The organism is Pseudomonas sp. R28(2017), assembly GCF_002112505.1.
Classification (GTDB): Bacteria; Pseudomonadota; Gammaproteobacteria; order Pseudomonadales; family Pseudomonadaceae; genus Aquipseudomonas.
Genome location: NZ_NEHW01000019.1, coordinates 1 through 57,671, shown reverse-complemented (window position 1 = coordinate 57,671; position 57,671 = coordinate 1). Strand labels below are relative to the sequence as shown.

The 57,671-nt window shown below is 64.5% G+C and carries 47 protein-coding genes and 1 pseudogene (1 of these 48 running past the window's edge); 33 read left to right on the top strand and 15 right to left on the bottom strand.

The features are described from left to right. Positions 1 to 15 carry the start of a LysR family transcriptional regulator gene (locus CAF78_RS25175; protein WP_085679394.1) on the bottom strand. It extends 873 nt beyond the left edge of the window, so 15 of the gene's 888 nt are visible here — the first part of the coding sequence; the start codon lies at positions 13 to 15; its stop codon lies off the left edge, out of view. A gap of 126 nt (positions 16 to 141) precedes the next feature. Here CAF78_RS25175 and CAF78_RS25170 point away from each other — a divergent pair, with 126 nt between their 5' ends. The 8 genes from CAF78_RS25170 (at position 142) to dctM (ending at position 8,770) form a co-directional block, all read left to right on the top strand. Further along, on the top strand, positions 142 to 981 hold the full coding sequence (locus tag CAF78_RS25170) for a MaoC family dehydratase N-terminal domain-containing protein (protein WP_085679391.1): 840 nt from the start codon (positions 142 to 144) through the stop codon (positions 979 to 981). A 22-nt stretch (positions 982 to 1,003) separates the two neighbouring features. Next, positions 1,004 to 2,167 carry an acyl-CoA dehydrogenase family protein gene (locus CAF78_RS25165; RefSeq protein ID WP_085679387.1) on the top strand — a complete coding sequence of 388 codons (1,164 nt, stop codon included), beginning with the start codon at positions 1,004 to 1,006 and terminating at the stop codon, positions 2,165 to 2,167. A gap of 10 nt (positions 2,168 to 2,177) precedes the next feature. Continuing rightward, the gene (locus CAF78_RS25160) at positions 2,178 to 3,527 is read left to right on the top strand and encodes an MmgE/PrpD family protein (RefSeq protein ID WP_085679384.1); all 1,350 of its coding nucleotides are present in this window, start codon (positions 2,178 to 2,180) and stop codon (positions 3,525 to 3,527) included. Between the two features lie 18 nt (positions 3,528 to 3,545). After that, the gene (locus tag CAF78_RS25155) at positions 3,546 to 4,745 is read left to right on the top strand and encodes a CaiB/BaiF CoA-transferase family protein (protein ID WP_085679381.1); all 1,200 of its coding nucleotides are present in this window, start codon (positions 3,546 to 3,548) and stop codon (positions 4,743 to 4,745) included. Next, a complete protein-coding gene (locus CAF78_RS25150) occupies positions 4,742 to 5,560 on the top strand; it encodes a CoA ester lyase (RefSeq protein ID WP_085679378.1) in 819 nt (272 codons plus the stop codon). Before CAF78_RS25155 ends, CAF78_RS25150 begins: the two co-directional genes overlap by 4 nt. Before the next feature lie 225 nt (positions 5,561 to 5,785). Next, positions 5,786 to 6,784: a TRAP transporter substrate-binding protein gene (locus CAF78_RS25145; protein ID WP_085679375.1), complete on the top strand. Its 999-nt coding sequence runs from the start codon at positions 5,786 to 5,788 to the stop codon at positions 6,782 to 6,784. A gap of 70 nt (positions 6,785 to 6,854) precedes the next feature. Beyond that, positions 6,855 to 7,487, top strand: coding sequence for a TRAP transporter small permease (locus tag CAF78_RS25140; RefSeq protein WP_085679372.1), 633 nt, complete (start codon positions 6,855 to 6,857; stop codon positions 7,485 to 7,487). After that, positions 7,487 to 8,770 carry a C4-dicarboxylate TRAP transporter large permease protein DctM gene (gene dctM, locus CAF78_RS25135; protein WP_085679369.1) on the top strand — a complete coding sequence of 428 codons (1,284 nt, stop codon included), beginning with the start codon at positions 7,487 to 7,489 and terminating at the stop codon, positions 8,768 to 8,770. Before CAF78_RS25140 ends, dctM begins: the two co-directional genes overlap by 1 nt. Before the next feature lie 150 nt (positions 8,771 to 8,920). Here dctM and CAF78_RS25130 read toward each other — a convergent pair whose 3' ends face one another. From CAF78_RS25130 to pobA, 3 genes are all read right to left on the bottom strand, one after another. Next, the gene (locus CAF78_RS25130) at positions 8,921 to 9,802 is read right to left on the bottom strand and encodes a LysR substrate-binding domain-containing protein (RefSeq protein WP_085679366.1); all 882 of its coding nucleotides are present in this window, start codon (positions 9,800 to 9,802) and stop codon (positions 8,921 to 8,923) included. Between the two features lie 70 nt (positions 9,803 to 9,872). Further along, positions 9,873 to 11,675 (bottom strand): gamma-glutamyltransferase, encoded by a 1,803-nt coding sequence (ggt, locus tag CAF78_RS25125; protein ID WP_085679363.1) that lies wholly within the window; start codon positions 11,673 to 11,675, stop codon positions 9,873 to 9,875. Positions 11,676 to 11,985: 310 nt separating this feature from the next. Further along, on the bottom strand, positions 11,986 to 13,173 hold the full coding sequence (pobA, locus tag CAF78_RS25120; RefSeq protein WP_085679360.1) for a 4-hydroxybenzoate 3-monooxygenase: 1,188 nt from the start codon (positions 13,171 to 13,173) through the stop codon (positions 11,986 to 11,988). Positions 13,174 to 13,302: 129 nt separating this feature from the next. On the opposite strand from pobA, the gene CAF78_RS25115 reads away from it, so the two are divergent. The 3 genes from CAF78_RS25115 (at position 13,303) to CAF78_RS25105 (ending at position 15,556) form a co-directional block, all read left to right on the top strand. Further along, positions 13,303 to 14,181 carry a helix-turn-helix domain-containing protein gene (locus CAF78_RS25115; protein ID WP_085679357.1) on the top strand — a complete coding sequence of 293 codons (879 nt, stop codon included), beginning with the start codon at positions 13,303 to 13,305 and terminating at the stop codon, positions 14,179 to 14,181. 63 nt (positions 14,182 to 14,244) lie between these two features. Next, the gene (locus tag CAF78_RS25110; RefSeq protein WP_060513138.1) at positions 14,245 to 14,643 is read left to right on the top strand and encodes a MerR family DNA-binding transcriptional regulator; all 399 of its coding nucleotides are present in this window, start codon (positions 14,245 to 14,247) and stop codon (positions 14,641 to 14,643) included. Positions 14,644 to 14,656: 13 nt separating this feature from the next. Further along, the gene (locus CAF78_RS25105) at positions 14,657 to 15,556 is read left to right on the top strand and encodes a hydroxymethylglutaryl-CoA lyase (RefSeq protein ID WP_085679354.1); all 900 of its coding nucleotides are present in this window, start codon (positions 14,657 to 14,659) and stop codon (positions 15,554 to 15,556) included. Positions 15,557 to 16,088: 532 nt separating this feature from the next. On the opposite strand, the gene CAF78_RS25100 is transcribed toward CAF78_RS25105, so the two are convergent. After that, positions 16,089 to 16,607: an MgtC/SapB family protein gene (locus CAF78_RS25100; RefSeq protein WP_085679351.1), complete on the bottom strand. Its 519-nt coding sequence runs from the start codon at positions 16,605 to 16,607 to the stop codon at positions 16,089 to 16,091. 255 nt (positions 16,608 to 16,862) lie between these two features. Here CAF78_RS25100 and CAF78_RS25095 point away from each other — a divergent pair, with 255 nt between their 5' ends. The 5 genes from CAF78_RS25095 to CAF78_RS25075 all read left to right on the top strand — a co-directional run bounded on the left by CAF78_RS25095 (position 16,863) and on the right by CAF78_RS25075 (position 23,862). Then, positions 16,863 to 17,102, top strand: coding sequence for a DUF3203 family protein (locus tag CAF78_RS25095; RefSeq protein WP_085679348.1), 240 nt, complete (start codon positions 16,863 to 16,865; stop codon positions 17,100 to 17,102). Between the two features lie 122 nt (positions 17,103 to 17,224). Continuing rightward, positions 17,225 to 18,595 (top strand): cytochrome c oxidase accessory protein CcoG, encoded by a 1,371-nt coding sequence (ccoG, locus tag CAF78_RS25090; protein ID WP_085679345.1) that lies wholly within the window; start codon positions 17,225 to 17,227, stop codon positions 18,593 to 18,595. Between the two features lie 39 nt (positions 18,596 to 18,634). Next, positions 18,635 to 20,044 (top strand): GntR family transcriptional regulator MpaR, encoded by a 1,410-nt coding sequence (mapR, locus tag CAF78_RS25085; protein WP_085679342.1) that lies wholly within the window; start codon positions 18,635 to 18,637, stop codon positions 20,042 to 20,044. Between the two features lie 56 nt (positions 20,045 to 20,100). Beyond that, complete coding sequence (locus tag CAF78_RS25080; protein ID WP_085679339.1) at positions 20,101 to 21,738, top strand: PAS domain-containing sensor histidine kinase; 1,638 nt, start codon at positions 20,101 to 20,103, stop codon at positions 21,736 to 21,738. Between the two features lie 63 nt (positions 21,739 to 21,801). Further along, complete coding sequence (locus CAF78_RS25075; protein ID WP_085679336.1) at positions 21,802 to 23,862, top strand: PAS domain-containing sensor histidine kinase; 2,061 nt, start codon at positions 21,802 to 21,804, stop codon at positions 23,860 to 23,862. A gap of 10 nt (positions 23,863 to 23,872) precedes the next feature. On the opposite strand, the gene CAF78_RS25070 is transcribed toward CAF78_RS25075, so the two are convergent. Further along, a complete protein-coding gene (locus CAF78_RS25070) occupies positions 23,873 to 24,619 on the bottom strand; it encodes an SDR family oxidoreductase (protein WP_085679333.1) in 747 nt (248 codons plus the stop codon). A gap of 164 nt (positions 24,620 to 24,783) precedes the next feature. Between CAF78_RS25070 and CAF78_RS25065 the strand changes: the two genes are divergently transcribed. The 6 genes from CAF78_RS25065 (at position 24,784) to CAF78_RS25040 (ending at position 33,241) form a co-directional block, all read left to right on the top strand. Then, positions 24,784 to 27,339: a type VI secretion system Vgr family protein gene (locus tag CAF78_RS25065; RefSeq protein WP_085679330.1), complete on the top strand. Its 2,556-nt coding sequence runs from the start codon at positions 24,784 to 24,786 to the stop codon at positions 27,337 to 27,339. Further along, the gene (locus CAF78_RS25060; RefSeq protein WP_085679327.1) at positions 27,336 to 29,351 is read left to right on the top strand and encodes a DUF3274 domain-containing protein; all 2,016 of its coding nucleotides are present in this window, start codon (positions 27,336 to 27,338) and stop codon (positions 29,349 to 29,351) included. The genes CAF78_RS25065 and CAF78_RS25060 overlap by 4 nt, the downstream gene beginning before the upstream one ends. Further along, positions 29,348 to 31,030: a DUF2875 family protein gene (locus CAF78_RS25055; protein ID WP_085679324.1), complete on the top strand. Its 1,683-nt coding sequence runs from the start codon at positions 29,348 to 29,350 to the stop codon at positions 31,028 to 31,030. The genes CAF78_RS25060 and CAF78_RS25055 overlap by 4 nt, the downstream gene beginning before the upstream one ends. Before the next feature lie 2 nt (positions 31,031 to 31,032). After that, positions 31,033 to 31,302 carry a PAAR domain-containing protein gene (locus tag CAF78_RS25050; protein ID WP_085679321.1) on the top strand — a complete coding sequence of 90 codons (270 nt, stop codon included), beginning with the start codon at positions 31,033 to 31,035 and terminating at the stop codon, positions 31,300 to 31,302. Positions 31,303 to 31,415: 113 nt separating this feature from the next. Next, positions 31,416 to 32,975: a DUF2875 family protein gene (locus CAF78_RS25045; RefSeq protein ID WP_085679318.1), complete on the top strand. Its 1,560-nt coding sequence runs from the start codon at positions 31,416 to 31,418 to the stop codon at positions 32,973 to 32,975. Continuing rightward, positions 32,972 to 33,241, top strand: a complete 270-nt coding sequence (locus CAF78_RS25040; RefSeq protein WP_085679315.1) for a PAAR domain-containing protein — start codon at positions 32,972 to 32,974, stop codon at positions 33,239 to 33,241. The genes CAF78_RS25045 and CAF78_RS25040 overlap by 4 nt, the downstream gene beginning before the upstream one ends. Before the next feature lie 188 nt (positions 33,242 to 33,429). Here CAF78_RS25040 and CAF78_RS25035 read toward each other — a convergent pair whose 3' ends face one another. From CAF78_RS25035 to CAF78_RS25005, 6 genes are all read right to left on the bottom strand, one after another. Next, positions 33,430 to 33,918, bottom strand: coding sequence for a hypothetical protein (locus CAF78_RS25035; protein ID WP_085692107.1), 489 nt, complete (start codon positions 33,916 to 33,918; stop codon positions 33,430 to 33,432). A gap of 629 nt (positions 33,919 to 34,547) precedes the next feature. Then, positions 34,548 to 36,083 (bottom strand): DHA2 family efflux MFS transporter permease subunit, encoded by a 1,536-nt coding sequence (locus CAF78_RS25025; RefSeq protein ID WP_085679309.1) that lies wholly within the window; start codon positions 36,081 to 36,083, stop codon positions 34,548 to 34,550. Then, on the bottom strand, positions 36,080 to 37,273 hold the full coding sequence (locus CAF78_RS25020) for an HlyD family efflux transporter periplasmic adaptor subunit (RefSeq protein ID WP_085679306.1): 1,194 nt from the start codon (positions 37,271 to 37,273) through the stop codon (positions 36,080 to 36,082). The genes CAF78_RS25025 and CAF78_RS25020 overlap by 4 nt, the downstream gene beginning before the upstream one ends. A 30-nt stretch (positions 37,274 to 37,303) precedes the next feature. Continuing rightward, on the bottom strand, positions 37,304 to 37,777 hold the full coding sequence (locus tag CAF78_RS25015; RefSeq protein WP_085679303.1) for a MarR family winged helix-turn-helix transcriptional regulator: 474 nt from the start codon (positions 37,775 to 37,777) through the stop codon (positions 37,304 to 37,306). A 112-nt stretch (positions 37,778 to 37,889) separates the two neighbouring features. Beyond that, positions 37,890 to 38,519 carry a response regulator transcription factor gene (locus CAF78_RS25010; RefSeq protein ID WP_085679300.1) on the bottom strand — a complete coding sequence of 210 codons (630 nt, stop codon included), beginning with the start codon at positions 38,517 to 38,519 and terminating at the stop codon, positions 37,890 to 37,892. Positions 38,520 to 38,531: 12 nt separating this feature from the next. Continuing rightward, positions 38,532 to 39,938 carry a sensor histidine kinase gene (locus tag CAF78_RS25005; RefSeq protein WP_085679297.1) on the bottom strand — a complete coding sequence of 469 codons (1,407 nt, stop codon included), beginning with the start codon at positions 39,936 to 39,938 and terminating at the stop codon, positions 38,532 to 38,534. Between the two features lie 194 nt (positions 39,939 to 40,132). Here CAF78_RS25005 and CAF78_RS25000 point away from each other — a divergent pair, with 194 nt between their 5' ends. The 3 genes from CAF78_RS25000 (at position 40,133) to CAF78_RS24990 (ending at position 44,712) form a co-directional block, all read left to right on the top strand. Continuing rightward, positions 40,133 to 41,755, top strand: coding sequence for an acyl-CoA synthetase (locus CAF78_RS25000; protein ID WP_085679294.1), 1,623 nt, complete (start codon positions 40,133 to 40,135; stop codon positions 41,753 to 41,755). Positions 41,756 to 41,773: 18 nt separating this feature from the next. After that, a complete protein-coding gene (locus CAF78_RS24995; RefSeq protein WP_085679291.1) occupies positions 41,774 to 43,543 on the top strand; it encodes an acyl-CoA dehydrogenase C-terminal domain-containing protein in 1,770 nt (589 codons plus the stop codon). Positions 43,544 to 43,704: 161 nt separating this feature from the next. Next, positions 43,705 to 44,712, top strand: coding sequence for a FecR family protein (locus CAF78_RS24990; RefSeq protein WP_085679288.1), 1,008 nt, complete (start codon positions 43,705 to 43,707; stop codon positions 44,710 to 44,712). Positions 44,713 to 44,716: 4 nt separating this feature from the next. Here the strand turns inward: CAF78_RS24990 and CAF78_RS24985 are convergent, their stop codons facing one another. Further along, positions 44,717 to 46,036, bottom strand: a complete 1,320-nt coding sequence (locus CAF78_RS24985) for a Na+/H+ antiporter family protein (RefSeq protein ID WP_085679285.1) — start codon at positions 46,034 to 46,036, stop codon at positions 44,717 to 44,719. A 129-nt stretch (positions 46,037 to 46,165) separates the two neighbouring features. On the opposite strand from CAF78_RS24985, the pseudogene CAF78_RS29140 reads away from it, so the two are divergent. Continuing rightward, positions 46,166 to 47,542: pseudogene (locus tag CAF78_RS29140) on the top strand (HAMP domain-containing protein); the annotation flags it as partial. A 102-nt stretch (positions 47,543 to 47,644) separates the two neighbouring features. Then, positions 47,645 to 48,400, top strand: a complete 756-nt coding sequence (locus CAF78_RS29135; protein ID WP_371856881.1) for a methyl-accepting chemotaxis protein — start codon at positions 47,645 to 47,647, stop codon at positions 48,398 to 48,400. A gap of 49 nt (positions 48,401 to 48,449) precedes the next feature. On the opposite strand, the gene CAF78_RS24975 is transcribed toward CAF78_RS29135, so the two are convergent. Further along, positions 48,450 to 50,351, bottom strand: a complete 1,902-nt coding sequence (locus CAF78_RS24975; RefSeq protein ID WP_085679279.1) for a S8 family serine peptidase — start codon at positions 50,349 to 50,351, stop codon at positions 48,450 to 48,452. A gap of 156 nt (positions 50,352 to 50,507) precedes the next feature. Between CAF78_RS24975 and CAF78_RS24970 the strand changes: the two genes are divergently transcribed. Both CAF78_RS24970 and CAF78_RS24965 read left to right on the top strand, forming a co-directional pair. Further along, on the top strand, positions 50,508 to 51,524 hold the full coding sequence (locus CAF78_RS24970) for an ABC transporter substrate-binding protein (protein WP_085679276.1): 1,017 nt from the start codon (positions 50,508 to 50,510) through the stop codon (positions 51,522 to 51,524). Beyond that, complete coding sequence (locus CAF78_RS24965; RefSeq protein WP_085679273.1) at positions 51,521 to 52,369, top strand: proline/glycine betaine ABC transporter permease; 849 nt, start codon at positions 51,521 to 51,523, stop codon at positions 52,367 to 52,369. The genes CAF78_RS24970 and CAF78_RS24965 overlap by 4 nt, the downstream gene beginning before the upstream one ends. Positions 52,370 to 52,393: 24 nt before the next feature. Here CAF78_RS24965 and CAF78_RS24960 read toward each other — a convergent pair whose 3' ends face one another. After that, on the bottom strand, positions 52,394 to 53,881 hold the full coding sequence (locus CAF78_RS24960; protein ID WP_085679270.1) for an aldehyde dehydrogenase family protein: 1,488 nt from the start codon (positions 53,879 to 53,881) through the stop codon (positions 52,394 to 52,396). Between the two features lie 491 nt (positions 53,882 to 54,372). On the opposite strand from CAF78_RS24960, the gene msuE reads away from it, so the two are divergent. The 4 genes from msuE to CAF78_RS28915 all read left to right on the top strand — a co-directional run. Further along, positions 54,373 to 54,933, top strand: a complete 561-nt coding sequence (gene msuE / locus CAF78_RS24955; protein ID WP_085679267.1) for an FMN reductase — start codon at positions 54,373 to 54,375, stop codon at positions 54,931 to 54,933. A 9-nt stretch (positions 54,934 to 54,942) separates the two neighbouring features. Then, positions 54,943 to 56,127, top strand: a complete 1,185-nt coding sequence (locus CAF78_RS24950) for an acyl-CoA dehydrogenase family protein (RefSeq protein WP_085679264.1) — start codon at positions 54,943 to 54,945, stop codon at positions 56,125 to 56,127. Between the two features lie 9 nt (positions 56,128 to 56,136). After that, positions 56,137 to 57,237 (top strand): sigma54-dependent transcriptional activator SfnR, encoded by a 1,101-nt coding sequence (sfnR, locus tag CAF78_RS24945; RefSeq protein WP_085679261.1) that lies wholly within the window; start codon positions 56,137 to 56,139, stop codon positions 57,235 to 57,237. Positions 57,238 to 57,351: 114 nt separating this feature from the next. Next, positions 57,352 to 57,671 (top strand): hypothetical protein (locus CAF78_RS28915; RefSeq protein ID WP_177408570.1); only part of this gene is annotated, 320 nt, incomplete at its 3' end.

Genomic DNA, 57,671 nt, shown 5'->3' with positions numbered 1-57,671 from the left:
CAGGTCGAAATGCATGGGGAGGTCCAGTCGTGGCGGTGGCGTTCAGCATACATGAACGCCGCCTTACACAAATGCAAATTCACAGAATGCCGGGCGCCTCGCATGATCGGCCCATAACAACAAATGCAGAGGCCCCTGGTTATGACTGCTTCCCACCCGCCCATCGACTACAGCGCCTGGATCGGCCGCACCGAAGAGGCCGTCGATGAGCTCAGCCGCAACCTGATCAAGCGCATCGCCGCCACCTTCGGTGAAACCGCACCCGCCGTCGGCCAACCGCTGCCCCCGCTGTGGATGTGGTGCTTCTTCCAGGAACCGCTGGCCGAATCGCAACTGGGCGCGGATGGCCACCCGGCACGCGGCGGCTTCCTGCCCCCGGCCGACAACCGCAACCGCATGTGGGCCGGCGGCCGGGTCGAGTTCATCGCCCCGCTCACCGTCGGCGCCGAGGCCCATCGCCTGTCGACCATCCTGCACATCGAAGAAAAGCACGGCCGTACCGGCGCCCTGCTGTTCGTCACCGTACGCCACGACTACTCGCAGCACGGCCAGCTGTGCGTGCGCGAAGAGCAGGATATCGTCTACCGCGAACCCAACCCGCCCAAGCTCGGCAGCGCCCCGGCCGAGGCGCCGGCCGACTGGCGCGAGGCGGTCACGCCGACGCCGACCCTGCTGTTCCGTTACTCCGCCGTCACCTTCAACGGCCACCGCATCCACTACGACTTCCCCTACGTCAGCGACACCGAGGGCTACGCCGGCCTGGTGGTGCACGGCCCGATGATCGCCACCTTGAACCTGCGTGCGTTCATCCGCGCCAACCCCGGCAAGCACGTGCGCCACTTCGCCTACCGCGGCGTGCGCCCACTGACCGTGCCAACCCCGTTCGAAGTGGCCGGGCGCATCAGCGCACCGGGCCAGGCCCAGCTGTGGGCCGGCAATGCCGACGGCGTGGCGCAGAGCGCCGACGTGCTATTCGACTGATACCAGACAGGGAACACCCCGCATGCATACGTACGACAGCGATGACCTCAATGCCATCCGCGAAGGCGTGCGCGCCTTGTGCGCCGAGTTCGACGCCAGCTACTGGCGCAAGATCGATGAACAGAAAGGCTTCCCGGAAGCCTTCGTCAAGGCCATGACCGACGCCGGCTGGCTGTCGGCGATGATCCCCGAAGAATATGGCGGCTCGGGCCTGGGCCTGGCCGAGGCCTCGGTGATCCTCGAAGAGGTGAACGCCTGCGGTGGCAACTCCGGCACCGTGCACGGGCAGATGTACAACATGTTCACCCTGCTGCGCCACGGCAGCGAGGAACAGAAGCGCCACTACCTGCCCAAGCTCGCCAGCGGCGAACTGCGCCTGCAGTCGATGGGCGTGACCGAGCCCACCACCGGCACCGACACCACCAAGATCAAGACCACCGCCGTGCGCCAGGGCGATAAATACCTGATCAATGGCCAGAAGGTATGGATCTCGCGCATCCAGCACTCGGACCTGATGATCCTGCTGGCGCGCACCACGCCCTTGCCAGAGGTGAAGAAAAAGTCCGAAGGCATGTCGATCTTCCTGGTCGACCTGCGCGAAGCCATCGGCAACGGCCTGACCGTGCAGCCGATCGCCAACATGGTCAACCACGAGACCAACGAGCTGTTCTTCGACAACCTCGAACTGCCAGCCAGCAGCCTGATCGGCGAGGAAGGCAAAGGCTTCCGCTACATCCTCGACGGCCTCAATGCCGAGCGCACGCTGATCGCCGCCGAGTGCATCGGTGACGGCCGCTGGTTCGTCGAAAAAGCCAGCGCCTACGCCCGCGACCGCTTGGTGTTCGGCCGCCCGATCGGGCAGAACCAGGGCGTGCAGTTCCCCATCGCCGAAGCCCATATCGAGCTCGAGGCCGCCGACCTGATGCGCTGGCGCGCTTGCGCCGAGTACGACAGCGGGCAGAACGCCGGGGCCAGCGCCAACATGGCCAAGTACCTGGCGGCCAAGGCCTCGTGGGAGGCGGCCAATGCCTGCCTGCAGACCCACGGTGGCTTCGGCTTTGCCTGCGAATACGACGTCGAGCGCAAGTTCCGCGAAACCCGCCTGTACCAGGTGGCGCCGATCTCCACCAACCTGATCCTGTCCTACGTGGCCGAGCACCTGCTCGAGCTGCCACGCAGCTTCTGAGGGCCTGAACATGCAGCATACCCAAGCCCTGGCGGGCTTCCTCGCCGACCTGCAGTACGCCCACATCCCCGGCCCTGTGCTGGCCCGCACCGAAGACCTGTTCCTCGACTGGCTCGGCTCGGCCCTGGCCAGCCAGGGCGCGCACCCGATCCCGCTGTTCGAGCGCTACGCCGAGCGCATGGGCCCCGCCCAAGGCAGCGCCCGCGTACTGACCAGTGGGCGTACCTCGTCACCCTACTTCGCCGCGCTGGTCAATGGCGCGGCCTCGCACCTGGTCGAACAGGACGACCTGCACAACAGCTCGGTGCTGCACCCGGCCACGGTGGTGTTTTCCGCCGTGCTGGCAGCAGCACAGGACCTTGGCAAGTCCGGCCAGGAACTGTTGCTGGCCGCGGTCGCCGGTTACGAAGCGGGCATCCGCATCGGTGAATTCCTTGGCCGTTCGCATTACCGCATCTTCCACACCACCGCCACCGTCGGCACCCTGGCCGCCGCCGTGGGCGTCGGCAAGTTGTTGGGCTTCGACAAGGAACAGTTCATCAACCTGCTCGGCAGCGCCGGCACCCAGGCCGCCGGGCTTTGGGAATTCCTGCGCGACGCCGCCGACTCGAAGCAGCTGCACACGGCCAAGGCCGCCGCCGATGGCCTGCTCGCTGCCTACCTGACCGCCGATGGCCTGACCGGCGCGCGCAATATCCTCGAAGGCGACCAGGGCCTGGCCGCCGGCATGTCCAGCGATGCCGACCCGGCGCGCCTGAGCGACCGCCTGGGCACGCGCTGGGCGCTGGTGGAAACTTCGTTCAAGTTCCACGCCTCGTGCCGCCATACCCACCCTGCGGCCGATGCACTGCTGCACCTGATGCAACGCGAAGGCCTGACGCATGAGCAGATCGCCAAGGTGGTCACCCGCGTGCACCAGGGCGCCATCGATGTACTGGGCCGGGTCACCACGCCCACCACCGTGCACCAGGCCAAGTTCTCCATGGGCACCGTGCTCGGCCTGATCGCCGTGCATGGCAGCGCGCAGCTCATCGAATTCCGCGACCTGGCGTTGACCGACCCACGGGTCGCTGCCTTGCGCGACAAGGTGCAGATGCAACTGGACCCTGAAGTGGACGCCGCCTACCCGGCCCGCTGGCTGGGCCGGGTCGAGGTCACCTGCAGCGACGGCCGCCATTTCAGCGCCGCCATTGATGAGCCCAAGGGCGACCCTGGCAACACCCTTTCGCGCCCGGAGCTGGAAGCCAAGTTCCAGCGCCTGCTGGCCTATTCCGGCGCCCGCAGCCCGGCCCAGGGCCAGGCCTTGATCGAGCAGGTCTGGCAGCTGCGCGATGCGCGCTCGCTGGCCGCACTGCACTGATGATGAACAGGTGACCCCATGACGCAAACCGCACCCCGCCCGCTGGACGGCATCACCGTCGTCAGCCTGGAGCATGCCATCGCAGCGCCCTTCTGCACCCGCCAGCTGGCCGACCTAGGCGCCCGCGTGATCAAGGTCGAACGGCCTGGCAGTGGCGACTTCGCCCGTGGCTACGACCAGCGCGTCGACGGCCTGGCCTCGCACTTCGTGTGGACCAACCGCTCCAAGGAAAGCCTCACCCTCGACCTCAAGCAGCAGGCCGCCGACGGCATCCTCGACGCCCTGCTGGCCAAGGCCGACGTGCTCGTGCAAAACCTCGCGCCCGGTGCGGCGGCACGCATGGGCCTGTCGTTCGAACGCCTGCACGCGCGATTCCCACGGTTGATCGTGTGCGACATCTCCGGCTACGGCGCGGGCGGCCCTTATGAAAAGAAGAAGGCCTACGACCTGCTGATACAGAGCGAGGGCGGTTTCCTCTCGGTGACCGGCGGCCCCGGTGACGAGGAGATGGCCAAGGCCGGCTGCTCGATCGCCGACATCGCCGCCGGCATGTATGCCTACACCGGTGTGCTGTCGGCGCTGCTGCTGCGCGACAAGACCGGCCTGGGCAGCCGCATCGATGTGTCGATGCTGGAAAGCCTGGTGGAATGGATGGGCTACCCGATGTACTACGCCTACGACGGCGCACCGCCACCGCCGCGCGCCGGCGCCTCGCACTCGACCATCTACCCGTACGGGCCGTTCCCCACCGGCGGTGGCGGCACGATCATGCTCGGCCTGCAGAACGAACGGGAATGGGCGCTGTTCTGCGAGAAGGTGCTGCTCGACCCGGCGCTGGCCAGCGACGACCGCTTCAGCGCCAACTTCAAGCGTTCGGAAAACCGCGAGGTGCTGCGCCAGATCATCGTCGACGGGTTCGCCAGCCTGTCGCTGGACGAGGTGGTGGCGCGCCTGGAAGACGCACAGATCGCCAACGCCCGGGTCAACGACATGCACGGCGTGTGGCAGCACCCGCAGCTGCAGGCCCGCGACAGCTGGCGCGAAGTGGACAGCCCGGCCGGCAAGTTGCCCTCGCTGCTGCCACCGGGGCGCAATGCTGCCTTCACCCCACGCATGGACGCCGTGCCGGCGCTGGGGCAGCACACCGAGGGCATCCTCGCGGAACTGGGCCTGACCGCCGAACAGCGCGCCAGCCTGGCCGCAGGAGGCGTTGTATGAACCGGGTGCGCTCCGCACTGTTTGTGCCTGGCAGCCGGCCCGAGCGATTCGCCAAGGCCCTGGCGGCGGGTGCCGATGGGGTGATCGTCGACTTCGAGGATGCCGTCGAGGAAGCGCTGAAGCCCCAGGCCCGCGACAACCTGGCGGCTTTTCTGCAGGCCACGCCGCAGGCCTCGGTATGGGTGCGGGTCAATGCCCCGCAGCACCCGCAGCACGCCGCCGACCTGGCCTTTTGCGCGCAGCAGCCGGGGGTCGCCGGGCTGCTGTTGCCCAAGGTGGAGAATGCCGCCCAAGTGGCGGTCGCCTGGCACGGCGGCAAGCCGGTGTGGCCCATCATCGAGAGTGCCAAGGGCTTGCTGGCGCTGGCGCAGATTGCAGCGGCAGAAGGCGTCGAGCGCTTGTCGTTCGGCAGCCTCGACCTGGCGCTGGACCTGGGCTTGAACACCGAGAGCGAGGCGGCCCGGCAGTTTCTCGACCAGGCGCGCATGGCGGTGCAACTGCATTCGCGGGGGGCCGACCTGCTGCCGCCGCTGGATGGCGTGTTCCCGGCCATCGCCGATGCCGAGGGGCTGCAACGGGCCATGCGCCATGCCTATGACATGGGCTACGGCGGGGCGTTGTGCATTCATCCGCAGCAGGTGGCGGTGATTCATGCAGCGCTGGCGCCGAGTGCCGAGGAGCTGGCCTGGGCGCGGCGGGTGCTGGCGGCCAGCGAGGCGGCCAATGGCGCCGGGGCCTTCCAGCTCGATGGGCAGATGGTCGATGCGCCGGTGGTGTTGCGGGCGCAGCGGTTGCTGGCAGGGCATCTCGACTGAACATTCCGGCCTCTTCGCGGGCACGCCCGCTCCCACAGGGACACCACAGCTCTCAAGCCCTGTGCAGTACCTGTGGGAGCGGGCGTGCCCGCGAAGAGGCCGGTACAGGTGACGGTGTTAAGCAAACCCGAACGCTGGGTTATACAAATGCTGATTCTCCACACGCAGCCCGTTGGTCCATCTTTACTCCACTCCTCCTACAACAATAAATCAGAGGTGACACCGATGTTGAAGCTGACCCAGGCGCTGTTCTGCGCCGCCGCAGTGTCCATGGCCGGCCTGGCCCAGGCCGCCGACCCGATTGTCATCAAGTTCGCCCACGTGGTGGCCGACAGCACGCCCAAGGGCCAGGGCGCGCTGATGTTCCAGAAACGGGTCGCCGACGACCCGCAGCTCAAGGACAAGGTCAAGGTCGAGGTCTACCCCAACTCCTCGCTGTTCGGCGACGGCAAGGAAATGGAAGCCCTGCTGCTCGGTGACGTGCAGATGCTGGCGCCGTCACTGGCCAAGTTCGAGCACTACAACAAGCAGGTGCAGATCTTCGACCTGCCGTTCCTGTTCAACGACCTGGCCGCCGTCGACCGCTTCCAGCAAGGCCCGCAAGGCAAGGCGCTGCTGACCTCGATGGAAGACAAGGGCATCCGTGGCCTGGCCTACTGGCACAACGGCCTCAAGCAGCTGTCGGCGAACAAGAAGGTGATCCTGCCCAAGGACGCCCGTGGCCTGAAATACCGCGTGCAGGCCTCCAGCGTGCTGGAAGAGCAGTTCAAGGCGATCCGCGCCAACCCGCGCAAGATGAGCTTCGCCGAGGTCTACCAGGGCCTGCAGACCGGCACCGTCAACGGCACCGAAAACACCTGGTCGAACTACGAAAGCCAGAAGGTCAACGAGGTGCAGCCGTTCTTCACCGAGACCAACCACGGCCTGATCGACTACATGGTGATCACCAACGCCAAGTTCTGGAACGGCCTGCCGCAAGACGTGCGGGGCGAGCTGCAGAAGATCATGGACGACGTCACCGTCGAGGTGAACAAGCAGGCCGAAGCCCTCAACCAGACTTCCCGACAGAAGATCATCGACGCCAAGACCAGCGAAATCGACGCGCTGACCGCCGAGCAGCGCGCGCAATGGCGCGAAGCCATGCGCCCGGTGTGGGAGAAATTCTCCGACCAGATCGGCGCCGACCTGATCAAGGCCGCCGACGACGCCAACAAGGCCTCCTGACCCTTCATGCGCCCTGCCCGGGCCACCCGCTCCACGGGTGGCCTGCCCTCTCTCTGTCTGGAGAATTCCTATGCAATCGCTCAGGCGTGTCTGGGAGCACTTCGAGGAAGGCATGATCGCCTTTCTCCTGGCGGCCATGACCTTGGTGACCTTCCTCTACGTGGCACTGAACAACCTCTACACGATGTTCTACACGCTCAGTGACCACTGGGCATTCGCCAGCGACCTGCTGCTTGGCATCGGCGACCACCTGATGGCCTACGCCCAGGAAATGACCTGGAGCATCGCCCTGACCAAGGCCCTGTTCGGCTGGCTGATCTTCTTCGGCATCGCCTACGGCGTGCGTACTGCCGGCCACCTCGGCGTCGACGTGCTGGTTCGGCGTACCCGCAAGCCGGTGCAACGGGTGCTGGCAATGATCGCCTGTGCCTGCTGCCTGGCCTATGCCGGGCTGTTCCTGGTGGCGAGCATCAAGTGGGTGAGCGCGGTGCTGGTGGCCGGCATCGGCGCCGAAGACCTGGACCGCTACGGCATCAAGGTCGGCCATATCGCGCTGATCGTGCCGCTGGGCTTCGCCCTGGTGATCGTCCGCTACCTGGAAATCCTCTACCGCCTGTTCACCCACCGCCAGTACGGCCTGGGCCTGGCCGACGAGGCCGCCGAAGCCAGCAAGCTGGCCAACCCCGGTGAGGAGCACCACTGATGACGGTTATCTGCCTGTTCCTGCTGCTGTTCGTATTCATGTTCCTCGGCGTGCCGATCGCCATCTCGCTGGGCCTGTCGGGGGCGCTGTCGATCCTGCTGTTCAGCCAGGATTCGCTGAGCTCGCTGGCGATCAAGCTGTTCGAGACCTCCGACAGCTACACCTTCCTGGCCATCCCGTTCTTCCTGCTGTCGGGCGCGTTCATGACCACCGGTGGCGTGGCCCAGCGCCTGATCGACTTCGCCAACGCCTGTGTCGGGCATATCCGAGGTGGCCTGGCCATTGCCGCGGTGCTGGCGTGCATGCTGTTCGCCGCGTTGTCGGGTTCGTCGCCGGCCACTGTCGCCGCCGTCGGCTCGATTGCCGTGGCCGGCATGGTGCGCTCCGGCTACCCACGCGAGTTCGGCGCCGGGATCATCTGCAACGCCGGTACCCTGGGCATCCTGATCCCGCCGTCGATCGTCATGGTGGTGTACTCGGCGGCCACCGAAACCTCGGTCGGCAAGCTGTTCATGGCCGGCGTGGTGCCTGGGATACTGCTCGGCGTGTTTCTGATGATCGCGATCTACATCGTCGCCCGCATCAAGAAGCTGCCGGCCCAGCCACGGGCCAGCTTCGCCGAATGGCTGGGCACTGCCCGGCGTGCCTTCTGGGGCCTGTTGCTGCTGGTGATCATCCTCGGCGGCATCTACAGCGGCATGTTCACCCCCACCGAAGCGGCGGCCGTGGCGGCGGTGTACTCGGCGTTCATCGCGCTGTTCGTGTACAAGGACATGCGCCTGCGTGACTGCCCGAAAGTGCTGCTGGAGTCGGGCCGGCTGACCATCATGCTGCTGTTCATCATCGCCAACGCCATGCTCTTCGCCCATGTGCTGACCACCGAGCAGATCCCCCAGCAGATCACCCAGTGGGTGATGTCCGAGGGCCTGACGCCGATCGGCTTCCTGATCATGGTCAACATCGTGCTGCTGGTGGCTGGCAGCTTCATGGAGCCGTCGGCGATCATCCTGATCCTGGCGCCGATCTTCTTCCCGATCGCCATGAAGCTGGGCATCGATCCGATTCACCTGGGCATCGTGATGGTGGTGAACATGGAGATCGGCCTGGTGCACCCACCGGTGGGGCTGAACCTGTTCGTCACCTCGGCGGTGACCGGGCTGACCCTGGGGCAGACGATCCGCGCGGCGCTGCCATGGCTGTCGATCCTGCTGCTGTTCCTGGTGCTGGTGACCTACGTGCCGTTCATTTCGCTGGCACTGCCGGAGTGGCTCGGCATGCCGTAGTCATCGACCTGAAATGCTGACCCTGTGGGAGCGGGCGCGCCCGCGAAGCAGGCACCGCGGTGTATGGCACCGGCTGTGCCGGTGTTCGCGGCGGTTCGACGCCTCGATAAACCCGCTCCCACAGGGATTATGCAAGCTTGGGAAGTTGGGTCAGATTCCACCTGCCGCAAGCAACTGCGACATCACCCCTGCCAGGTCCTTGACCATCGCATCCGCCGTCGGCTTGTGCACGATGACGATCTCGTAGCTGTCCACCTCCGGCAAGCCCTGCGCCTGCCCCAGCACCCGGTGTTCACCGGTGGCCGCCCGGGGCGGCAGCAGGCTGATGCCCATGCCGTCGGCCACCGCCGCCTGGATGCCACTGAGGCTGGAACTGGTGAAGCTGATGCGCCAGCGCCGGCCCATGCCTTCGATGGCACTGATCATGTCTTCGCGGTACAGCCCGCGCGGCGGGAAGGTTACCAGCGGGATCGGGTCGAGCTCGAAGGCTGGCAGGCGCGCGCTGTCGATCCACTGCAGGCGCTCGGGCCAGCAGGCCACCCCCTCGCGGCTGTTGCGCCGCTGCTTGAGCAGCACCAAGTCGAGCTCACCGTTGTCGTAGGCCTGGCTGAGGTCGCGGCACAGGCCGCTGGTGACTTCCAGCTTGACCTGCGGGTGCAGGCGGCTGAACGCCGACAGCGCATTGGTGGTGCGCCCGCCGACGAAGTCCTCGGGCACGCCCAGGCGCACGGTGACCCCGACCATGGCCCCAGCCAGGGCTTCGAGCATCTGGTCGTTCAGCGCCAGCATGTGCCGGGCGTAACCGAGCAGGGTCTGGCCGGCGTCGGTCGGCAGCACGTCGCGGTTGCCGCGCACCAGCAGGCGGTGGCCGACCATGTCTTCGAGGCGGCGCACCTTCTGGCTGATGGTCGACTGGGTCGAGTGCAGGCGTGCGGCGGCCGTGGTGAAGCTGCCGCAATCGGCCACCACGACAATGGCGCGCAACAGGTCGAGGTCGAACAGGGCTCTATTCGATTTAACGCTGATGGACATCTGGGTATTCAACGACTGAATGACAAGACTGACTTCTACCACGCGAACCCTGGCCCGGCAATGCGCCGGGCTAGTCGCCGAGCGCCACCCCCTCGCGCCGTGGGTCGGCGCCACCGGCCCAACCCTCGGGGGTGCGCTGGATGATCTGCAGGCCACTGGTCATGGTCAGCGGCGTGACCTCATGGCCCCAGGCAGCCAGCTGGCGGGTCAGTGCCGGGCTGACCAGCCCGGCCTCCACTTCGGTGCCGGCGTTGCGGCTGCCGAAATTGGGCAGGTTGGCCGCCTGTTGCGGGTCGAGGTGCCAGTCCAGCAGGCCGATCAACGCCTTGTTCACGTAGCCGATGATCTGCGAGCCACCGGGGGAGCCGAGGCTTGCCACCAGCTCGCCAGAGGCACGCGAGAACACCAGGGTTGGCGCCATCGCCGACAGTGGGCGCTTGCCCGGCTGCACCCGGTTGGCCACGGGCTTGCCGTTTTCCGCGGGCAGGAAGGAAAAGTCGGTCAGATGGTTGTTCAGCAGGAATCCGCCGACCATCAGGTGCGAACCGAACGCCGACTCGACGGATGTGGTCATGGCCAGGGCCTGGCCGCTGTCGTCGACGGCTGACAAGTGCGAGGTGGAAATCCGCAGCGGCGAGCGGTCCGGCGCCAGCGCCAGGTTGGCACCTTGCGGGGTGCCCGGGCGGGCATGTTTCATGCTGTACTCGCCGACCCGCCTGGCGCGTTCGGCGAGGTAGCCCGGGTCGAGCAGCGCCTTGACCGGCACCGGCACGTAATCGCTATCGGCCAGGTACAGGGCGCGGTCGGCGTAGGCCAGGCGCTCGGCTTCGGCCATCAGGTGCACGGCCTGCGGCGCGGGTTCGAGCCCCACCACGGAGGGCACCTGATGCGGCGGCAGTTTGGCCAGGTCGCGCTCCGCCGAGGTGTGCTGCAGGGCGTCGAGAATGCCCAAGGTCTGCAACACGGTCACCCCGCCGGACGACGGTGGCGGCATGCCGCAAATCTTCCAGGCCTTGTATGGGCCACAGACCGGTTCGCGCACTTTGGCCTGGTAACCCTGCAAATCCTCCAGTGACAACTGCCCGGCATTGGTGTGGTGACGCACTTCAGCCACCATGGCTTCGGCAATCTCGCCCTTGTAGAAAGCATCGACGCCCTGCTCTGCAATGCGTTCGAAGGTCTGTGCGAGCGCAGGGTTGCGCAGGATCGTGCCGACGGCCAGCGGCTCGCCCCGGTCATCCAGGAAATAGCGCGCCATGGCCGGCGAGCGGGCGATGAAGGGGTCGCCGGCCACCAGCGTATGCAGCCGTTCGGAAACCGCAAAACCATTGCGCGCCAGGGCGATGGCTGGCGCGAACAAATCCTTCCACGGCAGTTTGCCGTGCTGATCATGGGCCAGCTTCAGCGCCCGCAGCACGCCCGGCACCCCCACCGAGCGCCCGCCGATCTGCGCTGCGCGAAACGGCATGGGCGACCCGTCCGCTTGCAGGAACAACCTTTCCGTCACCCCGGCCGGTGCGGCTTCACGGCCGTCGAAGGCCTGCACGCGCTGGCCGTCCCAGTACAGGATGAATGCGCCGCCGCCAATGCCGCTGGATTGCGGTTCGACCAGGGTCAGCACCATCTGCATGGCGATCGCCGCATCGATGGCGCTGCCACCGGCACGCAGCATTGCCCGCCCGGCCTCGCTGGCCAGGGGGTTGGCAGCGGCGACCATGTGCCGGTTGGCGTGCACCGGCTGCAGGGCGCTGCGGTAGCCGGATTCCAGCTCTGGTGATGTGGGGAGTATCTGGTCAGCCCAGGTCGTGGCGCTGGCGGTAGTCAGGCACAGGGCGGTGATCAGGGTTTTCAGGAATGAGAGGGGGCGGGGCATTGGCGTGCGTCCTTTCGGGTGTTCGCCGAAAGGTTTTCGGCGTCTGCGAGATCGAGCGCCGCCCGCGCGGCGCATCGCGAGCTTTGCTCGCTCCTACGTTTGTTTCGGGCCAGTGTACCCGTGATTAACGCGCGCGACCGCCTGGTTTGTACGACGCTATATAGCGCCATGCGCCAAGGCGTTCGCGCGCAAATCCCACAGGAATAATTGGCCCGAAACAAACGTAGGAGCGAGCAAAGCTCGCGATGCGCCGCGCGGGCGGCGCTCGATCTAACAGGCGCCAAACCTCTATCGCCGTACCCCAGCGCCCTCAGGCCACCTCTTCGTAAGGCAACCCCACATAGTTCTCGGCAATGTTCACCAGCCCCGCCGGCGATGTCAGGAAGTACTCGCGGTCGGCCTCCTGCATCTTCTGGTCCCAGGCATCCTTGTGCTCGCCGAAGTCATGCAGCAGCTGAGTCATGAACCAGCTGAAACGCTCACCCTTCCAGACCCGGCGCAGGGCCAGCGGCGAGTACTGCTGCAGCAGGTCGGTGCGCCCCTCGCGGTACACCTTGACCAGGATCCGGTACAGGTAGTTGACGTCGGAGGCCGCCAGGTTCAGGCCCTTGGCACCGGTCGGCGGGACGATGTGCGCGGCATCGCCAACCAGGAACAGATGGCCGTACTGCATCGGCTCGACCACCAGGCTGCGCAGGGGCGCGATGCTCTTTTCCAGCGCAGGCCCGGTCACCAGCTGCTGCGCCACGTCGTCGGGCAGGCGCGCCTTGAGCTCGTTCCAGAAGCGCTCGTCAGACCAGTCTTCCACCCGCTCTTCCAGCGGCACCTGCAGGTAATAGCGGCTGCGCGTCTGCGAACGCTGGCTGCACAGCGAAAAGCCACGCGCGTGGTGGGCGTAGATCAGCTCGTGGTTGACCGGCGGGGTATCGGACAGCATGCCCAGCCAGCCGAACGGGTAGACCCGCTCGTACTCCTTGAGCACGCCTTCGGGGATGCTCTTGCGTGACACGCCGTGGAAGCCGTCGCAGCCGGCGATGTAGTCGCAGTCCAGGCGGTGGGTCTGGCCGTCCTTTTCAAAGGTCACGTAGGGCCGTTCGCCCTTCAGTTCGTGCGGCTGCACGTTGCTGGCGGAGTAGATGATCGGCGCACCGCTGGCTTCGCGGGCCTGCATCAGGTCGCGGGTGACTTCGGTCTGGCCGTAGACCATCACCGTCTTGCCGCCGGTCAGGCCTTTCAGGTCCAGGCGCTGGCGACGGCCAGCGACCAGCAGCTCGACGCCTTCATGCACCAGCCCTTCGCGGTCCATGCGCTCGGCGACGCCGGCTTCGCGCAGCAGGTCGACGGTGCCTTGCTCAAGCACCCCGGCGCGAATGCGGCCGAGTACGTATTCGGGGGTCTGGCGTTCGAGGATGACGGTGTCGATGCCCGCCTTGTGCAGCAGCTGGCCGAGCAGCAGGCCGGACGGACCAGCACCGATGATTGCAACCTGAGTGTTCATTGTTTTTATCTCGTTATTGGGGTTAGCCCTTGCATTTTTACTGGCAACAACCGCCAAATAAGTGTGATATCCAATACGAAAACTGCACTTTTACAAAAAACGTTCGATTAACGGACAGGCAATCCTGATATGAAATCGACCCTCCCCGGCGTCCCGCTGTTCCAGTTATATGGCGAAAACCAGCACTGGCCCGGCACCGACCTGCTGCATTGCGAGTCGATCCCGGCACGCAGCCGCCTGCACCACTGGGAGATCAAGCCGCACCAGCACGCCGAGCTGTTCCAGTTGCTGTATGTGCAACGCGGCAAGGCCCAGGTGGAAATCGAGGGCGTGCGCAGCGCCATTACCGAGGCCGCGATACAGGTGGTGCCACCGCTGACCGTGCACGGCTTTCGCTTCAGCGCCGATATCCAGGGCCATGTGCTGACTTTCGGCACCGCGCTGGTGGCCGACCTCGAACAGCGCCTGGGCGCGCCGTTGGGGGTGCTGGCGAAAGCGGCGTGTTACCCGCTGGGCAAGGACCGCATCCCGCTGCGCGGCCTGATCGAAACGCTGCAGCAGGAATACCAGGGCAACGCCCCCGCGCGGGCGACCATGCTCGAAGCGCTGGTGACCGCGCTGATGGTGTGGATCAGCCGCCGCCAGCAACTGGGGCAAGCCCCCCGCACCCGGGACGAGCGTGACCGGCAGTTGCTCGGGCAGTACCTGCGGCTGGTCGAGGCGCACTACCGCGAGCACCTGTCGGTAGAGGACTTTGCCGCGCGCCTGAACATCCCCAGCCTGCAGCTCAACCAGCTGTGCCGGGCCCTCAGCGGGCAGACCGCGCTGCAGGTGATCCACCAGCGCCTGCTGCTGGAGGCACAGCGCAACCTCATCTATACGCGCATGAGCATCGGCCAGCTGTCGGACAGCCTGGGCTTCAGCGACCCCACCTACTTCGCGCGCTTTTTCAAGCGCCTGAGCGGGCAGACGCCCAATGGCTACCGGCGCACGGGGCAGCCCGGCTGAACTGCTTGACGTAAACGTCAACCTGCCCTCAGGATACTGGCATACCCCACGCCGAGCCCAAGCATGAGCAGCCAGACCTACAGCATCTCCGACCTCTCCCGCGAACTGGACATCACCACCCGCGCCATCCGCTTCTACGAGGAACAGGGCCTGCTGAGCCCGGAGCGGCGTGGCCTGGAGCGCATCTATTCGGCCCGTGACAAGGTCAGCCTGAAGCTCATCCTGCGTGGCAAGCGCATCGGCTTCTCGCTGGCCGAATGCCGTGAGCTGATCGAGCTGTACGACCCCAGCAGCGGCAACCTCAAGCAGCTCCACAGCATGCTGGCGAAGATCGCCGAACGCCGCGCCCAGCTTGAACAGCAGATGCTCGACATCCACCAGATGCAGCTGGAACTGGACACCGCCCAGGAGCGCTGCGAACAGGCCCTGGCCGCCACCCTGAACAACAACGACAAACGCTGACAGGAACCCCACCATGCCCATGCCCGCAACAGTCCGCCTGGTCGAAGTCGGCCCCCGCGACGGCCTGCAGAACGAAGCCCAGCCCATCAGCGTCGCCGACAAGGTGCGCCTGGTCGACGACCTGACCGACGCCGGGCTCGGCTACATCGAGGTCGGCAGTTTCGTTTCGCCCAAATGGGTGCCGCAGATGGCAGGCTCCGCCGACGTGTTCGCCGGCATCCAGCAGCGCGCCGGTGTTACCTACGCCGCACTGGCGCCCAACCTGCGCGGTTTCGAGGACGCCCTGGCGGCCGGAGTGAAGGAAGTGGCGGTGTTTGCCGCCGCGTCCGAGGCCTTCTCCCAGCGCAACATCAACTGCTCGATCAGCGAAAGCCTGCAGCGCTTCGAGCCAATCATGGAAGCCGCGCGCAGCCACGGCGTGCGGGTGCGCGGTTACGTTTCCTGTGTGCTGGGCTGCCCTTATGAAGGCAAGGTCAGCGCCGAGCAGGTAGCACCGGTAGCCAGGGCCCTGCACGACATGGGCTGTTACGAGGTATCGCTGGGTGACACCATCGGCACCGGCACAGCCGGTGACACCCGTCGGCTGTTCGAGGTGGTGTCGGGCGTGGTGCCACGCGAGCAACTGGCTGGGCACTTCCATGACACCTATGGCCAGGCCCTGGCCAACGTGTATGCCAGCCTGCTTGAAGGTATCAACGTGTTCGACAGCTCGGTCGCCGGCCTGGGCGGCTGCCCTTACGCCAAGGGCGCGACCGGCAACATCGCCACCGAGGATGTGCTGTACCTGCTGCAAGGGCTGGGCATCGAGACCGGCATCGACCTCGACCGGCTGATCGCCGCCGGGCAGCGCATCAGTGCGGTGCTGGGCCGGGCCAACGGTTCGCGGGTGGCACGAGCGCGTAGCGCACAATGAGTTTCATGCAGGTGTCACATGAGTGTGGGTGAGTGTTACCTCCCCCACAGCTTCCAGCAAAAAATCGGGTAACAGGGAAACAAATCGACAGAATTTCAGGTCCCCCGATTTCGCCGAATCCAGCCAAAGCATTGATTTCAAAGGTTTTTTAAAAGTTGGCACGGCACCTGCTATATGTTTGGTACAACAACAAGAAAAACGCGACAACCAATAAAAACAACATGTAACGGCTCTGACATAACAAGAACAACACGGCAGAGGCGCAGCAAGCAGATTTTTTTGGAGTCGACAGGCTTTTCAGGGGTTCGCCCCGCGGACTGACACAGAACAATAAAACTACCTGAAGGTAGCGGCAGTCAGGCTCGGATCCACAGGATGAAAGCAGGTCAGCGCTCAAAAAAATACGTTTGCTCTTGACCCCGGATGGGGGTTGCACGCGACACCAAGGCTGGCCTATAAAAACAATAAAAGGCTGGCCTCAATAATAAAAAAAGAGCAGGCAACAACGCTTTGAGGGGAGCTTCGGCTCCCCTCAGTGCTTTCTGCCCTCCTCCTCTTTCTGCTTCTCCTCGTCCTGCCTTTCGACCTTCTCCACCAGCAGCGGCATCGTGCCCAACACCAGCAGCGCCAGCACCGTGCTGATCAGTGCCGTGGCTTCTCGCCCCATGCCTGCAGCGGTACCGATGGCAGCGGTCATCCACAGCCCCGCAGCGGTGGTCAGGCCTTTTACATGGCTGGTGTCCTGGCCGTTGCCCTTGAGGATGGTGCCCGCGCCGAGAAAGCCGATGCCGGCGACGATACCCTGGATCACCCGGCTCAGGGCCTGCTGGTCGGCACCGGCCATGCTGGGCGCCAGCACGAACAATGCCGCGCCCAACGACACCAGCATGTGCGTGCGCACCCCGGCGGACTTGCCTTTGTGTTCGCGCTCGAAACCCAGCACAGCGCCTAGCACCGCCGCCATCAGCAGGCGAACGAGAATCTGCACGACCTCGCGTTCATTGGTGATGTCGGCAAATTCGGCCTGGATGGTTTGCCAGATCAGATCCATGGATTGGGTACCGGGCTGAAGGGATGTGCTGCCTGCACCGGCCTCTTCGCGGGCAAGCCCGCTCCCACAGGTACCGCACAGCACTCAGGAGCTGCACAGCACCTGTGGGAGCGGGCTTGCCCGCGAAGAGGCCTGCACAAGCACCTCAAAAGATTGACCCTTGTACAAGCAGCAAAGTGCCCACCGGGCACGCCGATGCAGCAACCTCCCCCCACCTGTGGTCACAACCTGTAACCGCCCCCGGAGGACCCCACCATGCCCATCGAGATCGAAGAAAGCACTCAACGCTGCACCCTGATCGGCGACAAACTGCGCATCGAAGGCAAAGGCCCCGAGATCGAAATCGTCACCGACGAACAGCTGCGCATGTCCGTGGCCATCCTCGCCGGCGAGCGCTTCCCGATCACCGAAGCCGAAGCCGACGCGCTGACTGTGGCGGGTGCGGTGGATAGCCGCAGGCACCTCAAGGCCAGCACGCCAGGCTCAGTGATCTAGGGCTTCGGACACAATTTGCGGCAATCTGATATGGTTTTTAACACGTGACCTGAGCCTGTGCTGAAAACAGTTCGGGGGCCATAGTGCTCGTGCCTGATCGAGGCCGTAAGAGCACCGACGCCATGACTGAACGAATCCATGCCATCCAGATTGCCGCCAGTGGCATCCACACCCGCAGTTTCACCGGCCTGTACCGCACGCTGCGCATTGCCTTCGCCGGCGCGCTGTTCGTGCTGTTCTTCGGCACCGCCTGGCTCGACTGGAACGGTCGCCAGGCCGTGCTGTGGGACTTGGCCGACAGCAAGTTCCACATCTTCGGCGCCACCTTCTGGCCGCAGGACTTCATCCTGCTCTCGGCGCTGCTGATCATCTGCGCCTTCGGCCTGTTCGCCATCACCGTCTACGCCGGCCGGGTGTGGTGCGGTTACAGCTGCCCGCAAAGCACCTGGACCTGGCTGTTCATGTGGTGCGAAAAGGTCACCGAAGGCGACCGCAACCAGCGCATCAAGCTGGCCGCCGCGCCGTGGAGCCTGAACAAACTGGCCCGGCGCACGCTCAAGCACAGCCTGTGGCTGGCCATCGGCGTGCTCACCGGGCTGACTTTCGTCGGCTACTTCACGCCGATCCGCCCTCTGGCCCACGAACTGTTCACCCTGCAACTGGGCGGCGTGGCGCTGTTCTGGGTGCTGTTCTTCACCGCCGCCACGTATCTGAATGCCGGCTGGCTGCGCGAGGCGGTATGCCTGCACATGTGCCCGTATGCACGCTTCCAGAGCGTGATGTTCGACAAGGACACCCTGGCCGTGGCCTACGACCCGCGTCGCGGCGAATCCCGTGGCCCGCGCAAGAGAGGCAGTGACGCCCGCGCCCAGGGCCTGGGTGACTGCATCGACTGCACCCTGTGCGTGCAGGTCTGCCCCACCGGTATCGATATCCGCGATGGCCTGCAGATGGCCTGCATCGGTTGCGCCGCCTGTATCGATGCCTGCGACAATGTCATGGGCAAGATGGGTTACCCGCGCGGCCTGATCGGCTACAAGTCCGAGCACAGCTTGCAAGGCGGCACCACCCACTGGCTGCGCCCGCGCCTGCTGGGCTACATCGCTGCCCTGGTGCTGATGATCGGCGCGCTGGTGGTAGCCCTGCAGCTGCGCCCGATGGTGTCGCTGGACGTGATCAAGGACCGCGGCCTGTTCCGCGAGAATGCCCAGGGCCAGATCGAGAACATCTACCTGCTCAAGGTCATCAACAAAACCGCGCACCCCCAGCGTTACCACCTGCGCCTGCTGGATGCCGAGGGCTTCGAACTGCACGGTAACACCGCGTTCAGCATCCCGGCCGGAGAAATGAGCGAGCTGCCGGTGTCGGTGGCGATGCTGGCCGAGCGCCCCGCCAGCAGCTCGCAGGAGCTGGCCTTCGAAATCCGCGACAGCGACCAGCCCGCCGTGCGCAGCGTGGCGCGCAGCCGCTTCGTGGCGCCACTGAACCGCTGATCCCTTACACTGATTGTTCACCTTGCCTGCCGAGCCCCCATGAAACGCTACGAACGCTTCGCCGACGACATTGCCGAACTGATCCGCTCCGGGGTGCTCGGCCCAGGCCAGCGCGTGCCTTCGGTACGCTATGCCAGCCAGACCCATGGCGTCAGCCCGTCCACGGTGTTCCAGGCCTACTACCTGCTCGAGCGCCGCGGGCTGATCCGCGCCAGGCCGCGCTCGGGCTACTTCGTCAATGCCCATGCCCCGCGCCAGTTCAGCGAACCGCAGGCGCTGGAACCGCTCAGCGAATCGACCGAGGTGGACGTCAGCGGCCTGGTGTTCTCGATCCTCGATTCGATCAAGGACCCGAGCACCGTGCCGTTCGGCTCAGCCTTCCCCAGCCCCGAGCTGTTCCCACTGCAGCGCCTGTCACGCTCGCTGGCCAGTGCCAGCCGGGCCATGGACCCGCGCATGGTGGTCACCGACCTGTCGCCGGGCAACCCGCAGCTGCGCCGGCAGATCGCCCTGCGCTACATGGTCGGCGGGCTGATGCTGCCGATGGAAGAACTGCTGATCACCAATGGCGCGCTGGAAGCCCTGAACCTGTGTTTGCAGGCCGTGACCGAACCCGGCGACCTGGTGGCCATCGAGGCGCCGGCCTTCTATGCCTGCCTGCAGGTGCTGGAGCGGCTGAAGCTCAAGGCCGTGGAGATCCCGGTGCACCCGCGCGAGGGCATGGACCTGACGGTGCTGGCCCAGACCCTGGACAAGCACCCGGTCAAGGCCGTGTGGTGCATGACCAACTTCCAGAACCCGGTGGGCGCGAGCATGCCCGAAGCCAAGAAACAGGCCCTGGTCGAGCTGCTGCGTCGGCACCAGATGCCGTTGATCGAGGACGATGTCTACGCCGAGCTGTATTACGCGCAACAGGCCCCGAAACCGGCCAAGGCCTTCGACACCCAGGGCCTGGTGATGCACTGCGGCTCGTTCGCCAAGAGCCTGGCACCGGGCTACCGCATCGGCTGGGTGGCCGCCGGGCGTTTCGCGCAGAAGATCGAACGGCTGAAACTGATGACCTCGCTGTGCGCCTCGATGCCAGCCCAGGCGGCCATCGCCGACTACCTGCAACACGGCGGCTACGACCGCCACCTGCGCAAGCTGCGCTACGCTCTGGAGGGCCAGCAGGCCAACATGCTGGCGGCCATCGCCCGCCATTTCCCGGCGCAGACCCGCGTCAGCCAGCCCTCCGGCGGCTACTTCCTGTGGCTGGAGCTGCCCGAACAGATGGACGCCCTCAAGCTGTTCCACATGGCCCTGGCCCAGGGCATCAGTATTGCGCCAGGGCCGATCTTTTCGCCGACTCGGCGCTTCGGCAACTGCATCCGCCTGAACTACGGTTCACCATGGAACGAGAACGCCGAACGCGCCATGGAAACCCTGGGGCGGATCATCCGCTCGTTCTGAAGGAAGAGCCGAAGAAGTGCGGCTATAGTTGAGCGACCCACACGCGGGATCGCTCCATGCCAGCTGATGATGTGTCGCCCTCCACGCCCTCCCCGCAACAGATGCAGGAACTGGCCCAACGCATCGACCAGGCCCAGGCCAACAACAAGCTGCTGGGCGAACTGGTCGACCACAGCCAGGCCAACGTGTTTGCGGCCGATCGCAACTTCCGCCTGCTGGCGATCAACCGCACCGCGCAGGAAACCTTCAAGCGCCTGCGCGGCTTCGTGCCGCAGGTGGGCGACTACATCCCGCAGTTCATCGCCAACCAGCCCGACATCATACAGTGGCTGGAGCCGGTGTGGCCGCGCGTGCTTGCCGGCGAGGCGTTCACCGATACCATCACCCTCGGCCCGGCCGATGCCCCGCGCCACTATGAAATCAGCTACAACACATTGCGCGACGCCCAACAGCGGATCCAGGGCGGGTACCTGTTCGCCTACGACATCAGCGAGCGCGTGGCCGAACAAGAGCGCATGCGCAAGATCGAAGAAGCCCTGCGCCAATCGCAGAAAATGGAAGCCGTGGGTCAGTTGACCGGCGGCATCGCCCACGACTTCAACAACCTGCTTGGCGGTATATCCGGCGCCCTGGAGATGGCCGAACAACGCCAGGCCGCGCAGCGCTACCACGACACCACCCGGCTGCTTGGCATCGCCCGGCACAACACCCAGCGCGCCGCTGCGCTGGTGCAACGCCTGCTGGCCTTCTCGCGCCAGCAGACGCTGATGCCACAGGCCGTGGACGTGCAACAGCTGGTGGCCGGCATGCGCGAGCTGATTGCCAGTTCGCTCGATGCGCGCATCACCTTCCTTGACCAGACCCAGGGCGGCCAGTGGCGGGTGCAGATCGATCCGCACCAACTGGAAAACGCACTGCTGAACCTGTGCATCAATGCCCGCGACGCCATGCCGCTGGGCGGCACACTGTGTATCGCCAGTGAAAATGCCCGGCTCGATGCGCAGCAGGCACGTGCGCTGGACCTGCCCGGCGGCGACTACCTGCATGTGCGTGTCTGCGACAACGGTGTCGGCATGCCTGCCGAGGTGCTGCAGCGGGCATTCGAGCCCTTCTTTACCACCAAACCACTGGGCCAGGGCTCGGGCCTTGGGCTGTCGATCGTGTATGGTTTCGTGCGCCAGTCCGGCGGCCAGTTGCGCATCGTCAGCGCGCCGGGGCAAGGTGCGTGCATCCACCTCTACTTGCCACGTGCCTGCTGCGAGGCCGCCGAGCAAGCCGGTGCGCAGCCACAGGTACCAAGCGAGCAGACTCGCGCAGCGCCACAGGTGGTGATGCTGGTGGAAGACCAGGACACCCTGCGCCTGCTGATCAGCGAGGTGCTCGAGGACCAAGGGCACCAGGTGCACGCCTTCAGCGATGGCCGCTGCGCACTGGAAGCGCTGCACACGGGCGTGCGCCCGGACCTGCTGATCACCGATATCGGCCTGCCGGGCGGCATCGATGGCCACCAGGTAGCCGCAGCCTGCCAGAAGCTCCCCGGTAGCGTTGCGGTGCTGTACATCACCGGCTATGCCAGCGACCGGCTTGCCTTCAGCCCTGGCTGGCACTGCGCCGTGCTGTACAAACCGTTCGAGCTCGCGGCGCTCAACCAGCACGTGGCGCAGTTGCTGGAAAATCGGCGCTTGCCGCCGTAGCCCGCTATGCGCCCGCGTTGCGGACAGGTAAAGTCTGGCGATTCATCTGTGTCGGACGTCGCCATGCCCCACCGCGAGCTGCTCGCCTTGCGCCAGGAAATCGAAACCCTGCGCCAGGGTAATGCACAGCTGCAGACCCAGCTGCTGCAACACCAGGACCAGGACCAGAACATCTATCGATTTCTGTTCGACACCATGGACGAAGGCTTCTGCATCATCGAATTCTTCGACGGTCCCCATGGCCCGCTCAGCGATTACGTGCATGTCCTGGCCAACGCCGCCTATGCCACGCATGCCGGCATCCCCAACGTGGTCGGGCAGAAGCTGCGCGAAATGGTGCCCGACGAGGCTGACGGCTGGGTCGCCCGTTACGGCGCGGTATTGCGCACGGGCGAGCCGCTGCAGTTCGAACAGGAGCTGGTCGCCACCGGCCATGTGCTGTCGGTGACCACCTTCCGTGTGGAGCCGCCGGAGCGCCGCCAGGTCGCGGTACTGTTCAAGGACGTCACCGAGCGGCGCAAGGCCGAGCAGGCCCTGCAACAGCTCAACGAACAGCTCGAGCAGCGGGTCAGTGCGGCCCTGGCTGAGCGCCGCCTGTTTGCCGAGCTGGTCGACGACAGTGTGGTCAATGTGCATGTGCTCGATACCGACATGCGCTGGCTGGCTGTCAACCGCCAGGCCAGGCATGACTTCCATGCCTTGTACGGCCGCACGCCCGAAGTCGGTGACTACCTGCCGGCACTGGTGGCCGACCACCCGGCGGACCGTGAGCTGATCATGCCGTTGTGGCAGCGGGCGCTGGCGGGCGAACAGTTCACCGAGATCGGCGCGTTCGGGCAACGCCACTACGAGCTGCGTTTCAATGCCTTGCGCGACCAGGACGACAGCGTACAAGCCGCCTACCTGTTTGCCTACGACATCACCGAGCGGGTCCAGGAGCAGCAGCGCCTGGCCAAGGCCGAGCAGGCGCTGCGCCAGGCGCAGAAGATGGAGGCCGTGGGCCAGCTCAGCGGCGGCATCGCCCACGACTTCAACAACCTGCTGGGTGGCATCATCAACGCCCAGGAGCTGATGCAGCAGCGCCTCGCCCAGCAGCGTTACGCAGAGCTGGAACCTCTGCTGGAACTGTCCAGCGGCTCGGCGCAACGGGCTTCGGCGCTGGTGCACCGGTTGCTGGCCTTCTCGCGCCAGCAGACCTTGCAACCGTGCTCGACCGAGGTTGCGGCCCTGGTCAGCGACATGGAGGAGCTGGTACGCCGCAGCATCGGCCCATCGATCACCTTGCGCAGCCACTTCATCGCCCGCTTGTGGCCGACCTTCATCGACCCGCCGCAACTGGAAAGCGCCCTGCTCAACCTGTGCATCAATGCGCGTGACGCCATGCCCGGCGGCGGTACGATCGATATCGAGGGCGATAACATCTGCCTCGACAGCGAGCAGGCACGCCCGCTCGAAATCGCCGCTGGCGACTATGTGCGGCTGAGCGTGGCCGACACCGGCTGCGGCATGAGCGCAGCCGTGGCGGCGCGAGCCATCGACCCGTTCTTCTCCACCAAACCCATGGGCCAAGGCACCGGCCTGGGGTTGTCGATGACCTACGGTTTCGTGCGCCAGTCGGGTGGCCAGCTGCGCCTGATCTCCACCCCCGGCAAGGGCACGCGGGTCGAACTGTACCTGCCGCGCCACTACGAACAGCCTGCCATTGCCCCCCGGCCGCCGGCGCGCAAGGCGTTGGCAAGCAGCGCGGGCGGGCAACGCATCGTGCTGGTGGAGGACCAGGCCGCGCTGCGCCTGGTGGTTGGCGAAGTACTGGAAGAGCTCGGCTACCAGGTCGAGGCCTTCGAGAATGGCCCGGCAGCACTGGCCTACATGCAGCAGTGCGAGCAACCCGACTTGCTGCTGAGCGATATCGGCCTGCCCGACGGCCCCAATGGCCGCCAGGTGGCTGAGCGTTGCCGGCAGTTGTACCCGGAACTGAAGGTGCTGTTCATCACCGGCTACGACGAAAGTGCGGCGCTCAGCGACGGCCAGTTGCTGCAGGGTACCAGCGTGCTGACCAAGCCTTTCGAGCTGGAGGCACTGGCCGAGCGGGTACGCCAGCTGCTGGCGGATGAGCTGCCCTGACGGGCCGCGCTCAGCGCCCGCCGCCCAGGTCGATGAAACTGCCGGTGGAGTACGAGGCCTTGTCCGACAGCAGCCAGAGGATCGCCTCGGCCACTTCTTCCGCACGGCCGCCGCGGCCCATGGGCAGGCCTGGTTCGAGCTTGGCCACGCGGTCGGGGTCACCGGAAAGAGCATGGAAGCCAGTATGGATGTAGCCCGGTCGCACGCCGTTGACCCGCACGCCCTCGCCCGCCACTTCCTTGGCCAGGCCGAGGGTGAAGGTATCCAGCGCGCCTTTGGAGGCGGCGTAGTCGACGTACTCGTTGGGTGAACCCAGGCGCGCCGCGACCGAGGACACATTGACGATCGCGCCACCGTGCCCGCCGTGGCGGCGAGCCATGCGCAGCAAGGCGTGCTTGGCACAGAGCATGGGGCCGACGACGTTGGTCTTCATCACCTTGAGCAGGCGGAACTCGGACATGTCCTCGACACGGCTTTGCTGGCCGATGGTGCCGGCGTTGTTGACCAGTGCGGTCACCGGGCCGAGCTCCTGGTCGACGCGGTGGAACAACTGGATCACCTCGTCTTCGACACTGGCGTCGGCACGTACGGTGATGGCCTCGGCGCCGAGGGCGCGGACCTGGGCGAGGATATGCTCGGCGGCCTGGTCGTCGGCGTGGTAGTTGATGCAGATGCGGTAGCCCTCGCGGGCGGCCTGCAAGGCGGTGGCGGCGCCGATGCCACGGCTGGCACCGGTGATGACGATGACTTTCTCCATAGAGCGGCCGATCATTCAGGGACGGAGGTTCGACAATAGGTGAAAAACCCTGGCAATGGAATGACCGTCACGTCTTGACAAACTAAGTCGTGCCCCGATCGGTCCGATGCTGCCAAAACCTGTGCTACCTTCCGCGACTTGTTTTGCGCAGGGATATTACGTCGATGGAATTGACGAGCATTTTTACACCACAGAACCGCCGCCTGATCAAACTCACCACCCCCCTCCAGGATGACCAGGCGTTGTTGCTGGAGCACTTCAGCGGCACAGAAGGGTTGTCCACGCTGTTCAGCTTCGAGCTGTCGCTGATCAGCCAGGATGCCAGGCTCGAACTCAAGTCATTGATGGGCCAGCCCGCCCTTCTGGAGATCGAACTTGCCGACGGCGGCGTGCGCCCTATCCATGGCCACATCACCCGCTTCAACCTGCTGGGCAGCGACGGCGGCCTGGCGCGTTACAGCGCGACACTCAGCCCCTGGCTGTGGATGCTGTCACGACGTGTTGATTCGCGGATCTTCCAAGAGCAGACCATTGAAGCGGTCATTCGGACGGTGTTCGAGCATTACGGCGGGTTGCGCCAATTCGAGTTTCACCTGCTCAGGCCGCTCAAGCCCCACAGCTACATCACCCAGTACCGCGAAACCGACCTGAATTTCGTGCTGCGCTTGCTGGAGCAGGACGGCCTGTTCTTCTACTTCGATCACAGCAAGGACGGGCACAACCTGATCATCACGGATCGGTCCCAAGGCCTGGAAGCGCTGCCCGAACAACCGCAGATCCGCTACCACAGCGCCTTCGTCACCGAGACCAGTGACTCGATCACCCAGTGGCGCAGCCACCGGGGCTTGCAACCTGGCAAGATGGCCATCCAGACCTTCGATTACAAGCAACCGAGAAATCCCTTGTCCATCGAGATGGGCAGCCTCAATGAACAGGGCGACGTCGCGTCCTACGAGGTCTACGATTTTTTCGGTGCCTACAGCCATGGCCAGCGCGACGGCGGCGAGTCGCTGGTCCGTCGCCACCTGGAGATCATTGAAGCCCAGGCCAAGACCTTCAGCGGCAGCAGCAACTGCCGGGCCATGCGGCCGGGCTACAGCTTCGAACTGACCCAGCACTTCGACCATGAACGCGGCGCAGCGGACGCTCGCCAGTTCCTGCTGGTGTCGGTCGAACACCAGGGGCGCAACAACTATTTTTCCGACGAGCCCGCAGGCTACGACAACCAGTTTGTCTGCATTCGCCAGAGCATCCCTTACCGCCACCCGATCACCGTACCGCGCCCCACCATCAACGGGCCGCTCAGTGCAATCGTGGTCGGGCCGGAAGGCGAGGAAGTGTTCACTGACGAGCTGGCGCGGGTGCAGGTCCGGTTCCACTGGCAGCGCGGCGACAGCCTGCCCCAGGGCACCACCTGGGTGCGGGTGGCGATGCCCAGCGCTGGCAGTGGCTTCGGTCACCAGTTCTTGCCGCGTATCGGCCAGGAAGTGCTGGTGACCTTCCTGGCCGGCGATATCGACCGCCCTGTGGTCACCTCGGTGCTGTACAACGCCGAGCAGACGCCGCCGCGGTTCAGCAAGGCCTCAGGCTTGCCAGGCAACCGCGCGCTCTCCGGCATCCAGACCCAGGAGCACAAGGGCCGTGGTTTCAACGAGCTGTTGTTCGATGACACGCCGGGCGCCTTGCGTGCCCGCGTCGGTACCACGCACCACGCCACGGCACTCAACCTGGGCAAGCTCACCGAGCCGCGGACCGACGGCCAGGCCAAGGCCCGTGGCAACGGTGCCGAACTGCGCACCGACGCCGCGATTGCCCTGCGCGCCGCCCAAGGCCTGCTACTGACCACCTATGCACGCCACGACGCCACGGGCGCGCAGCTGGACCGCGAAGAACTGCTCAAACTGCTGGCCGAGTGCGGGGAGCTGTTCAAGAGCCTTGGGCAAACCGCCGCCGCACGCGGGGGTGCGGCCGTGGACAGCGAGGGCATCGATGACGTGAGCCAGGCCCTGAAACAGTGGCCTGCGCCCGACAGCGACAGCCCGGGCGACCCCGTGATGGCCGTTGCGGCCGAGGCGGGAATCGCCAGCGCCACACCGCGCTCGCAAACCCACTACGCCGGCGCGAACCACGACACCACCGCCCAGGACCATCTGCAAATGACCAGCGGCGCCGCCATGCGCCTGCAAGCTGGCAAGGGTATCAGTGCCTTCGCCCAGGACGAGGGCATCAGTGCTATCGCCAACCGCGGCAAAGTGCTGGTGCAGGCCCAGGAAGACGACATCACCGTCAATGCCCAAAAGAACCTGCACCTGTCGGCCGCCGAAGGCGAGGTCGTCGTCACCGCACCCACCATTCGTTTGGTGGCCGACGATGGCAGTTACATCAAGATCGGTGGCGGCGTCGAAATCGGCAGCCAGGGCAAGGTGATCGTCCATGCCAGTGAGCATGACTGGGTCGGACCTAAAACCGACAGCGCCCAGGGGCCGGCATTCACCCGCGACCCGGCGGCGCAACGCCTGGCCTTCCACTACCCGGGGCACGCTGAAGACAGCGTGCGGATGGCCGTAGACCACGCCTACCAGATCACGCTTGAAGATGGCAGCACCGTGCAAGGCCTGACCGACGCCAGTGGGCTTACCGAACGCGTCGAGCGCGAAGCGATGCACCAGGCACAAGTGGCTGCCTTGCGCAGCACCAGCAGCAAAGGAGGCAGCCAATGAGTGGCGATCAAATTACCGTGGCTGAAAGCGTCACACGGCTGGTACCCAACTTCAGCACCGAACGCAAAATGGAAGTGCCCGCCGACCTGCCAGGGGTGGTGATCTTCTTGCACGGCGTGAATGACCCGGGGGCTTCATACGAATCGGTGGAGACGGGGTTGTGCCAGGGGGTGAATGAGCGTCTGGATCGGCCTGATCTGAAGGCGGGGCGGTATGGGGCTGCCTACAGTGCTGCGGACAAACGCCCAGTTAAAGAGCGCAGTGAAGATGACATTGCAAAGCTGGACGATCCAGACACGTACCTCTATCGGCGAGACACGGCCGACCCGAAAACACGCAGCCTGATGATCCCGTTTTACTGGGGCTATCGTGCTGAGCCTGGCGAGATCAAGCGCGATAAAAACGACGATCCGACCAAACTGCGCGGCCAATACCAGGACGTGTTCGAAAACCGCCTGGACCGGCACTTCGCCAAAGGCGGCGGGTTCTTCGCCAATGCCACCAACAACCTGCTGGAGATGTACAGCCCCGGCTTTGCCAAGTTTATCCGGCATCTCGCACAACCCATGCTCTCCAACACCCAGTACATGGGTAAAGGCCCACACCGGCGTTACTTTGTGCTCGCAGCAACGCGATTGGCCATGTTGGTCAGTGAGATCCGCCGTGTATCGCCTGATGAAACCATCACCATCATGGGCCACAGTCAAGGCACCTTGATTACCCTGCTTGCGCAAGCCCTGTTGATCGACAAGGGCCAACGCTGTGCCGACACCGTCATCATGGTGGACACGCCTTACAGTGTGCTGCCCAAAACCACCCCCAAAGCCCATGACACACTCGCCACATTGATCAACATCGCCACCGCAGTCACCCAGGCACCCCACGCCCAGCCGCCGCTGTCCGCACTCAGGGACAGCAAGACCTACGGCGGTCGCACGGGCCCCAGGTGGTCACCCATACAGGGCTCGCGCAGGGACACGGTCGGCAACTTCACCGTTTTTCCCGAGCGTGATAATCGCGGCAAGGTTTACCTGTACTTCTGCCCGGACGACACCACCGTCGCCCTGGACGACGTGCATGGCATCGGTACCTATGGGGTGCCCAATACCTTGCCGGACGGCAAACCGGCGATGGCGGCGTTGCAGTCCGTGCGGTTTTACCAACGCCTGTGGACCAAGCGTCATCGCGACGGTAAGCCGGTACTGGTCGGCGACGCCATACAACAAACGGTGCTGCGTGCCAAAGGGGAACCCCGCTACCCTGGCGGGTGGTCAGGCGGCGCCGTGGCCTCGCAAGCGCCAATAGCAAAAGGTCAGGAAGTGCTGATCAATGCCGAACCTTTAAGCCCACCCTATGCTCCAGATTTGTTTGGCGGCGAGGTAGAACGGGGCACACCCACCCAGGCAGGCAAGGACAGCCCCGATGACGTGAGTATCCGCTCCGCGCTGGGCAATCCGAAAGCCCGCTTCAAATGGTTCAAGGTGCGTACCAGCCCTCATCGCGTGGACTCGCATGCAGAACTGGCCCGATGGAACGCTGGCAAAGAGCCCGGTGATCAAACTTCAGCCATAAGCCAAGTACCCGTGTATCGAGGCTCAGAGGTGAAAGAGTACGTCATTTTTCGTGAAGAAACGCCTAATGATATTCAGGAGCGGATGCGCGAAGATAAGAAAGAAAGGGAGACTAACAGCTACCACTCGGCCGTTTTGCGCAGCCCTGAAAACCAGCGCTGGGTAACGGCGATGGATATTGCTATTGGCCAGGCGCACAGCCTTGATGATCCGGATATGCGGGAGGTGTTGGTAGCGATTGCGGATTGGAAGGTGGATAAAACGATATATAACAAAACCACGAAGTTACCGGGTTGGGCGAAACTGAGTGAGGAGGCCCAAGCATTGGTGACTGCCAGTTTTCGGTATTATGAAGAAGGCTTATTCCCACCCTCTGGTCTGGTATCGCTTATGCCACCGTCTATGGTAGTCACAGCACCCGAACAAGGAGTTGGCCGATGAAGGACAATCCGCCCTCCACTCAGACGCGGCCCAACCTTAAACCTTATCTGTGGATCGCCGGGGTACTCCTTGTGCTCTGGATCAGCTTCATCTGGATTGTCCAACTCAAAGCACAGGAAACTAACATGATACTTAGGGACATGAAACCCGTCCTAGCCTGGGGCATTGCCGCCATTGTCGGCCCGCTACTGATGATCTTCGGCATTCACTGGTGGGGCAATGCCCTGGCAAGTGAGAAGGCAGAGTTTGCCAATTATCGCAACCAGATGGAGCTCAGAAACGCCGAACAACAGGCCACTCGAGTTCGCACCTACGCCTTGGAAATTCGGGGAGTCGGACTTGGAATATACACAGATGGCCAGTCCAAAATCTGGCAGTTCATAAAGAAGAAGAACGACAATTTCACATCGATCTACCCGCAGGACGCGAAAGACTACGACCCGTCTTTAGACGTAAGGGAAAGCTCCGCAAACATCAAAGTCCGTATTGCATTCAAGAACTCGGCAGGTGAGGCAGTAGCGTACTGGCCAATCCCGGTGTTTGCGCTGGGACCGCCCGCTCCCTACGACAGCGACTACAGTGCAGCAGGCCTGATCAACTCAGGCCGTAACGCCGCGACCTTGGGCGTTACCCAGTTTTTGTGGCAAGACAATGAAAGCACGACGCATGCTCAAGGCATGATCGAGCGACTGTTCACGTTTTTTGACGATAACCCGAAGGTGCCACAAGCCTTGATCGCAAGCGAAGACGGTGACGTGACGCGAAACGGCTATCGCAAACCCGGCACACCGGGATTGCAAAATGGCCACGTGGTTCCGACAATCTACGAAAGCATGACTGGCCTGCTGGTCACACGTTCGGACCGAGTGGACCGCTACATTCGTCCCTTCGTCACCCGTGACGCCGAGGACAATCAGGATAAAAAAACTGACTTTGGCAAGTTGTGGGCGTTTTATTGGGACCGGAGCAAGGCCTTTGGAGATTGGTATGTAGCCGCCGAGCATGCCAAAGGCAATAAAGTGCTATTACCACCCAGCACCATGTCTACCGCCTACTGGCAAGCGCAACTGCCTATTTTGTGGAAAACCATCGACAACCGCGGTCCAGGCCATTTCGAACCGTCCCCCTGGCTGCCCGTGCGTTGGGCCGAACACCAGCTGAAGGAGTTCGACGCAGCGCCAGTGCTGGGTTACCTGCACCGTCCGATCAAGGTCTCGATGCAGGACGAACACGGCAAGCGCCTCAAACCCGCATTGCAGGCGAAGGTGTTGCAAGCGGGTTGGCTCAAGGCCCTCGAAACCCTGCCCGATGGGCAAAAACCGGTGCGCGTGTTCTACGACACCACTAACAACGCTGAAGCAGAAATCGCCCTGACCAACGCCCTGCACAGCCTCAATACCGATGGCCAAGGCCTGGACGTGGGCAATGTCGACGAGGGCTATGACATCGGTCGGCGCCTGGGCAATACCGGTGTCAGCGGAGCGCTGGTGGAGATCAACCTGGCCACCATTGCCAGCTACCTCGATGGCGGTGCCAGTGCCGTGGTCTACGCTGGCAGCGACGGCAGCCTCACCGTGCAGATGATCAGCCCGCCAGATGAGGCACGCAAGGCGAAGAACCAGCAGAACCGTGGCGCTGACCCCTTCAAGTATGGCCTCCCCAGTATCGGACGATCCTAGGCATGAACCCTCCCATCTGTCTGGGCGACCCCACCAGCAGCGGGGGCAGCGTGCTGTCATGCCAGCTGGCTGGCACCCACACCGTCAACGGTAAAACGCCAGCCGTGCTGGGCGACAAGGCCAGTTGCCCGCTTCACCAAGGGGTTTTTGCCTTTGTCGAGGGGCATCCGAGTCGTCGCATGAACGGTAAGCCAGTGGTGCTGCAAGGCCATCGGCTGGCATGCGGGTGTCATGGGGTGGCCAGCCATGCGCTGAATGTGAGCGTTGAATAATCACGCGTTTCAGACCGCCCAGACTCAAACCTCATCAGCGGATCGCCAGAGTGCAGCTTGTGCTCTGGCTCTGCTTCATCTGGATTGTCCAACTCAAAGCACAGGAAGCCGGCATGGTACTTCGCGACATGAAACCCGTCATGGCCTGGGGCATTGCCGCTATTATCGGCTCGCTGCTGCTGATCTTCGGTATCCATTGGTGGGGCAATGCCCTGGCAAATGAGAAAGCAGAGTTGACCAGCTATCGAAGGCAAGTAGAGACCAAAATCGCCGAACGGCAGGCCACCCAGGTTAGAACCTACGCCTTGGAAATTCGGGGGGTGGGACTTGGGATCTATAAAGATGGCCAGTCCGAAATCTGGCAGTTCATCAAGAAGAAGAATGACAACTTCGCTTCAATTTACCCGCAGAACGCTAAAGACTACAACCCATCATTAACCGACAGGAAAAGCTCCAGAGATATCAAAGTTCGTATCGCATTCAAAAGTTCGGCAGGTCAAGCAGTAGCTTACTGGCCGATCCCGGTGTTTGCGTTAGGACCTCCCGCCCCCTACGAAAACGGTTTTAGAGCGGCGGGTCTGATCAATTCAGGGCGTAATGCTGCGACCTTGGGCGTTACTCAATTTCTGTGGCAAGACGATGAAAGCACGACCCATGCTCAAGGCATGATCGATCGACTGTTCACGTTTTTTGATGATAACCCCAAGGTGCCGCAAGCCTTGATCGCGAGCCGGGACGGTGACATGACACGAGATCTCTTTCGCAAACCCGGCACACCGGGGCTGCAATATGGCCACGTGGTTCCGACGATCTACGAAAGCGCGACTGGCCTGCTGGTCACGCGCTCGGACCGAGTGGACCGCTACATTCGCCCCTTCGTCACCCATGACGCCGAGGACAATCAGAACAAGAACTCTGACCTGGGCAAGCTGTGGGCGTTTTACTGGGACCGGGACAGGGCATTTATAGACTGGTATGAAACTGCCGAACACGCTAAAGGCGTCAAATTCTCGCTAGCCCCAGGCACCATGTCCACTGCCTACTGGCAATCGCAACTGCCCACCCTCTGGAAAACCATCAGTAACCGCGGCCCAGGCCATTTCGAACCGTCCCCCTGGCTGCCCGTGCGTTGGGCCGAGCACCAGCTGAAGGAGTTCGACGCAGCACCCGTGCTAGGTTACCTGCACCGTCCGATCAAGGTCTCGATGCAGGACGAACACGGCAAGCGCCTCAAACCCACGTTGCAGGCCAAGGCTTTGCAAGCGGGTTGGCTCAAGGCCCTCGACACCCTGCCCGACGGGCAAAAACCGCTGCGCGTGTTCTACGACACCACTGACAACACTGAAGCAGAAATCGCGCTGACCAACGCCTTGCACGGCCTCAATACCGATGGCCAAGGCCTGGACGTGGGCAATGTCGACGAGGGCTACGACATCGGTCGACGCCTGGGCAATACCGGCGTCAGCAGCGCACTGGTGGAGATCAACCTGGCCACCATCGCCAGCTACCTCGACGGCGGTGCCAGTGCCGTGGTGTACGCCGGCAGCGACGGCAGCCTCACCGTGCAGATGATCAGCCCGCCAGATGAGGCGCGCAAGGCGAAGAACCAGCAGAACCGTGGCGCTGACCCCTTCGAGTATGGCCTCCCAACCGGAGGGGTACCCAGGGCATGAACCCTCCCATCTGTCTGGGCGACCCCACCAGCACCGGGGGCAGCGTGCTGTCATGCCAGCTGGCTGGCACCCACACCGTCAACTGTAAAACGCCAGCCGTGCTGGGCGACAAGGCCAGTTGCCCGCTCCACCAAGGGGTTTTCGCTTTCATCGAAGGGCACCCAAGCCGACGCATGAACGGTAAGCCTTTGGTGCTGCAAGGCCATCGGTTGGCATGCGGGTGTCACGGCGTGGCCAGCCATGCGCTGAATGTGAGCGTTGAATAATCACGCGTTCTAGACCGCCCAGACTCAAACCAGCGGATCGCCGGAGTACAGCTTGTGCTCTGGCTCTGCTTGATCTGGATTGTCCAACTCTAAGCACAGGAACCGACATGGTACTTCGCGACATGAAACCCGTCATGGCCTGGGCATTTACGCAAGGTAAGTTGGGCGGACGCTTACCCTAGGCGGGCTTAGTCCTCTGTTCTAACTCGGTATAGTCCAGTTTCCCCAGCAACAACTCCCCCGTTGACGATCATCAAATAAGGGGTCTTTTGCGGGTACTTGGAGCGGTCGCGGCTTTTGCTCTCAGAAGGGTTGTCTGGGCTACCGGCCGGAAACTGCCAGAGTAAAACGTCGTCAGCTGATAATGCGCACGTTAGCGGAATCATTTTCCTTCCCTCCGCGAGCAGCTCTTTCTGTATATCTTCGGGTATGCCAACCTTCAGCGGCACGCGCTCCCAGTCGTCAGGTGAGTCACCTTGGACAAGCACTACAAAGCCGTTGCCATCTTTAACGATTTTCAAGACTGCTTCATTATCGGGACGATTGGCGAAACTACCGACAAATCCGTCACAGGCGTAATCAGCCGCCGTTGCTGTCGTGCCAAAGGTCAGTGCAATGAGCGAAAGAAGCGTAATACAGGTTACTTTCGAGACCGGCAAACGGAGAAATTTACGCATGAAAAGTCCTTTTTGGATGTAATTTGAATCAGGGCCATCACCAACAAGGGTCTTATTCTACGCGGTAGCGGTGGATCTGTCAGGCTACGAAGATATCAATGCGCTGCTGAAGTTTTGCAAGAAGGATCGCTGGGACTGCTGATTTATCAGGCTACTCCCGCTCCTTGCAACACCATATGTCGTTAAAAACGCGAGACGCATGACGAACTATTTAATTCTGCATTTCCAATACCCACGACCTCCAGACGCCTGCCGAGCAGCATTGGGATAAAGTTGTTAGGGGAATGCTGGTACCAGTGGACTGAAGCCAATAGTTGCTGACACGTAATGTGTATTCAGCGGACGCTTACGCTTCATCTTGCTCTTGCTCTTGCTCTTGCTTCTAGGCGCGCGGTAGTTCAGCAAACGCCGAATGCGACTTCAGGAGGCCGAGCGCCGGCCTTGCTCCCGGGAGGACCGCGCTGCAGGCCCCATCCTGGGGCCCAGCGCTTGACGGGCATCCATGCCCGTCACCTCCCTCCGCAAGACCTGCGTTCGGCCTCCTGAAGTCGCAATTTGCGTCGCCTGGACTATCGCGCGCTTAGAAGCCAAAGCCAAAGCAAAAGCAGAGCAAGAGCAACGCTACTGCTTCAATGCCCCGCCGAAGCTGGCCCAGCCTTGGCAGTAAACGGCGGCTTCGCCAACCACACCAGCAGAATCAACCCGGCAAACACCCAGGTCATCAAGGTGAAGTAATCCACCGTCGACATCATGTACGCCTGCGCATTCACGATCTGCTCCAGCTTCGCATAATTCTGCGAACTCGCCCCACCCAACTGCTCCAGCGTATGCCGCGTCGCCGGATCAAACTGGCTGATGTGCTCGCTCAAATAGGCATGATGCTGGTCCGCCCGGCGAATCCAGATCCAGGTCGTCAACGATGCGGCAAAGCTCCCCCCCAACGTGCGCAGGAACGTCGCCAGCCCCGAACCATCGGCAATCTGATGCGGCGGCAAATCCGACAACAGGATGCTCAAGGTCGGCATGAAGAACAGCGCCACGCCAATCCCCATGAACAACTGCACCAACGCAATGTGCTGGAAATCCACCTCGCTGGTGAACCCTGCGCGCATGAAGCAGCTGGTACCGATCGCCAGGAACGCCAGCCCCGCCAGCACCCGCAGGTCGAAGCGGTGCGCGTACTTGCCCACGAACGGCGACATGATCACCGGCAACAGACCGATCGGCGCCACCGCCAAACCCGCCCAGGTGGCGGTATAGCCCATCTGCGTCTGCAACCACTGCGGCAGGATCAGGTTGATGCCGAAGAACCCCGCGTAGCCACCGACCAGCACTATGGTGCCGATGCGAAAGTTACGGTGGGCAAACAGCCGCAGGTTGACCACCGGGTGGCGGTCGGTGAGTTCCCAGATGATGAAGATCGCCAGGAACACCACCGAAATCAACGTGCCGACAATGATGAACGACGACTCGAACCAGTCCAGGTCATTGCCCTTGTCCAGCACCACCTGCAACGCGCCCACGCCGACGATCAGCGTCAGCAGGCCGATGTAGTCCATCGGCTGGCGGCTGGTGACCACCGGCCGCGCGCGCATCTGCTGGCGCACCACGGCGGCGGCGAACAGGCCGATCGGCACGTTGATGAAGAAGATCCACGGCCAGCTGTAGCTGTCGGTGATCCAGCCACCCAGTATCGGCCCGGCAATCGGCGCCACCACCGTGACCATCGCCAGCAAGGCCAGGGCCATGCCCCGTTTGGCCGGCGGGTACACGGCAATCAGCAAGGTCTGGGTCATCGGGTACAAAGGCCCGGCCACCACCCCCTGCAACACCCGAAAGCCCACCAGCTCCGGCATCGACTGCGCCACGCCGCAAAGGAACGACGCCAGCACGAACAGCAACGTGGCCCAGATGAACAGTTTCACCTCGCCAAAGCGCCGGCTCAGCCAGCCGGTCAGTGGCAAGGCGATGGCGTTGCTCACCGCGAACGAGGTGATCACCCAGGTGCCCTGCTCGTAACTCACCCCCAGGTTGCCGGAAATGGTCGGCAGCGCCACGTTGGCGATGGTGGTGTCGAGCACCTGCATGAAGGTCGCCAGCGACAACCCGATGGTCGTCAGCAACAGGCTCGGCGGGGTGAACTGGGCCGGAGCGTTGTTGCTCATCGCTGGGCCGTCTTGCCGGTGGCGCTGTTTTCGTGGATCAACCGGGCGATCAGGTCGTCGGCCTCGACCAGCTGGCGGTCATACACCTGGGTGGTGTAGCTGGCCTGCTGCGGTGGCTGCTGGGCCAGGGTCGGGCCGCTCTGGTCGTGCAAGTCGACCTCCACCACGGTGGACAGGCCGATACGCAGCGGGTGGTCCTTGAGCTGGTCTGGGCTCAGGTGAATGCGCACCGGCACGCGCTGGACGATCTTGATCCAGTTGCCGGTGGCGTTCTGTGCCGGCAGCAGGGCGAAGGCGCTGCCGGTACCGGCGCCGAGGCTGTCGACCGTGCCGCTGTACTTGACCTCGCTGCCATACAGGTCGGCGCTGATGTCCACCGGCTGGCCGATGCGCATGTCGCGCAGCTGGGTTTCCTTGAAGTTGGCGTCGATCCACACCTCGTCCAGCGGGATCACCGCCATGGTCGCGGTGCCCGGCTGCAGGCGCTGGCCGAGCTGCACGGTGCGCTTGGCGACATAGCCGGTCACCGGCGCCACCAAGGTGGTGCGGGCGTGGTCGAGGTAGGCCTGGCGCAGGTCCGCCGCGGCCGCCATCACCTCAGGGTGCGAGGACACCACGGTGTCGTCGACCAGTGCGGTGCTGGTGTTGAGTTGCTGGCGCGCGCTGTTGACGGCGGCCTGGGCCACGGTCAGGTCGTCACGGGCATGGGAGATTTCTTCCGCGGCGATGGCGCCGCTGTCGGCCAGCACCTTGCGCCGGTTGTAGTTCTGCTGGGCCTTCTGCAGCTCGGCCTGGCGGGTTTCCAGCTGGGCCTTGAGCGAGTCGACGTTGCTGTACAGCCCACGCACCTGGCGTACCGTGCGGGCAAGCTTGGCCTCGGCGGACTGCAGGGCCACCTCGCTGTCGGAAGGGTCGAACTGCAACAGCACCTGGCCGGCATGCACCAGGTCGCCGTCATCGGCGCCGATGCTGGTGACGGTGCCGGTCACCAGCGGGGTGATCTCCACCACGTTGCCATTGACGTAGGCGTCGTCGGTGCTTTCGTGCCAGCGCCCGACCAGGCTGTACCAGGCCCAGGTGCCCGCGCCGGCGAGCAGCACCAGCAGCAGCAGGCCGAACAGCCAGGCCTTGCGCTTGCCCGACGCGGGCGCGTCGGCGGGGGGAGTTGAGGTGTCTGCGGGAGTGGCCATGACAATACCTTGGAATATGCGTAACAGGGATCAACGATCGCCGAAGCGGCGGATCGTCAGCGGGTCGCCGGCACCCAGCAGGACCTTGGCCAGCAGACCTTCGAGGGTCTTCAGCTCGTCTGGCTGCAGCACGCCGACCAGTTCGTTCATCGCCGCCGCGCCAATCTCAGGCAGGCGGTCGGCCAGGCGCTGGCCATCGGCGGTCAATGCCAGGCGCACCTGGCGGCGGTCATCGGCGCAGCGGTTGCGCAGGATCAGGCCCTTCTGCTCGAGGCGGTCGAGCATGCGGGTCATCGAACCACTGTCCAGGCCCAGGTAGCGGCACAGTTCGGCCGGGGTATCCACCTCGTACTGGGTGACGATGATCAGCACCTTGAACTGTGCGGCGGTGACGCCCTCCGATTCGAGGTGCCAGTCGAGAATGCGGTCCTTGAGGATCGCCGCACGGCCCAGCAGCATGCCGATGGCGCAGGTCTGGAAATTTTCCGGGGTGAAATGGGACATCGGGGTCTGCTCGGGCAATTGTTTAAAAATATTACTGCCTAGGCAGTGAATGTCAAAGCTTTGATTAGGGTGCTATGCAAATTTTCATGAAACGGCCGTTGCCGCCGACGTTTCACAGCGCGCGCAAACCCAGTGCCTGCACTGCCCGGCAGGCAATCGCCATGCCTACCAGTTCGGCCAGGCTGCCCGCCTGCAAGCGCTTCATCACCCGCCCCCGGTACAGGTCCACGGTCTTCACACTGATGCCCAGCCGCTCGGCAATTTCGCGGTTGCTCAGGCCCTGGGCCAGCGGCACGAACACGTCGCGCTCGCGGGGCGTCAGGGCATCCAGGCGTGCCTGCACCGCGGCCAGCACCTGGTCGCCCTGGCGCGCCTGCCCTGCCCGCTCCAGCGCTGCCTGCACACTGTCGAGCAGCAACTGGTCGCTGTAGGGCTTCTCGATGAAGTCGCTCGCCCCGGCCTTGAACGCCCGCACCACGATCGGCACATCGGCATGGCCGCTGACGAAAATCACCGGTATCTGCAGGCCGCGCTCGCGCAGTGCCTGCTGCACCGCCATGCCGCCCAGCCCGGGCATGCGCACATCGAGCAGCACGCAGGCCGGCCCATCGTCCACACAGGCATCGAGAAACGCCTGGCCGCTGGCGAACGGCACGCCCTGCAGGCCTACCGACTCCAGCAACCACACGGTCGAATCACGCATGCCCTGGTCATCGTCGACCACATACACCTTTGCTTGCACCCTGCCCTCTCCTTATCCCCGGTTCACTGCCAGACGGCAGCACAACACCAGCCCACCCGCCTCACCCGCACGCGCCCAAAGGCTGCCGCCAAACCCTTCGATCAGGCTGCGGCTCATGCTCAGGCCCAGGCCCAGGCCGTCGGCCTTGCTGGTACTGAACGGGGTGAAGATCTCATCCAGGCGCTCGGTGGCCACGCCCGGCCCCTGGTCGGCGACCTCGATCAGCACCCCGTCGCCCTCGCGCACGGCGCCGAGCAGGATACGTGACGGCTGCGCGCCGTGCTGCTCGCGGTTGGCCTCGATGGCATTGCGCAGCAGGTTGAGCAGCACTTGCTCGAGCAATACCCGGTCAGCAAACACCGCCGGCAATGGCCCGCCGATGCGCAGTTCGACAACGACCTGGTCGCGCGCCGCTTCCCAGGCGCACAGGCGCATGGCTTCGGCCGCTACCTCGGCCACTTCCACCGCCTGCAGGCGCCGTGGCCCCTTGCGCAGGAAGGCGCGCAGGCGGCGAATCACCTCGGCGGCGTGGGTTGCCTGCTCGGTGATGCGCTGCAGGCCCTGGCCGACCCGCTCACGCGCCTGCGGGTCGCGCTCCAGGCCTTGCAGGTAACGCTGGCTGGCATTGGCATAGTTGACCACCGCCGCCAGCGGCTGATTCATCTCGTGGGCGATGCCCGACGCCAGTTCGCCCAGGGTGGCGAGCCGGGCGCTGTGGGCCAGGTTTTCCTGGGCCTCGATGCGCAGGGTGATGTCACGCGACACGCTGACCACCTCCACCACGGCGCCGGTGTAGGTCTCGCGGATCGCCCGGCTGGCGATCTCGAACCAGCGATACCCGCCGCCGGCATGCCGCACGCGGCAGGTCAGGGTGTGGTAACCGTCCTGGTCCAGGGCGGCGGCGGCCTGGCGCAATACCTGGCGCCGCTCGCGCGGGTGCAGCAAGGCCCGCACCGGCATGCCGCGCAGCTGCTCTGGCCACAGGCCGAGCAGGCGGTAGGCAGCTGGTGAGGCGTCGAGAAAACGGCCGTCCGGGCTGTGCCGGGAAATCAGGTCGGTAGTGTTCTCGATGATCAGCCGATACAGGCGCCGGGCGCGGCTGGCTTCACGCGCGCCCTGGCGCTCTTCGCTGGCATCGCGGCAGCGGGCCAGTACCCGCTGGCCCTGGTCATCGGGGATGAAGGTCCACAGCAGAATGCGTTCGCCAACCTGTTTTTCCACATCGGCGATTGCCCGGTGCTGGCGCAGGCAGGCACGCACCAGCGCTGCACAGTTGCTCGGCAGCCAGTCGGCCAGTGCCGTGCCAGCGCCAGTCAGCGCCTGCAAGGCCGGGTTGCTTGCCAGTGCCCGGGCATCGGCGGCCAGCAGCACACTGGGTTGTGGGTCCTTGGCGAGCAAGGGTGAAAGGGTCTGGTCCACTGTCGGCGCTCGTTCTTATAGTAGTTTTACTATATTGCTATAGTCGATATTCCAACTACGATAGCGGTTCGCGTAAAACTGCGACAGGGGCAAGCGGCCATCGGCGCGCTGCCCGCACCCTGATCAGAGCTAACAATCAGCCACCGGGGGGCCACACGCACAGGCTGCGTCTGCCTCCCCTACAGGACTACCGTATGTCGATCTTCGCCCAGGGCCTGATGCCCGCTGCCGTCAACCACGTCGCCCTCACCCCGCTGAGCTTCATCGAACGGACCGCCGCCGTGTACGGCGATTACCCTGCCGTGATCCACGGCGCCATTCGCCGCGACTGGCGCCAGACCTACCAGCGCTGCCGGCGCCTGGCCAGCGCCCTGGCCGGGCGCGGGGTCGGCCGCGGCGACACGGTGGCGGTGATGCTGCCGAACATCCCGGCCATGCTCGAAGCGCACTTCGGTGTGCCGATGATCGGTGCCGTGCTCAACACCCTCAACGTGCGCCTGGATGCCGAAGCCATCGCCTTCATGCTGCAGCATGGCGAGGCCAAGGTGCTGATCACCGACCGCGAATTCCACACGGTGATCACCGCCGCCCTGGCCTTGCTCGAACACCCGCCGCTGGTGGTCGATGTGGATGACCCCGAGTACGGCGAAGGCCGTGCGGTCAGCGACCTGGACTATGAAGCGCTGCTGGCCGAAGGCGACCCGGCATTCGCCTGGGAATGGCCCGAGGACGAATGGCAGGCGATTTCGCTGAACTACACCTCGGGCACCACCGGCAACCCCAAGGGCGTGGTCTATCACCACCGCGGCGCCTACCTGAACGCCATCGGCAACCAGATGACCTGGGCCATGGGCCACCGCCCGGTGTACCTGTGGACCTTGCCGATGTTCCACTGCAACGGCTGGTGCTACCCCTGGACCATCACCGCACTGGCCGGCACCCACGTGTTCCTGCGCCGGGTCGACCCGCAGAAGATCCTCACCCTGATCCGCGAACACCGGGTCAGCCACCTGTGCGGTGCGCCGATCGTGCTCAACGCCCTGGTCAACATGCCCGAAGCCGCCAAGGCCGCCATCGAACACCCGGTGCAGGCCATGGTCGCCGGTGCCGCCCCACCGGCCAAGGTCATCGGCGCGGTCGAGCAGATGGGCATCCGGGTCACCCACACCTATGGCCTGACCGAGGTCTACGGGCCAGTCACCGTCTGCGCCTGGCATGAAGCATGGGACGACCTGCCGCTGGAGGAGCGGGCGCGGATCAAGTCGCGCCAGGGCGTGCGCTACCCCACCCTCGACGGCCTGATGGTCGCCGACCCACAAACCCTGCAACCGGTGCCGCAAGACGGCAACACCCTGGGCGAGATCTTCATGCGTGGCAACACGGTGATGAAGGGCTACCTGAAAAACCCCGAGGCCACCGCCGAGGCCTTCCGCGGCGGCTGGTTCCACACCGGCGACCTGGCCGTGTGGCACGCCGACGGTTATGTCGAGATCAAGGACCGGCTCAAGGACATCATCATCTCCGGTGGCGAGAACATCTCGACCATCGAAGTCGAGGACACCCTGTACAAGCACCCTGCCGTGCTGGAAGCCGCCGTGGTGGCCCGCGCCGACGACAAGTGGGGCGAAACGCCCTGCGCCTTTGTCGCCCTCAAGCCCGGGCACGAGCATACCCGCGAGAGCGACATCATCAGCTGGTGCCGCGAGCACCTGGCCGGGTTCAAGGTGCCGAAGACCGTGGTTTTCGGCGAGCTGCCCAAGACCTCCACCGGCAAGATCCAGAAATACGTCCTGCGCGACCGCGCCAAGGCCCTGTGAACCGTTATCGAGCCTGATATGACCGACTACACCGCTCCATTGCGCGACATGCGCTTCATCCTCCATGACGTGTTTCAGGGCCCCGCCCTGTGGGCGCGCTTGCCCGCCCTGGCCGAGCGCGTCGATGGCGAAACCGCCGATGCCATTCTTGAAGAGGCCGCGAAGGTCACCGGCCAGCTGATCGCCCCGCTCAGCCGCAATGGCGACGAACAAGGCGTGCGCTTCGACGCAGGCCAGGTCACCACCCCGGACGGCTTTCGCGACGCCTGGCGGACCTACCGCGAAGGCGGCTGGGTCGGCCTGGGCGGCAACCCGGCGTACGGCGGCATGGGCATGCCGAAAATGCTCGGCGTGCTGTTCGAAGAAATGCTCTACGCCGCCGACTGCAGCTTCAGCCTGTATTCGGCCCTGAGCGCCGGCAGCTGCCTGGCCATCGATGCCCATGCCAGCGAAGCGCTGAAGGCCACCTACCTGCCGCCGCTGTACGAAGGCCGCTGGGCCGGCACCATGTGCCTGACCGAACCCCACGCCGGCACCGACCTGGGGCTGATCCGCAGCCGCGCCGAACCCCAGGCTGACGGCAGCTACCGCATCAGCGGCAGCAAGATCTTCATCACCGGTGGCGAACAGGACCTGACCGAGAACATCGTCCACCTGGTGCTGGCCAAGCTGCCGGACGCCCCCGCCGGGGCCAAGGGCATCTCGCTGTTCCTGGTGCCCAAGTATCAAGTGGCCGCCGACGGTAGCCTCGGCCCGCGCAACGCCGTGCACTGTGGCTCGATCGAACACAAGATGGGCATCAAGGCCTCGGCCACCTGCGTGATGAACTTCGACGGTGCCAGCGGTTACCTGGTTGGTGAGCCGAACAAGGGCCTGGCGGCGATGTTCACCATGATGAACTACGAGCGCCTGTCCATCGGCATCCAGGGCATTGGCTGCGCCGAGGCGTCGTACCAGAGCGCCGCGCGCTATGCCAACGAGCGCCTGCAGAGCCGCGCCGCCAGTGGCCCGAAGGCGTCCGAAAAGGCAGCCGACCCGATCATCGAACATGGCGATGTGCGGCGCATGCTGCTGACCATGCGCGCCCTCACCGAAGGCGGCCGTGCCTTTGCCGCCTATGTCGGCCAGCAGTTGGACCTGGCGCGCTACGCCGAGGATGGCGGCGAGCGCGAGCATGCCCAGCGCCTGGTCGCACTGCTGACCCCGGTGGCCAAGGCGTTCTTCACCGACAATGGCCTGGAGAGCTGCGTGCTCGGCCAGCAGGTGTACGGCGGCCATGGCTACATCCGCGAATGGGGCCAGGAGCAACGGGTGCGCGATGTGCGCATCGCACAGATCTACGAAGGCACCAACGGCATCCAGGCCCTCGATTTGCTCGGGCGCAAGGTGCTGGCCGATGGCGGCCAGGCGCTGGCCTGCTTCGCCGCCGAAGTGCGGGCTTTCAGCGCCGGGGCACCACTGCACCGCGAAGCCCTGCAAGCCAGCCTGGCGCGCCTGGAGGCCACCAGCGAATGGCTGCGCGCCCGGGCAGGCGAGGACGCCAACCTGGTCAATGCCGTGGCGGTGGAATACCTGCACCTGTTCGGCCTGACCGCCTACGCCTACATGTGGGCGCGCATGGCGGCGGTGGCCCAGGCCAGGCACGCCGAAGACCCGGGCTTCCATGGCGCCAAGCTGGCCTGTGCGGCGTTCTTCTTCCAGCGCCTGCTGCCGCGCAGCCTGGCCCTGGAGGCCAGCATCCGCGCCGGTAGCGCCAGCCTGTACGCGATGGCGGCCGAGCAGTTCTGAGCCGGCAAGGGAGCGCTTCGCGCTTGCCGCGAAGCGTTCTCAAACGCTGGAAATCCCTTGCGAAACCGACGAAAAACCCACATAACTGATAGTCATTCGCCATTACCTCGGTTCTCGGGAACCCCTTTGCAGGGGTAGAATGCGCAAAACCCGGAGCCACGATGAACCACGACCGCCTCAATCCCAGCCCAGACGATGCCATCACCGACGCCGCCGCGCACTGGTGCATGCGCCTGCACGCCGACGATTGCACGCTGGACGAACGTGAAGCGTTCGCCCGCTGGCTGGCGGCCGACCCGCGTCACGCCGAGGAATACCAGGCAATGCTGGAAATCTGGCAAACCGCCGACCACTTGCCCCGCACCGCCACGGTCATCGACTTCAACCCGCCTGCCCGGCACGTGCCACGGGCACGCAACTGGCGGCCGCTGGCGTCGGCTGCGGCGCTGGCCCTGCTGGTGTTGCCGCTGGCCGGCTGGGTGGGTTGGGAGCAAGGCTGGTTGCCCAACCACTACCAGCATTTCGAAGCCGGTAACGACATGCAGACCGTGCAGTTGAGCGACGGCAGCACGGTCGAGCTCAACCTCCACACTGAACTGACCTACCTCAACTACAAGGACCAGCGCCAGGTCACGCTCAAACGTGGCGAGGCGTTCTTCAAGGTGCAGCACGACAGCAGCCACCCGTTCATCGTCCGCGCCGGCAATGGCCAGACCCGCGTCACCGGTACCCAGTTCAATGTGTGGAAGTACCAGGACCAGGTCAAGGTCACGCTGGTGCAGGGTTCGGTGCTGGTCAGCAGTGATGGCAGCGCCGGCGGCTACCGCCTTGGCCCTGGCATGCAAGCCAGCTACCACACCGGCGACTTCGAGCCGCAGCTGGCCGAGAACGACGACTACGACAACAGCCTGGCGTGGCGCAATGGCAAGCTGGTGCTCGACAACCTGAGCCTGGAACAGGCCCTGCCGGTGATCAACCGCTACCTCGACGCCCCGCTGCTGCTGGCCGACCCTGGCACCGGGCGCATCCGCATCAGCGGCATCTACAACACCCGCGAGGTCGGGCGGCTGGTGGACAACCTGCCCAAGGTGCTGCCGATCTACCTGACCCGCAGCAAGGACGGCAGCACCGTCCTCAACAGCATCTCGCCACCGCCCAACAAGGGCTGACGCCCTACAGCGTCATCGCCGCGAGCCAGCCGAACGCCAGCAACGGCAGGTTGTAGTGGATGAAGGTGGGGACCACGGTGTCCCAGATATGGTGGTGCTGGCCATCCACGTTCAGCCCCGAAGTCGGGCCGAGGGTCGAGTCCGACGCCGGCGAGCCGGCATCGCCCAGGGCCCCTGCGGTACCGACGATGCACACCGTGGCCAGCGGGTCGAAGCCCAGTTGCACGCACAGCGGCACGAAGATCGCCGCCAGGATCGGCACCGTCGAGAACGACGAGCCGATGCCCATGGTCACCAGCAACCCCACCAGCAGCATCAGCAAGGCGCCAATGCCCTTGCTGTGGTCGATCCATTGCGCCGAGGTCTCGACCAGGCTCTTGACCTCGCCGGTGGCCTTCATCACATCGGCAAAGCCCGAGGCGGCGATCATGATGAAGCCGATCATGGCCATCATCTTCATGCCTTCGGTGAACAGGTCGTCGGTGTCCTTCCAGCGCACGATGCCCGACAACGAGAAGATCAGAAAGCCGACCATGGCGCCGATGATCATCGAGTCCAGCCACAGTTGCACGATGAACGCCGCAGCGATCGCCAGCCCCGCCACCAGCAGGGTCAGCGGGTTGTACTGCACGCTGACCTGCTCGACCTGCTCGATGCGCGCCAGGTCGTAGTCGCGTTTCTTGCGGTAGCTGATGAACACCGCCAGCAGCAGGCCGACGAACATGCCGGCCGCCGGAATGGCCATGGCATGGGTGACATTGACCCCGCTGATATCGACCCCGGCGCGGGCGACGTTGGCCAGCAGGATTTCGTTGAGGAAGATGTTGCCGAAGCCCACCGGCAGGAACATGTACGGCGTGATCAGGCCGAAGGTGATCACGCAGGCGATCAGCCGGCGGTCGATGCGCAGGCGCGTCAGCACGTACAGCAGCGGTGGCACCAGCAGCGGGATGAAGGCGATATGGATGGGCAGGATGTTCTGTGACGACACCGCCACCACCAGCATCAGGCCGATCAGCAGCCATTTGACCTTGCCGCCGTTGGCATGGCCCTGGCGGTCGATCATGTTCAGCGCGCGGTCGGCCAGGGCATGGGCCAGGCCCGACTTGGCGATGGCCACGGCGAAGGCGCCGAGCAAGGCGTAGGACAGTGCCACCGTGGCACCGCCACCGAGGCCGCCATTAAAGGCCTTGAGCGTGCCTTCGATCCCCAGGCCGCCGACCAGGCCACCGGCCAGGGCGCCGATGATCAGGGCGATGACCACGTGCACGCGGGACAGGCTGAGTATGAGCATGATGCCGACGGCGGCGATCACTGCGTTCATGGTGTGGGGTTCCTCATAGCGGCAGACAAAAAAGCGCGCACTCTGACGGAGTGGGAGGGAGATGTCAAAAGCGCCATATTGCGGCGTATTTCGCTGTGACTTTAAATTGAATGTTTAAATAAAGAAAAAATGGGCAGGGCCGATACAGTGGAGGCTGGAAGCCCCAATCCAAGCCCAAAAAACCAAACCCCTTACTGCCAAAAAAAGGGATTCACCCCCATGCCTTTGCGACAACTTTCCATCCAGTGGAAAATTACCCTGCTCGCCGGTCTATGCCTCGCCGGCATCGTCACCCTCCTCGTCGGCCTTTCGCTGTACCGCATGGACCACAGCTCGGACCTGGTCAAGGCCAGCAGCATGCAGATGCTCACCGAGGCCGCGCAGTCGCGTATCGAGTCGCAAGGTGAAGTTCAGGCCCTGAACATCCGCCGCCAGTTCATGGATGCCTACCAGTACGGCGCGGGCTTCTCGCGCCAGGTGCTGTTCCTGCGCGAACAGGCGGAAAAACGCTTCCTCGACGCCTTCGACCTGCGCGAGGACATGACCCGCCAGGTGCGCGCCGCACTGCAGGCCAACCCCGACCTGCTCGGCCTGTCGCTGGTGTTCGAGCCCAATGCGCTGGACAACAAGGACAGCCTGTTCGCCGGCAAAGCCGAACTGGGCAGCAACGAAACCGGGCGCTTCGCCCTGTACTGGTCGCAACCGCGCGCCGGCCAGCTGACCGCCATGGCCCTGCCCGAACACGACATGGCCAACACCGAAATCGGCCCCAGCGGCCAGCCGGCCAACACCTGGTGGAGCTGCCCGCGCAGCACCGGCAAGGTCTGCGTGGTGGAGCCGTACTTCTATGACATCGACGGCCAGCGCGTGCTGATGACCAGCATCGTCTTCCCGCTGGCGGTCAACGGCAAGATCCTCGCCACCCTGTCCATCGACATCAACCTCAACAGCCTGCAGGCCCTGAGCCAGGACGCCAGCCGCAGCCTCTACGAAGGCCGCACCACGGTCGGCATCCTCAGCCCGGTCGGCCTGCTGGCCGGCTACAGCGCCGACGCCAGCAAGCTGGCCCAGCGCTTCGACCAGGTCGACCCGCGCCAGGGCGCCGAACTGGTACGCAAGCTGGCCGAGGGCAAGCTGACCACCCTGCACGACCAGGCGCGCCTGAAAGTGCTGGCCGCCTTCGAGCCGATCCCCGGCGCCCAACCCTGGGGCGTGCTGCTGGATGTGCCGGAAAACGCCCTGACCGGCCCCGCCGAAGCACTCAAGCAAGAGCTGGACACCCTGAACACCAGCGGCACCCTGCTGGAGCTGGGCCTGGGCCTGGCGGCGGCGATCGCCGGCCTGCTGCTGGTCTGGCTGATGGCCCGTGGCGTGACCAAGCCGATCCTCGGCGTGGCCGCCATGCTCAAGGACATCGCCAGCGGTGAAGGCGACCTGACCCGCCGCCTGACCTACGACAAGCGCGACGAACTTGGCGAGCTGGCCGGCTGGTTCAACCGCTTCCTCGACAAGCTGCAACCGACCATTGCCGAGGTGAAGCGCTCGGTGCAGGCCGCCCGTGGCACCGCCGACCAGTCCTCGGCCATCGCCACTGAAACCAGTGCCGGCATGGAGCAGCAGTACCGCCAGGTCGACCAGGTGGCCACCGCCTCCCACGAAATGAGCGCCACCGCCCAGGACGTCGCCCGCAGCGCCGCCCAGGCCGCGCAGGCTGCACGCGATGCCGACCAGGCCACCCGTGAAGGCCTGGCGGTGATCGACCGCACCACCAGCAGCATCGATGCCCTGGCCGCCGACATGAGCAGCGCCATGGCCGAAGTCGAAGGCCTGGCGCAGAACAGCGAGAAGATCGGCTCGGTGCTCGAGGTGATCCGCTCGATCGCCGAGCAGACCAACCTGCTGGCGCTCAACGCCGCCATCGAAGCGGCCCGCGCCGGTGAGGCCGGCCGCGGCTTCGCCGTGGTCGCCGACGAAGTGCGCAACCTGGCCCAGCGCACCCAGGAATCGGTGGAAGAAACCCGCCAGGTGATCGAAGCCCTGCAGACGGGTACCCGTGAAGTGGTCGGTGCCATGGACAGCAGCCACCGCCAGGCCCAGGGCGGTGTCGAGCAGGTCGGCCAGGCGGTGACCGCGCTGCAGCGCATCGGCCAGGCGGTGAGCGTGATCACCGACATGAACCTGCAGATCGCCTCGGCCGCCGAGGAACAGAGCGCAGTGGCCGAAGAGATCAACAGCAACGTCGCAACCATCCGCGATGTCACCGAGTCGCTGTCCGGCCAGGCCAACGAATCGGCGCGGGTCAGCCAGTCGCTGAACAGCCTGGCCAACCAGCAACAGGCACTGATGGACCAGTTCCGCGTCTGAGCCAGGGTGCCGCTGCGCGCACAGGCGCAGCGGCACCGCTCAAGGCCAATCACGCCGGGTGAAAGCGCCCGCCTCCCAGAATCTGGTCAAGTAAGACCAACGCCCCCTCCACGTTGGGCCTGGCCCCCATCGGCAAGACGTCGGTGTCGGGCAGTGTCGCCTCACCGTACCCTGACGCCATCACCAGCAGGTGCATCTGGTCCGCGTTGAGGTAGATGTGATGCTGCTCCATCGCATAGGACTGGATCAGGCTCAAGGCGCCTGTCACCATCGGGGTGGCCGACGACGTACCGGCATAGGTGTCGGTGTAATCCCTGTCGTCCCCCTCCTCGTCCTGCAAGTCTCCATACGAAAGCGTGACCACACTGTCGCCCCAGGCGTTGAGCATGCGGTACCGATAGTTGTGGTTGGAGTAAGCATGGGGTTTGCCATCCCATGACTGGCATGCGCCCACCAGAATGGCACCAACATCGGCGTGATCGGCGAAGTTTCGATGTTGCGACAGGTCGACCCCGTGCCCGGCGACCGTGCCATGGTCGGCATCGGTACGGCTGCTGCCATTGCAGCCTGCGGCCACCACCACGGCACCACGCCGTACCAGTTCACGCACCATGTCCCGCCACAACGCATCGTGCACGGCAGGTAGCAAGGTATTCGGGTCTGCGGGATTGATGGTCTGGCGGTTGATGCCAACGATATCGCCGGGCTCGACATGACGCAGCAAGGCGCTGATCGTCAGCGACAGCCAGGTGGCGTCCTCGGCTCTGTTGTTATAGAGGTACAGTTCGCTGTCCTTCGCAATACCCGAAACGCCCAGACCATTGGCGGTCGCCACCAGGATGCCGGCTGAGGCAGTACCGTGCTTGGGGTTGTGGTTGGGGCCTTGAGTCACGACCCTCAGGTTCGGGTTATCGCGCAAGTCTTCGTGCTGGGGGAACAGGCCGCCATCGGAGAAATGGATTCGTGCACCCTTGCCTGTCACCTGCCTGCCCCAGGCACGCCGCACGTTCAAGCCTTTCCAACGGTAATTGGGCGCATCCAGGTAATGCTGCTGCTTTTCGAAGTCCGGGGTGGGCTGTGCATCCGTGCTGTCACGCTTTGCCAACACGACGGCAACGCCGCCAAGCAGCGTGATCAGACCGGCGATCACGGCAAACACTGGCGGGCTTGGCTCCTGCACATCGACATGGAACTGCAGGGACTCGACATACTCCAGTGCCGCCAGGGTTCTGGCCAGGTTGACGAAGGTGTCATTGAGCATGCTCGCCGGCTGTTTCAGCATGCCGTAGTCGGCAAGCACCTGCAGTCGCGGGTGATTGCGCTCCCCCGCAGCCAGCAGAGGCTGAGGGTCGATGACCTGCTTGAGCCTGGGCCACAACTGCACCAGCCTGGAGTTGGATTCGGGCTCCAGATCGACAAGCAAGCGCTGGTAGCCGCCCTTGACGAAGCGGATGATCAACGGCGGGCAAGCCTTGCCAGGCTCGCTCAGTGCAAGCGCCTCATACGCAGGTAACTGAACGTCCGGCAGCGAGCGTCGACGCCTTGTCGAGCCGCTGGCCAGCGGTACCTTGTCCAGCATGTTGCGTGTCAGTTCCTGCTCCTGCACCTGCACCAGCAACGGTTCGAGATCAATCACCCCGGCGGCACCTGCAGGACGCCCCCGCGCAACGGCTTCGGCATCGAGCAGTATCACCCGAGGTTGAATGCGGTAGGTGCCGGCCCTGGCTTCGACTTCAAGCAGGGCCTGGCAGCCATGATTGACCAGGGCCCCGGTGTACGCCTGGGAATACACGGATACGCCGTTGAACGACACGGGATCATCGCCATCGATGCGTTCGACTTCGTAGCGAATATGGTTGACCTTCTTCAGGTCGTCCCCTGTGCAACGAATGTGCAACCTGCCGTCGAAACGGAAATTCCGGTAATAGGTGAAGTTCAATTTCAGCTTCATGTTTTCAGTCCTTGTGCCGCCTGCCCGGGTGGCATGCGTGGCCGGATTGTTCGTGCATGCCCCTGCCGCGCCCATTGCGAAAGCCTTCCCGCAGGCAGTGAAAACCCGTCGTCTACACTTGCCGCAACCCATGCAGTGGCAATCGACGAGGCCCCCATGAAAAAAATCCCTGCGCTGCTGGCCGGCCTGTTGCTCACCCTCGGCCTGGCCAGCACCGACAGCGCCGCATCGGCAGAAGCTGGCAAACCCATCCACTTCGGCGCCATCGGCTGGGAAAGCGGCGCCCTGACCACGGAAATCCTGCGCCACATCGTCGAGCACGGTTACGGCTACCCCACCGACACCCTTCCCGGCAGCAGCGTGAGCATGGAAGTGGCGCTGGCGCGCAACGACCTGCAGGTGATCGCCGAGGAATGGGCCGGGCGCAGCCCCGCCTGGGTCAAGGCCGAACAGGCCGGCCAGGTGTTCGCCCTGGGCGACACGGTGAAAAACGCCGAGGAAGGCTGGTGGGTGCCGGCCTACGTGATCAAGGGCGACAAGGCCCGAGGCCTCAAGCCGCTGGCCCCTGACCTGCGCAGCGTCGATGACCTCAAGCGCTACCCCAAGGTGTTCAGCGACCCCGAAGCGCCTGAAAAAGGCCGTTTCCTCAACAGCCCCAGCGGCTGGACCTCGGAGACCGTCAACAGCCAGAAGCTCAAGGCCTATGGCCTCGACGGCCTGTACAACAACTTCCGCAGCGGCTCGGGTGCAGCGCTGGACGCCGAAATCAGCTCGGCCATCCGCCGTGACCAGCCGGTGCTGTTCTACTACTGGAGCCCGACACCGCTGATCGGTCGCTATGACCTTGTGCGTCTACAGGAGCCGCCGTTCGACGCGGCCGCCTGGGCCACCCTGACCGACGCGAAAAACCCCAACCCGAAAGGCAGCCAGTCGCTGCCGGCGAAACTGTCGATCGGCGTGTCCAAGGCGTTTCGCGAGGGCTACCCGGACCTGGTAGCGGTGTTCGAGAAGGTCGACCTGCCCATCGACCGGTTGAACAAGGCCCTGGCCGAAATGAACGAGAAACGCCAGCAGCCCGTCGACGCAGCAAAGGATTTCCTGCGTGCCAACCCGGACGTGTGGAAGGCCTGGCTGCCGGCTGAGGTGGCCGGCAAAGTCGAGGCCAGCCTGTGAGCGCGGGCTTCCCCCAAGCCCTGCAACTGTCCTTCGCCGACACCATCAACCGCCTGGTCGACTGGCTGGTGCTGCACTATGGCGACCACCTGCGCAGTGTCTCCGACCAGCTGCTGCAATTGCTGGTCGGCCTGGAGAACCTGCTGCGCCTGATGCCCTGGTGGCTGCTGTTGCTGCTGGTCGGCCTGCTCGCCTGGCACGCCAGCCGCAGCCTGCTGCGCAGCGTGGTGCTGGTTGCGCTGCTGGCGTTCATCGGCATGCTCGGGCTGTGGGACAAACTGCTGCAGACCCTGGCGCTGGTGTTGGTCAGTACCGGCCTGTGCGTGCTGGTCGGCGTGCCGCTGGGCATACTCCTGGCCACCCGCCCGCTGGCCCGGCGCCTGTTGTTGCCGGTGCTGGACGTGATGCAGACGCTGCCGGCCTTCGTCTACCTGATCCCGGTGCTGATGCTGTTCGGCCTGGGCAAGGTGCCGGCGGTGTTCGCCACCTTGATCTATGCCTTGCCACCGCTGGTACGGCTGACCGAGTTGGGCCTGAGCCAGATCGACCCGTCGTTGCTGCAAGCCGCCCATGGCCTGGGCGCCGGCCGCTGGCAGCGGCTGCGGCGCATCGCCCTGCCGCTGGCATTGCCGAGCATCATGGCCGGGCTCAACCAGTCGGTGATGATGGCCCTGTCGATGGTGGTGGTGGCTTCGATGATCGGCGCCCGCGGGCTGGGCGAGGATGTGCTGGCCGGGATCCAGACGCTCAATGTCGGCCAAGGGGTCGAAGCCGGGTTGGCCATCGTCGCACTGGCGATGGTGATCGACCGCATCAGCCAGGCCTATGGGCGCAGTGGCAAGTAACCGCGCCCACACGCCTGGGGGCAATCAATACCTGATCATCACCGACTTCAACTCGGTGTAGTCCTCGATGAACGCGCTGCCGAACTCACGCCCCACCCCGGAAGCCTTGGTCCCGCCAAACGGCACCGCCGGGTCTAGGAAGGTGTGCATGTTCACCCACACCGTGCCGGCCTCGATCTGCGGGATCAGCCGCAGCGCCTTGGACAGGTCGTTGGTCCACAGGCTGGCGGTCAGGCCATATGGGCTGTCGTTCATCAGCTCGACCAGTTCTTGCTCGTTATCGAACGGCAGCACACAGACGATCGGCCCGAAGGTTTCCTCATGCAGCAACGGGTCGCTGGCGCCGTTGGCCAGCACCACGGTCGGCTCGACGAAATACCCAGGCCGGTCAACCGCCCTGGCACCACACACCACCGTGTTGTTGGCCCGCGCCCGCTCGAAGAAGCCGAGAATCTTCTGCAGGTGCGCGGCATTGGCCAGCGGCCCGAACTGCGCCTCAGGGTCCAGTGCCGAGCCGATCTTCATCTGCCCCAGCGCCGCGCCCAGCTTGCGGGTGAATTCCTCGACCTTGCTGTGGTGCACGTACAAACGCTCTGGCGATGCGCAGACCTGCCCTTGGTGCACGTAGGCCGTTTGCACGATACCGGCCACGGCGCCGTCGACATCGACATCGGCCAGCAGGGCCGCGGCATTCTTGCCGCCCAGCTCCAGGGTGGCGCGGGTCAGGTTGGCCGCCATGGCCGCCTTGCCCACGGCAATACCGGTCGGTACCGAACCGGTGAAGGCCACCTTGGCCACGTCCGGGTGCTCGATCAGCCGCTGCCCGGCCTGGCCACGGCCGTTCAGCACGTTGAGCGCGCCCGCCGGCACACCGGCTTCGATGGCCAGTTCGGCGATGCGCAGCAACGTCAGCGGGGTGAACTCGCTGGGTTTGATGACGACGGTGCAACCGGTGACCAGCGCCGAGGCGATCTTCCAGATGCCGATCATCACCGAGAAATTCCACGGCACGATCCCCGCCACCACGCCCACCGGCTCGCGCAGGGTGAACGCGGTGTAGCGCTCGCCGGCAAACGACGGGATCGAGGGCGTCATGGTCTGCCCGGTGATCTTGCTCGCCCAACCGGCGAAGTAGCGCAAAAATACCACGCTCTGGGCGATCTCCAGGCCGCGGGTCAGGTTGATCGACTTGCCCGAGCACAGGGTTTCCAGCTGCGCCAGCTCTTCGGCATTGGCCTCGATCAGGTCGGCCAGGCGGTTCAGCACCACGCCCTTGTGATACGGCGAAACCTCGGCCCAGGCGCCCTTGAAGGCTTGCCGCGCACTGCGCACCGCGCGTTCGACCTCGGCGTCGCTGGCCTCGGCAACCCGGGCGATGACCGCGCCGCTGGAGGGGTCATGGATAGCGATCGATGGCCCCGCCTCGCCCGCCAGGTACCGGCCCTCGATGAAATGGCCATGGGGCCTGGCGAGGAACTCGACCACGGCAGGTAACAGCTGGATATCGCTCATGACATGACTCCTGGATGGCAGTGCAAGAAGGTGTGCCGGCCGATCTTCAAACGCCCGCCCACCCGCCTGCCAGCCCCGCATGGCGTTTTGTCAGGCAGCCTCAAGAGAATGTCACGCTGGGCAAATCGCCCCGCCGGGCCGGGCGGCACACTGCGACCACTGCGATATCTGCATGACCACTGAATCACGCAAGCGTTGTGCCTTTCAGCCCGCTCGGTCAGCGGGCTTTTTTTCGCCTCAAAAATGCATAACAATATGAATTCTTATTCTTTTTTTGTTAATCACAATTGCGCTATAACTCTCCCAACTGTACAGCCGCCAACACCCGGCCAACTGTCTGCAGCGCAACACCTGATCAACAATCAACGCCCACAAGGCAACACCGGTAGCGCCCTTAAACTCGCAACCTGTTGATCTAAAAAGAATTAACAACTCGGCACGACGATTGCTCAAGCAAAGTCCCCCGCTCAACAAGAACCGGAGACCTGCCCATGAGCACCCCACTGAACGTCGTCGCCCTGTCCGGCGGCACCACCCGCCCATCGCGCACCCTGGCCCTGACCGAGGCCATCCTCGCCGAACTCGGCCAGCATCTGCACATCAAGCCACACCTGATCGAACTGGGCGACATCGCCCGGCCACTGGGTGCCGCGCTGTGGCGCAGCGAACTGCCCGACGCCGTGGAACAACAGCTGCGCCTGGTGGAAAAAGCCGACCTGCTGGTGGTTGCGGCACCCGTCTACCGCGGCAGCTTCCCCGGCCACTTCAAGCACCTGTTCGACCTGATCGGCCAGGACGCGCTGGTCGACACCCCGGTGCTGCTCGCCGCCACCGGTGGCAGCGAGCGCCACGCGCTGGTGCTCGACCACCAGCTGCGCCCACTGTTCAGCTTCCTGCAGGCCCTGACCCTGCCTATCGGCGTCTACGCCAGCCAGGCCGAGCTTGCCGACTACCGGGTTTCCAGCGATGCCCTGGACGCACGCATTCGCCTGGCTGCCCAGCGCGCGGTGCCGCTGTTCGGCGCCCATCACGCTCTGCGCCAAAGCGCCTGAGGAGTCGCCATGAATGCACCTTTGCATGCGGCCCGCCCGGCACTGGCGGTCGCGCGCGAACTGGCCACACAGTTCGCCCAGAGCGCAGTGGAGCGCGACGAGCGCGGTGGTACGCCCAAGGCCGAACGCGACGCCCTGCGCGGCAGCGGTTTGCTGTCGCTGGTGATTCCACAGGCGTTCGGCGGCCAGGGTGCGAACTGGCATGACACCTTCGAGGTGGTGCGCGAGTTCGCCCGGGTCGACAGTTCGCTCGCCCACGTGTTCGGCTTCCACCACCTGATGCTGGCCACGGTGCGCCTGTTCTCGCGCCCGGACCAGTGGCAACCCTGGTTCGAGCAAACCGCGCGCAAGCACTGGTTCTGGGGTAACGCACTCAACCCGCTGGACACCCGCACCGTGGTCAAGCACTTCGACGGCTGGTGCGAGTTCTCCGGCAAGAAGAGCTTCTGCTCCGGCGCCAGCGACTCGGAAATGCTGATCGCATCGGCAGTGGACGAGCGTGCCGGCGGCAAGCTGCTGATCGCCGCCATCCCCAGCGGGCGCACCGGCATCACCCTGCACAACGACTGGAACAACATCGGCCAGCGCCAGACCGACAGTGGCAGCGCCACCTTCGAACGGGTGCGGGTCGAGCACAGCGAACTGCTGCTCGACCCCGGCCCGTTGAGCACACCGTTCGCCGCCCTGCGCCCGCTGATCGCCCAGTTGCACTTCGCCAACCTGTTCCTCGGCATTGCCGAAGGTGCCTTCGACGAAGCGCGCCAGTACAGCCTCAAGGAAAGCCGGCCGTGGTTCCGCTCAAGCGCTGCCAGCAGCGCCGAAGACCCTTACGTGCTGCGTCACTACGGCGAGTTCTGGGTGGGCCTGGAGAGCGTGCGCCTGCTGATCGACCGCGCCGCCCGCCAGCTCGACAGCGCCTGGGCCAAGGAGCAAGCGCTGAGCGCCGAGGAACGCGGCGACCTGGCCCTGGCCATCGGCACCGCCAAGGTCGCGGCCACGCGCCACGGCCTGGACATCTGCAACCGCCTGTTCGAGGTGACCGGCGCCCGCGCCACCCACGCCTCGCTGCGCTTCGACCGCCACTGGCGCAACCTGAGGACGCAAACCCTGCACGACCCGGTGGATTACCGTATCCACGAGCTCGGCGAGTGGGCCCTCGGCGGCAAGCGCCCCGCCCCATCCTTCTACTCCTAAGGATCGCTCATGCAACTGCTGACCCTCCCCCCGTCACCGACATTGGCTACCTCGATCAGGGCGACCGCACAGGTCTTCGAAGACCCCAGGTCGCAGGCGCTGCTCGCCCACCTGCAACAGGTCGCCCCTAGCGAGGCCAGCGTCCTGATCATTGGCGAAACCGGCACGGGCAAGGAGCTGGTCGCGCGCCACATCCACAACCTCAGCGGCCGGCGCAACGGCCCGTTCATCGCAGTGAACTGCGGTGCGTTTTCCGAGTCGCTGGTCGAGGCCGAGCTGTTCGGCCATGAAAAGGGCGCCTTCACCGGCGCCCTGGCGGCCAAGGCCGGCTGGTTCGAAGAGGCCAACGGCGGCACGCTGTTCCTCGACGAGATCGGTGACCTGCCGCTGCCGATCCAGGTCAAGCTGCTGCGCGTGTTGCAGGAGCGCGAAGTGGTGCGCCTGGGCTCGCGCAAGAGCATCCCGATCAATGTGCGGGTGCTGGCGGCGACCAACGTGCAGCTGGAGAAAGCGATCAACGCCGGGCACTTCCGGGAAGACCTGTACTACCGGCTGAACGTGGTGACCCTGCAGTTGCACCCGCTGCGTGACCGGCCGGGGGACATCCTGCCGCTGGCCCGGCACTTCATCCGCAGCTACAGCGAACGGCTGGGCTACGGGCCGGTGGAGCTGAGCCCCAAGGCCCAGGCCAAGCTGGTCGAATACAGCTGGCCGGGCAACATTCGCGAGCTGGAGAACGTCATCCACCACAGCCTGCTGACCTGCGGCGACGGACTGGTGCAGGCACAGGACCTGCGCCTGTCCAACCTGCGCCTGGAGCGCCAGGAGGACGAGCCGGCGAGCCATGGCGTGGAGGACCTGCTGCAACAGGCGTTCAGCCGGTTGTACGAGGAACAGCCCGGGGATTTGTACGAGAAGGTCGAGAATGCCCTACTGCGCTCGGCGTACCACTTCTGCCATTACAACCAGGTGCATACCGCGCAGTTGCTGGGGTTGTCGCGCAATGTCACGCGCACCCGGCTGATCGCAATCGGCGAACTGGTGGTGAACAAGCGCCGGGCGCCGGAGCCGCAAGTGCTGGATAATCGGGTGGTGCGGTTATCCATCTGAATCTGCATTTGCCTGCACAGGCCTCTTCGCGGGCAAGCCCGCTCCCACAGGCACTACACAACCCTCAAGGTTAGTGATGTACCTGTGGGAGCGGGCTTGCCCGCGAAAAGGCCGGTGCAAGCAACTCAAATCTCAGTTCCGGTCGACGCCGCGATCATCCCCGAGATCGTGATCGGCCCCGTCATCCGCGCCCTGCCCTGCACCGTTGTCATCACCCGCCTCATTGGCCTCATGATTCGCTTCGTGGTTAGCCTCATGGTTGGCTTCGTGATTGCCGCCATCATCCGCGCCGCCACGGCCCGAGCTGGCGCCGCCGCCATCGCCGCTGTGCCCGCTTCCACCACCGCCGCTACCGCCGCCTCCGCTTCCACCACCTCCGCCATGGCCACCACCCCCGCCGCTGCCACCACCTCCGCCGTGGCCGCCGCCACCAC

Bases quoted from the DNA above. Each gene is read 5' to 3' on its own strand.
- CAF78_RS25080 (WP_085679339.1), top strand. From the start codon at position 20,101: ATGCCAGCTGATGATGTGTCGCCCTCCACGCCCTCCCCGCAACAGATG.
- CAF78_RS25145 (WP_085679375.1), top strand. From the start codon at position 5,786: ATGTTGAAGCTGACCCAGGCGCTGTTCTGCGCCGCCGCAGTGTCCATG.
- CAF78_RS29135 (WP_371856881.1), top strand. From the start codon at position 47,645: ATGGAGCAGCAGTACCGCCAGGTCGACCAGGTGGCCACCGCCTCCCAC.
- CAF78_RS24950 (WP_085679264.1), top strand. From the start codon at position 54,943: ATGAATGCACCTTTGCATGCGGCCCGCCCGGCACTGGCGGTCGCGCGC.
- pobA (WP_085679360.1), bottom strand. From the start codon at position 13,173: ATGAACACTCAGGTTGCAATCATCGGTGCTGGTCCGTCCGGCCTGCTG.
- CAF78_RS24975 (WP_085679279.1), bottom strand. From the start codon at position 50,351: ATGAAGCTGAAATTGAACTTCACCTATTACCGGAATTTCCGTTTCGAC.
- CAF78_RS25020 (WP_085679306.1), bottom strand. From the start codon at position 37,273: ATGGCCACTCCCGCAGACACCTCAACTCCCCCCGCCGACGCGCCCGCG.
- sfnR (WP_085679261.1), top strand. From the start codon at position 56,137: ATGCAACTGCTGACCCTCCCCCCGTCACCGACATTGGCTACCTCGATC.
- CAF78_RS25065 (WP_085679330.1), top strand. From the start codon at position 24,784: ATGGAATTGACGAGCATTTTTACACCACAGAACCGCCGCCTGATCAAA.
- CAF78_RS24995 (WP_085679291.1), top strand. From the start codon at position 41,774: ATGACCGACTACACCGCTCCATTGCGCGACATGCGCTTCATCCTCCAT.
- CAF78_RS25140 (WP_085679372.1), top strand. From the start codon at position 6,855: ATGCAATCGCTCAGGCGTGTCTGGGAGCACTTCGAGGAAGGCATGATC.
- CAF78_RS25160 (WP_085679384.1), top strand. From the start codon at position 2,178: ATGCAGCATACCCAAGCCCTGGCGGGCTTCCTCGCCGACCTGCAGTAC.
- CAF78_RS25105 (WP_085679354.1), top strand. From the start codon at position 14,657: ATGCCCATGCCCGCAACAGTCCGCCTGGTCGAAGTCGGCCCCCGCGAC.
- CAF78_RS25045 (WP_085679318.1), top strand. From the start codon at position 31,416: ATGGTACTTCGCGACATGAAACCCGTCATGGCCTGGGGCATTGCCGCT.
- CAF78_RS25110 (WP_060513138.1), top strand. From the start codon at position 14,245: ATGAGCAGCCAGACCTACAGCATCTCCGACCTCTCCCGCGAACTGGAC.
- CAF78_RS25100 (WP_085679351.1), bottom strand. From the start codon at position 16,607: ATGGATCTGATCTGGCAAACCATCCAGGCCGAATTTGCCGACATCACC.
- CAF78_RS24960 (WP_085679270.1), bottom strand. From the start codon at position 53,881: ATGAGCGATATCCAGCTGTTACCTGCCGTGGTCGAGTTCCTCGCCAGG.
- CAF78_RS25130 (WP_085679366.1), bottom strand. From the start codon at position 9,802: ATGTCCATCAGCGTTAAATCGAATAGAGCCCTGTTCGACCTCGACCTG.
- CAF78_RS25055 (WP_085679324.1), top strand. From the start codon at position 29,348: ATGAAGGACAATCCGCCCTCCACTCAGACGCGGCCCAACCTTAAACCT.
- CAF78_RS25155 (WP_085679381.1), top strand. From the start codon at position 3,546: ATGACGCAAACCGCACCCCGCCCGCTGGACGGCATCACCGTCGTCAGC.
- ggt (WP_085679363.1), bottom strand. From the start codon at position 11,675: ATGCCCCGCCCCCTCTCATTCCTGAAAACCCTGATCACCGCCCTGTGC.
- mapR (WP_085679342.1), top strand. From the start codon at position 18,635: ATGAAACGCTACGAACGCTTCGCCGACGACATTGCCGAACTGATCCGC.
- CAF78_RS25070 (WP_085679333.1), bottom strand. From the start codon at position 24,619: ATGGAGAAAGTCATCGTCATCACCGGTGCCAGCCGTGGCATCGGCGCC.
- CAF78_RS25075 (WP_085679336.1), top strand. From the start codon at position 21,802: ATGCCCCACCGCGAGCTGCTCGCCTTGCGCCAGGAAATCGAAACCCTG.
- ccoG (WP_085679345.1), top strand. From the start codon at position 17,225: ATGACTGAACGAATCCATGCCATCCAGATTGCCGCCAGTGGCATCCAC.
- msuE (WP_085679267.1), top strand. From the start codon at position 54,373: ATGAGCACCCCACTGAACGTCGTCGCCCTGTCCGGCGGCACCACCCGC.
- CAF78_RS25150 (WP_085679378.1), top strand. From the start codon at position 4,742: ATGAACCGGGTGCGCTCCGCACTGTTTGTGCCTGGCAGCCGGCCCGAG.
- CAF78_RS25015 (WP_085679303.1), bottom strand. From the start codon at position 37,777: ATGTCCCATTTCACCCCGGAAAATTTCCAGACCTGCGCCATCGGCATG.
- CAF78_RS25170 (WP_085679391.1), top strand. From the start codon at position 142: ATGACTGCTTCCCACCCGCCCATCGACTACAGCGCCTGGATCGGCCGC.
- CAF78_RS24990 (WP_085679288.1), top strand. From the start codon at position 43,705: ATGAACCACGACCGCCTCAATCCCAGCCCAGACGATGCCATCACCGAC.
- CAF78_RS25115 (WP_085679357.1), top strand. From the start codon at position 13,303: ATGAAATCGACCCTCCCCGGCGTCCCGCTGTTCCAGTTATATGGCGAA.
- dctM (WP_085679369.1), top strand. From the start codon at position 7,487: ATGACGGTTATCTGCCTGTTCCTGCTGCTGTTCGTATTCATGTTCCTC.
- CAF78_RS25050 (WP_085679321.1), top strand. From the start codon at position 31,033: ATGAACCCTCCCATCTGTCTGGGCGACCCCACCAGCAGCGGGGGCAGC.
- CAF78_RS25035 (WP_085692107.1), bottom strand. From the start codon at position 33,918: ATGCGTAAATTTCTCCGTTTGCCGGTCTCGAAAGTAACCTGTATTACG.
- CAF78_RS24970 (WP_085679276.1), top strand. From the start codon at position 50,508: ATGAAAAAAATCCCTGCGCTGCTGGCCGGCCTGTTGCTCACCCTCGGC.
- CAF78_RS25025 (WP_085679309.1), bottom strand. From the start codon at position 36,083: ATGAGCAACAACGCTCCGGCCCAGTTCACCCCGCCGAGCCTGTTGCTG.
- CAF78_RS24985 (WP_085679285.1), bottom strand. From the start codon at position 46,036: ATGAACGCAGTGATCGCCGCCGTCGGCATCATGCTCATACTCAGCCTG.
- CAF78_RS25040 (WP_085679315.1), top strand. From the start codon at position 32,972: ATGAACCCTCCCATCTGTCTGGGCGACCCCACCAGCACCGGGGGCAGC.
- CAF78_RS25000 (WP_085679294.1), top strand. From the start codon at position 40,133: ATGTCGATCTTCGCCCAGGGCCTGATGCCCGCTGCCGTCAACCACGTC.
- CAF78_RS25095 (WP_085679348.1), top strand. From the start codon at position 16,863: ATGCCCATCGAGATCGAAGAAAGCACTCAACGCTGCACCCTGATCGGC.
- CAF78_RS25060 (WP_085679327.1), top strand. From the start codon at position 27,336: ATGAGTGGCGATCAAATTACCGTGGCTGAAAGCGTCACACGGCTGGTA.
- CAF78_RS25165 (WP_085679387.1), top strand. From the start codon at position 1,004: ATGCATACGTACGACAGCGATGACCTCAATGCCATCCGCGAAGGCGTG.